Origin of the sequence: Streptomyces sp. HmicA12, from assembly GCF_000373565.1 — a bacterium.
GTDB lineage: Bacteria > Actinomycetota > Actinomycetes > Streptomycetales > Streptomycetaceae > Streptomyces.
The window spans coordinates 55,435-113,105 of sequence record NZ_KB891803.1; the positions used below are offsets into that span (position 1 = coordinate 55,435).

A 57,671-nucleotide genomic window follows, 5' to 3' on the forward strand; every position below is an offset into this window, starting at 1 on the left:
AGGTGCGCCGCCGGCTCGAACCCGCCCTCGCGGTACGGGACGAGGCGGCCGTCGTGTTCTACCCCGACGAGGCCTGGGTGCACGGACGGCATCTCGTCGGCCGCCTCGTCGAGGAGGCCGACGCGTGCGGCGCCGAGTTGCGCTCCGGCACCGCGGTCCGTGACATCGGCACTGGTTCCGACGGGGGCGTTGGCAGCGTCGGCCTGGCGGACGGCACCCGTATCGACGTGGATGTCGTCGTCAACGCGGCAGGTCCCGGCGCCCACGCCGTCGCCGCACTCGTCGGACGTGAGCTGCCGATGCGGCGCGAACCCGGCGTCGTCACCAGGCTCGGCTGCGCGCGGGTCCCGGTCCACCGGGCCATGCACGCGCCACACGTCGAGATCCGCCCCGACGGCGACGGTTCGGTGGTGCTGCACAGCCGCGAGGTCGACGCGCTCATCGACACGGAGCAGGGTCCGGCGGACCTGGCCCGGCTGCTCCACGCAGAGGCCCGGCACGTCGTGCCCGAGCTCGGCGACTCCCGGATCTCACGGACACGGGTGGTCGAGCGGCCCATCCCCGCCGACGGGTTCCCCTCCGTGGGCGCGGTGCCGTCCGTGCCGGGCTACTACGAAGCCGTCACCCACAGCGGAATCACCCTCGGGCCGGTACTCGGCCGGCTGCTCGCGTCCGAGATCCTGACCGGGAAGAGCGACGACCTGCTGACCGGCTTCCACCCGGAGCGCTTCTCCGGGTGACCCCCACCCCCTGGCTGACCCGCACACCCCCGTGTTACCAAGACCCATGCCCGTACCGACTTCCGCCCGCGCCGACGTGGTCATCGTCGGCGGCGGCCACAACGCCCTGGTCGCCGCCGCCTACCTGGCCCGAGCAGGCCGCACCGTCACCGTCCTCGAACGCCTCGCCACCACCGGCGGCGCGGCCGTCTCCACCCGCCCCTTCGCCGGCGTGGACGCCCGCCTCTCCCGCTACTCCTACCTGGTCAGCCTGCTGCCCAGGAAGATCGTGCACGACCTGGACCTCGACTTCGCCGTCCGCCCCCGCACCGTCTCCTCGTACACCCCCACCGTGCGCGAAGGCCGCGCCACGGGCCTCCTGGTCGGCGGCGGAGACGACCGGACCCGCGCCTCCTTCGCCCGGCTCACCGGCGGCGACCGCGAGTACGAGGCATGGACCCGCTTCTACGAGACGACCCGCCGCGCGGCCGAACGGATCTTCCCCACTCTCACCGAGCCCCTTCCCACCCGGGCGGAACTGCGCACCCGCCTCGACGACGAAGCGGCCTGGCGGCTGCTGTTCGAGGAGCCCATCGGCGTCGGCATCGAGGAACACTTCGACGACGACCTGGTGCGCGGCGTCGTCCTGACCGACGCGCTCATCGGCACGTTCGCCGACGCCCACGATCCGGAACTCGCCCAGAACCGCTGCTTCCTCTACCACGTCATCGGCGGTGGCACGGGCGACTGGGACGTGCCCGTCGGCGGCATGGGCGCCCTCACGGACGCGCTCGCCGCCGCGGCCCGCGCGGCCGGAGCCGACCTGCGCACCGGCCACGACGTCACCGGGATCGAGACCGACGGGCGGACCGCCGAGGTCACCTACCGGACCGGCGACACCGAAGGCACGATCGCCGCCCGCCACGTCCTCGTGAACGCCTCACCCGAGCACCTGGCCCGCCTCCTCGGCGACACCCCGCCCGCCCCGGCGGAGGGCGCCCAGCTCAAGGTCAACATGCTGCTGAAGCGGCTGCCGCGCCTGAAGGACACCTCCGTCGACCCGCGCGAGGCGTTCGCCGGGACGTTCCATGTCGCCGAGGGATACGGTCAGTTGGCGGCCGTCCACGCCGAGGCCGCCGGCGGCGCGCTGCCCGAGGCCCCGCCCTGCGAGATCTACTGCCACTCGCTCACCGACCCGAGCATCCTCGCCCCCGACCTCGTCGAGCGCGGCTACCAGACCCTCACCCTGTTCGGCCTGCACACCCCGGCCCGGCTGTTCACCGCCGACAACGACGCGGCCCGCGCCGCCCTCCTCAAGGCCACCCTCGCCCAGCTCGACGCCCACCTCGCCGAACCCCTGGCGGACTGCCTCGCCGAGGACGCCGACGGCCGCCCCTGCATCGAGGCGAAGACCCCCCTCGACCTGGAACAGGACCTGCGGCTGCCCGGCGGCAACATCTTCCACCGCGCGCTCTCCTTCCCGTACACGCAAGAAGGCACGGGACCGTGGGGCGTCGAGACGGCGCACGCCAACGTCCTGCTGTGCGGCGCGGGCGCCGTCCGCGGCGGCGGGGTCAGCGGCATCCCCGGGCACAACGCCGCCATGGCGGTGCTGCGCCACTGAGAGCCACCGGCCCCGCTGCCTCCGCCCCGGCTCAGGCCGCGAACACACCCCGCAGCGCGGCGATCTTGCGCGGCAGGTCGTACTCGGCGCCTCCCTCGTGCCCGTTGTACGGGAACACCTCGATGGAGGCGGGACCGGCATAGCGGTGATAGGCGGCGAAGACCGTGGACGAAGGACACACCTTGTCCATCAGGCCGACCGAGAACCATGCCGGGCTCGTCGCCCGCGCCGCGAAGTTGACCCCGTCGAAGTACGACAGCGTCTCCATCGCCGCCTCGATCCCGAACCGGTGCCCCGAAAGGAACCGGGCGATCTCCGCGTACGGCCCGGCGTCGGTGATCTGCGAGGCGCGCCGGAAGTGACACAGGAAGGGGACGTCCGCCACGGTCGCCGCCACGTCGTCACGCAGCCCGGAGACGGCGAGCGCCAGGCCGCCGCCCTGGCTGCCGCCGAGCACCGCGACCCTCGACGCGTCGACGGCCTCGTGCTCCCTGACGGCGTCGACGGCTCGCACCGCGTCGGTGATCAGCCGCCGGTAGTAGTGCCGGTGCGGGTCCTCGATGCCGCGGGTCAGGAAGCCGGGCGACGACGAGCCATGTCCCTCCGGCGCGATGTCCGGGGTGTCGGCGACGTTCTTGCCGCCGCCGCCCTGGCCCCGGTTGTCCACCACCAGGTGCGCGTGGCCGAGCGCGCTCCACGTCAGCCACGCGTACGGGATGCCGCGGCCGCCGTTGTAGCCGATGTACTGGACGACGGCGGGCAGCGGACCCGTGCGGGCGCGCGGCAGCAGCAGCCACGCCTTCACCGGCTGCCCGCCCCAGCCGTTGAACGTCACGTCGTACACGTCCACCGTCGCGAGGCCCGTCTCGTACGGCACGAAGCGGGTTTCCAGCGGATGCCGGGCGGCGTCGTCGAGCGTCTTGCGCCAGAACGCGTCGAAGTCGGCGGGCTCCTCCGGCTCGGGGCGGTACTCCCGCAGCCGGTCGAGCGGCATGTCGAACAGCAAGGTCAGCTCCTCGAAGGGGGACGGGAAAGAGTCAGGGTCACGGTGGCGCCGTTCCGGCCGGCCGTGTCGACGGTGATCCGGGTCCCGGCGGCGGCGCGCGCGACGGTGACGCCCGGGTCGGCCCGGTGCACGTCGAACCCCCGCAGATCGAGATCGAGCACGATCCGCTCGCGCAGCTGCGTCGGGTCGCTCACCGCGACGTCGACGCGGCCGTCGCGCGGACGGACCAGAACCGATGCGGGGCCGTCCGCGGCGAGTTCACCGGCGCGCCCCGCCGCCCAGAAGTTCGCCGCGAGCAGCCCGTCCGCGGCCCGCCGCACGGCGTGCACCGTCTCCGACTCGGCGACGGCACGCACGGGCGGGGCGAGCGCGCAGCGCCGGGTCCGCTCGGCGGAGGCGCCGGGCAGCTGCAGCCAGCAGTAACCGGCCCCGGACGGAGCCGCGCCGTGGTCCTGCCACAGCGTCAGGTACGGGCGGGTGACCGGGGTGTCCGTGCCGTACTTGGTGTTGATCTCGCGCCAGGTGGCGGTGCGCTGCTCGCGCAGGGCGCGGACGGCGGTGGGGCGCGCGAAGACATAGCCGCCGGTGCCCGCCAGATGCACGCTGCGCACCCCGGTGAGGTCGCCGCCGGGCGAGGCCACCCCGTCGACGGTCAACTCGGCGTCCGCATCGCGGAGTTTGCGGTTCTCGACGACGGTCTCCACGACACCCGCGTTCGCCGTGATGCCCGAGCCGACGTGCACGATCACGTCGTCCAGGCAGAACCAGCTCTTGAGGGCCCGCAGCGAACTCCCGTAGGCCCGCAGGTCCATGCCGTACGCGCCGAGCGTCGTCCCGGGCAGCGCGGCGCCGCCCGCCCAGTCGGCGGCGCTCGTGGTGCGCTGGCCCGCCGCGTCCGCGGGGCGGGCGGCGACGACGGTGGTGCCGGGCAGCCGCAGCGGATCGACGGTCGGCCAGTAGTCCTCGCTGTAGTGGCCGAGGTCGTCGTCGTACAGCAGGACCATGCCGTCCGAGAGGTGCCAGCCGTGCAGGTTCTCGTTCTGGATGGACTCGTAGTTGTAGATCCGGCTCGAGTAGGCCGAGATGCCGAGCGTGAAGGCGGGCCGATGATGCATCGCCTTGTCCATGCGCGGAAATTGACGATGCGTCACCAAAGTGCCGCGCGGTGCGGTGTCGGAGGCGAGCAGGCGCTGCGCCGCCGCGAGCGAGGCCAGATCCGTCACGTCGAGGAAGTCGCGGTAGGTGTCCTCGGTGATCCACTGCTTGACCAGTGCGGTGAACCGGTCGGTGTCCGCCGCCGGGAGGCCGGGCAGCAGCCGCAGCACCGCCTCGATCACCGTCTGCGCCGCCACGTGCCCCTGTTTGCTGGCGCGGGCGACCTCCCGGCCGCACACCCCCGCCTGGACGTCGCCCCGGACGATCAGCGGGTCGAAGCCGTCGGTCACCCAGTGCCGCACGTTGGCCACGTCGGCGTCGGTGACCTGCCAGTCGGTGGCGTCCAGGAGATGCAGCAGCCGGGAAAGGCTGCCCAACAGCTCCTTTCCGTAGCCGCCGTTGTAGGGGTGCTTGTAGTGCTGGAGGAACGAGCCGTCCGAGTAGAAGCCCTCACCGGTGCCTTCTCCGGTGCCCGAGCCGGCGTCCTGGAAGGCGAGCACACTGTTCGCGCCGCCGCCCGAGACGTCCGACAGCGCGTCGCGCACCCGCACGAGGTCGGCGCCGTCGCCGCGCAGCACCGCGCCGACGGCGACGACCGTGCAGATCCACACACGGTTGGCGCCCGTCGCGATCTGCCGGTCGGCGCGCCACAGGTTCGGATCGGGCGTGTAGTGGCGCACGGCGTCCGTGATCCGCGTCAGACGGTCCGTGCCGAGGGCCTCGTACAGCAGCACGGCCGTGTCGTTGAGAGCCTGGGCGCAGCCGATCTCCCAGTCCCAGTCGTTGTCGAACCGCTCGTGACCGGGCCCGTAGCGGTGCTCCAGCATCCAGTCGATGCCCCGATCGAGCAGGTCGGCCAGGGTCGCGTCACCGTACTGGCTCGTGCCGGGCACGGCCCACGCGGTGGCGAGGGTGGCGAGCCGTTTGAACGAGGTGGTGACGTGGTTCGACACGCTCGTGCTGGTCAGGTCGGGCCACAGGCCGTCGGTGCGGGACGGGTCGAGGCCCTTCGCCGCGCTCACCGCCGCCCGGTCGACGCGCGAGATCGCCGCGGCGATCCGTGGTTCGGTGGTGTCGAGTCCGGTTCCGCCGGTCAGCAGGGTGTGCCAACGGGCGCGCAGGAGCGCCGTGCCGTCGTCGGCGCGGGCCGTGCCGAGGAGTGGCGTCGGCAGCGCGAGGGCGGCGAGGGCCGCGCCGGTGCCGGCGAGGACGGTGCGGCGGGTGGCGGTCACGAGGCGGCCCCGGCCGAGCACAGGGCCGTCGGGTCGTGGTCGGCGCCGTACGTGCCGACCGAGTCCCCACCCGTGTTGCCGCTCATCGTGTTGCTGCACACCGGGCCCTGGGGGGTGCGCATGACCTTGACGCCGCCGCCCGCGTTGCCGGTGATCGTGTTGCCGTAGACCTGCGTGTCCGTGCCGTCGGTGGCCGTGTCGCCGCCGAGCCTGACGCCCGCGCCGGTGTTGTCGTGGATCGTGTTGTACCGGAAGATGTTGCCGCTCCCGCGGGCGTCGAGCCCGGCCGAGCTGGGGTCGCGCTGCTGCGAACAGTCGTTGTACTCCACGTAGTTGTTGGTGGAGTTCTCCTTCACGTCGACGCATTCGTTGCCGCGTGTGGTGATCGCGTTGTGGTGGATCCGGTTGTTGCGGCTGACGTCCGGAGCCGCGTCGGGCGCCCCGTTCGCGCCCTGCTGCTCGGGCGCCGTGCCGAGGTAGATGCCCTCGCCGTTCTTGCCGCCCCCGCCGAACCGGAAGTCGGCCACCCCGCAGTCGCTGATGGTGTTGTCCGAGATGTCGGCGCCGGTCACGAGGTAGCGCAGGCGCAGGCACTCGTCGGCCGCGTTCTTGAGGGTCATGTGCGTGACGCGCAGTCCGTTCACGCCGTTGCCGGGCGTGGTGCTCATGACGTAGACGAGCTTGAGCCGGTACCCGGACACGTCGTCCGACGCCCCGTGCAGTCCGTCGACGGTGAACCCGTCGAGCACGGTCCCGTCGTGCTGCACCTGGACGATCCGGGCGTCGCCCGCCCCCTTGACGACGGCGGTCGAGGGACCGGTCAGCGTGACGTTCTCGCGGCGCGTCACGACGTCCTGCCGGTACGTGCCCGAGGCCAGGTGCACGACGGAGCCGGCCGGGGCCAGGTCGAGGGCGCGCTGGATCGTGGCGAGCGGCGCGCCCGACGACGTACCGGAGTTGGTGTCGCTGCCGGTCGGTGCGACGTAGTACGCGGATGCCGCCACGGCCGACGGGGTGGGCAGGGCGAGCACGGCCGGGACGGCGAGCGCGGCCACCAGGGCGGTGCGCACGGCGGTGGAGCGGGTGCGTCTCACGAGGAGGTCCCTTCTGGTTGCGGTGCGGCGAAGTGCAGGGCGAGCAGGACGGGCACGCTCGGCCCGAACAGCAGCGGGCCGAGCGGCACGGGCAGGGTGAGCACGACGGCGGACACGGCCGCGCCGAGCAGCGCCGTGCCACGGGCCGGTGACGCGAAGGCGAGCGCCAGAGCCCGGCGGTGCCAGGTGCTCACGTCGTCGTCGGGGGCGAGGGCGGCGTGGGCCGCCAGTGCGGTGCAGTGGACGAACAGACACGCGCCGAGCCCGGCCTGCGCGGCCAGCAGCACGAACGCGTAAGGGCTCGAACGGCCGCTGAGGAACGCGCAGTTGGCCACCAGGATCAGCGTCGCCGCGGCGGTCGGCGCGCTGTGCCGCCACAGGGCCCGCCAGTAGCGCGGGAAGGCCGCGAACGTCCCGGTGAACGACCGGGTGTCGCCGTCGGACCGCCACGCGCGCAGCGCGAACGCGAGGGCGGCCAGCGCCGGCAGCCACGTGACCACACCGAGCGCGAGCAGTGTGAACGCGGCGCCCGCGGCGGCCGGTTGGGCCACGTACTCCAGCATTCCGAGGAGCCGGCCGCGCCGGGCCGACGGCAGAGTGACCGGCACCGTCACGGCGTCATCACCGCCTCGAGCGGTCCCGTGAGCGGCTGGTCCGACCGTCGGACAGGCTGCCCGCCGAGCTCCACCCGGCGGGCCCCGACGACGTACGGCGCACGCCCCGGAGCCAGGAGAACGGCCACGGCGTCGGCCACGACCTCGGGCGTCTCGATGCGTCCGTCCGGGGACAGCAGCACCGTCTCGGTCCCCTCGGGGGTGTCGAAGGCGACGCCACCCGGCACCGCCCGCGCCGTCGGTGCCGCACCGCCCGGCTCGATCGTGGTGAGGAACCGGGCCCGCCGCCGTGCGGGCGTCGTCACCCGCAGGGTGTGCAGGGTTCGGGTGATGCTCAACTCCGGTGTGCTGGACGTGGGGTTGGCGGCGATCGGGGTGGGCTCCGACGTCACGTGCGCGTCGTCGGGGGTGAGGCGGCGCAGCCAGGCCCGCGCGGATCCGGCACGGATCAGCCGGTCCCGTGCGTCGCCGGACGCGGTGGTCGGGCCGTCCGTCTGGAGCAGGAACGTCCACTCCCGCGGGGCGTCGGCCTCCGCCTCGTCGAGCAGCACGAGCCGGCCCGAGGGGGTGCACACCAGCGTCCGGTCCAGGCGGCACACGCCCAGCTCCGGCGGATACATGGCGCCGATCTCGGCGGTGCCGTGCGCCCAGCCGCCGTCGGCCAGTACGTCACGCATGCGCGCCCGGTGCTCCTGGGGCAGGTCCTCGTACACGTGGTAGCGGTCCTCGCCCGCGAAACCGTGCCCGTCGACCAGCAGCAGGCTGTGGTGAGCCGCCCGCTTGCGGTTGCTGTAGCCCTCGTCGACCGCCAGGAACGCGCCCTGCGACACGAGCACGAACGAGCCCGCGTCCGGATGGTGGTGCCCGGCGCTGAGCGTCTCCCAGCCCCGCTCGGCGCGGTGCCCGGCCGAGGCCTCCCACGCCTTGTGCCCGCCGCCCGGCGCGGCCTTGAAGGACACGAACGTCGCCGCCGCGTCCCATCCGGTGCGGGCCGTCAGCAGCCCGAGATCGGGGAAGTACGCGTGCGTGCGCTCCGGCGGCTCGGGCCGCACCGACGGGTCGTACCACAGGTGATCGAGGTACGCCTCGGCCCGGATCCCGGGCCGCACGCCGCTCAACTCGGCCTCACCGGTGAAGAGTTCGCGCTCCACCAGGTCGGCGAGCCACTGGGCCTCGCCGATGCCGAACCGGGACGCCAGCCGCCGGTACAGCGCCGTGCTGTGGCCGCTGCGCCGGTCGTGGCAGTCGCCGTGCCCGGTCTGCTCGGCGAAACCGGGCGCCGACTGATGCAGCCGGAAGTCGAAGGTGTGCGCCATGAACCCGCCCCGGTCCCACCAGTCCAGGCCCTCGCACTCCTCCAGCAGGTCGAGGTGGATCGCCAGCCACGGCACCCCGTACCGCCAGTACACGACCCCTTCGGCGTGCGAGCCGTCCGCCGGCAGCAGGTCGAGGACCCGGCCCAGGTTGTCCTTGGCGCGCGCGGTCCACTCCTCGCGGCCCAGGACGTAACCGGCCGTGGCCAGGCCCGCGTAACAGATCCAGTTGTGGTTCTGCCAGTACGACGACGACCACCAGCGGCCCTCCGTCGCGACCGCGAACTCGTACAACCGCCGCCCCTGGACGAGGAGTTTGTAGCGCAGCAGGTCCGCGAGGTCGGGGGAGAGGTCGTCGCCCAGCCAGCGCAGGGCGAGGGGCAGGCCGTGCAGCAGCCAGCCCGCGTCCAGGTCGTGGTCGGGCATGTGGGCGCGGCCCCAGTGCGGCAGGCGCACCGCCGCCGCGATCCAGCGCTCGGCCTCCGCCAGATGCGTCCGGTCGCCGGTCACCCGGTAGGCGAGCGCAGGGTTGGCGGCGGCCGGGCCCAGCCAGGTGATGCTGGCCAGAGGATGCCGGGTGGGCGGGACCAGGGCGCGGTGGCGCCCGGCCTCGTCGAGCAGTCGGCGCTCCTGATGCGGGCGCGGTCCCGCGGGGGGTGTCGCGGACAGCAGCATCTCAGGCCCCCGTCCCGTGCACGGCCGACGAACCGTCGGCGAAGCGCACCTCGACGCCGTCCGTGGTGAGCCGGACACCCGTCACGGCCGGACCCCGCGATGCCGCCTGGTACACCGAGGCGAGGACGAGACGCGTGCCGTGTGCCGTGAAGTCCACCCAGGCACGTGCCAGTTGAGGGTCGTCGGCCGGTCCGGGGCCCGGCCGCGTCACCGGGCGCAGTGGCACCGACGCCGTGTGCCAGCCGTGCAGCACCTCGTCGTCGCCGTACCAGGTGGTGCGCACCGGACCGGCCGGCTGCACCTCCACGTCGAGGCCGACGCCGGGCCGCAACTGCGCGGTCAGCGCGCGCTCCCCGCTGCCCTCGCCGTCCTCCACGCTCACCGTCAGAACGTCGACGAGGTGGCAGGCGCCCGCCCCGACCCGGCGCACCGCACGCACACCGTCGTACGCAGCCGTCACCTCGGCCGTGACCGACGTCGCGTCCCGTGCGATGAGCCGGCCCGCGCACTCGGCCTGCTCGGCGCCGTCCACCCGGAAAGCGGGGTGCGCGGCGCTGCCCGCGTAGTGGTCGCGGAACTCGGCGTGAGCATAAGGAACTTGGCCGGGATCCGGCTGCCAGCAGGCGTTGCGGCCGTACAGCGACAGAGCGAGCTTGTCCCGGTGGCCGTGCGAACCGCCGTGCGGCCCGAAGGCCAGGGTGGCGTGCACACCGGCCGCTCGCAGGATCGCGTATCCGGCGTCCTCGAAGACCGTGAGGGAGTCCGCCGCCCCGCTGCCCGTCCGCAGGGGCGGGCCCGTGAACCAGCCGCCCGCCGTGGCGTCGAGGCCGTCGTCCGCGTCACCCGCCTCGGCGCGGGCCCGCGCGGTGATCGCCGCCAGCCGGGCCGTCGGCGCGAACTGCTCCGCCAGCGCGCACAGTTCGAGCCACTCCAGCGCCAGCGGGACGCGCCGGTACGGGCCGTCGTTCAGCGCGGGCAGCACCCCGCCGTCCGTGGCAAGGGCTGCGAGCACGTCGACCATCCCGACGAGACGCGCGGCGACGTCCGCCGGGAGCGCCGCCGGATCCGTGCCGCGCAGGGCGAGCAGCGCCGCCCGCAGCACGAAGCCGTGGTAGTACGTGCTGCCCTCCCACTGCCAGCCGTCGTCGCCGACGCACGCCCGCAGATGCGCGTACAGGCCGTGCGGGCCGTCGAGCCACTGCTTCGCGCCGTCCCAGGGCGTCCCGCGCACCGCCGCCGCGGCCCGGCCGGCCGCGACTCCCGCCGCCGTCAGCCACGTCGTGTAGTTGGAGGCGAGGTCGCCGCGGTCGATCAGGACGTGCCGGGCGTCGAGCGCGGCCCGCTCCAGCTCGTCGAGCAGCGGCAACAGGGCCTCGGTGCCGGACGCGCCGCGGTCCGCGAGGGTCCACACCGCATGGGCGACGTTCACCGCCCAGATCGCGTCGGTCAGCGCCTGGTGGAACAGCCGCCCGCGCAGCATCCACGGCTGCGCCCCGTCGTGCCCCTCGGCCGCCAACTCCCGGTAGAGGTCGGCGTATTCGGTCAGCAACCGCACCGCCTCGGCGTCGTCGCCACGCTCGGCCAGGACCCGGATGCGGCGCGCCCACGCCTGGTGCGCGAGGACCGTCCACGCGCCGCGCACCGCCGGGGAGTCGACCCGGCAGCCGCGGGCACAAAGCGCGCCGGCCTCCGGGAAACGGCCCGAGAGCGGGTCGCCGTGGTCGAGCTCCAGGCCGTGCGCCGGGCAGACGTGGGCGTGCCACCAGCCGCCGCGCTCGCGCGGGATCCGCCTCACCGGGGCCATACGCCACCGTCGATGTCCAGCGTCGTACCGGTGAGGAACCCGGCGGCCGGAGAGGCGAGGTGGACGACCGACGCCGCCACGTCCTCGGGCGTGCCCGGGCGGCCTACCGGAATGCCCGCCGCCATGGCCTCCTGCGCCTGCGGCGCCGTGAACGTGTCGTGGAACGCCGTGCCCTTGATGAAGCCCGGCGCGACCGCGTTCACCGTGACACCCGAGGCCGCGACCTCCTTGGCCAGGGCCTTCGTGAAGCCGCGGATACCGGCCTTCGCGGCGGCGTACGCCACCGAGCCCGGGCCGCCGCCGTTGTGCGCGGCGAGAGAGGACATGGTGACGATGCGCCCGGCGGACGACTCGGCGAGATGCGGCAGGGCCGCGCGGCACGTACGGAACGTGGACGTCAGATTCGCGTCGATCACCCGGTCGAAGTGCTCGTCGCTCATCTCGGCGACCGTGGCCCGGCCGATCAGATGGCCCGCGTTGCACACGAGGACGTCGAGTCCGCCGAGGAACCCGGTCGCCTCCGCCACCAGCCGGTCGACCTCGGCGGTCACCGTGACATCGGCGTGGAAGGCCTTGGCACGGCGGCCGAGCGCCTCGATCTCGGCGACGGTCTTCCCCGCCTCCTCGGCCGAGCTGCGGTAGTGGACGGCGACGTCGCAGCCCGCCTCGGCGAGCGCGACGGCGATGGCCCGGCCGATGCCGTGGCCCGCGCCGGTCACGAGCGCACGGGAACCCTGAAGAACACTGGACATGCGGAACCTTTCACAGAACCTATGAAGCGGAGAGGGGGATCACTTGAGGCCGGTGTGCGCGAACCCCTGGACGAAATAGCGCTGGCCGACGAGGAACAGCAGCACCATCGGGAGCGTGGCGAGCGTCGTACCGGCCATCAGGAAGTGCCACTGCGTGCCGTTCTCCGTCTTGAAGACGGACAGGCCGACCTGGATGACCCGCAGACTGTCGGTGCGCGTCACGAGCAGGGGCCACAGGAAGTTGTTCCACGACGACTCGAAGGTCAGCAGGGCGACCGTGGTCAGGGCCGGCTTGACCTGCGGCGTCATGATCCGGGCGTAGATGCGGAACTCGCCGAGCCCGTCGAGCCGCGCCGCCTCCTCCAGTTCCACCGGCAGATCCAGATAGAACTGGCGGAACAGGAACACCGCGAACGGGGTGACTGCCCCCGGCACGATCAGCGCCCACCACGTGTCGAGCCAGCCGCTGCCGCCCTGCCCGAACAGGTCGTTGCCGCCCGCCAGCGGCATGAACCGCACGATCAGGAACTCCGGCAGGACCTTCGTGTAGGTCGGGATCATCAGCGCCGCGACGAAGCAGTAGAAGAGGAACTCCGAGCCGCGGAACCGGATGCGGGCCAGCGCGTACCCGGCCATCGACGCGAACACCACGTTGAGCACGGTGTGGCTCAGCGCGATGACGAAACTGTTGCGGGCGTACGTGGCGAACGGCGCGGCCTCGAAGGCGTCCACGTAGTTCCCGAAGTCCCAGTGCGCGGGCAGCAGGCCGGTGTGCGCGGACGCGATCTCCTGCGGTGTCTTGAGCGAGGTGACGACCATCCACAGGAACGGCACCACCATCAGCAGCGACACCACGGCGAGCGTCACGTACAGGGCGACCCGGCCCGGCGTCGGAGGGCGGCGGATGTCAGTCGTGGCCACGGGTGCCTCCCATGATGCGCCGGTTGACCAGGGTGAACCCCATGAGGAGCACGAACAGCACCAGCGACTGGGCGCAGGCGTAGCCCACGCGGAACTCGCGGAACGCCGACTTGTAGATCTCGTACGTCATCATCGTCGTGGAGCCCGCCGGGCCGCCGTCGGTGAGGATGTAGATCTGGTCGAAGGACTGGAACGCGCCGATCAGCGAGGTGATCAGGACGAAGAAGGTGGCGGGCTTGAGCAGCGGCAGCGTGATCGAGAAGAACTGCCGCACGCGCGACGCCCCGTCGACCGAGGCCGCCTCGTACAGGTCCTTCGGAAGGTTCTGCAGCGCGGCCAGGTAGATCAGCATCTTCATGCCGATGCCCTGCCAGATCCCGACGAGGATCACCGACGGCATGGCCCAGGACGTGGAGGCCAGCCAGGCGGGCCCCTCGATGCCGACGAGGCCGAGGAGCGTGTTGAACAGGCCGTTGCGCGGGTTGTAGATCCACAGCCACACCAGGGCGATCGCCACCGTCGCGGTCACCTGGGGGAGGAAGATCGCGGTGCGGAAGACGCCCCGCGCCCGCAGCCCGGTGTGCAGCGCGAGTGCGAGCAGCAGCCCCAGCGCCATGCCGAACGGGACCGTGAAGAACGTATAGATGACGGTGTTGACGATCGACTTGCGGAACACGTCGTCGCTCAGCATGTCCCGGAAGTTGTCCAGGCCCACGAACCGGGGCGCGGACAGCACGTCGTACGAGGTGAACGCCAGATACACGGCGGCGACGACCGGCAGCCCGATCCACAGCGTCGCGTGCAGCAGCGCCGGTGCCACCATCAGCAGTCCGGCCCTGCGGCGCCGGGCGCCGGGACCCTTGCGGTGCGCGGGCGGTGGAGGCGGCGGTGGATCGACGGTCGCGGCCGGCGGCCGCGTCTTGAGGACGGAGACGGCTCCCATGGCGGCGGCCCCTCAGATCCGGGAGATGGCCGACTCGGCCAGCTCACCGAGCTCGGCGATGGCGGACGCCGCGGACTTGCCGCCCACGATCGCGGGTTCGAGGGTCGGCTTGATCTTCTCGCGGATCTCCATCCAGGCGGGCGTCCCGCCCTCGGCGCAGGCCTTGTCCAGATTGCGCACGGAGAAGTCGACCAGTTCGTTGCCCTTCACGTACGACGACGAGCGCAGCTTCGTGATGCCGGGCACCGTCGCCCGCTGCTTCGCGGCGGCCAGGACGTTGTCCGGGGCGGCGAGGTGGGCGACCAACGCCTGTGCGGCCGAAGCGTGTTGACTACGGGCCGACCGGCACACCAGGGTGCCGCCGGTCAGCATCGCGGGCTTGCGGCCGCGCAGCACGAACGCGCCGATCAGGTCCTTCTCGATGAGTTCGGGGCTCTGCTCCTGGAGCTGCTTCCACAGGCCGCTGCCGGTCATCATCATCGACGCCTTGCCGAGCTGGAGGTTCGTCGCGGCGCCCGCGTCGGCCTCGGTCTTCTTCGTGTAGTCCGCCGAGCCGTCCTTCTGCAGATCCTTGAAGAACTGGAGCGCCTCCACGCCACGGGCACCCGTGAACGCGGGCTTCTTCCCGTCGGCGCTGAACAGGGTGGCGCCGTTGGCGTACAGGAACGTCTCCCAGCACTGCCGCAGATCGATGGAGAACGGGTCCATGCCCATGCGGTCGCCCTTGGTCAACTCCTTCGCCATGGCGCGCAGTTCGGCGAGGTTCGCCGGGGGCTTCTTGATACCGGCGGCCGCGAAGTGGTCCTTGCGGTAGGCGACCAGGCGGGTCGCCATCACCGTCGGCAGGGCGTACAGCTTGCCTTCGTAACGGGAGGGTTCGAGGACCCGGTCCTCGTAGTCGTACTTGGCCGCGAGGGACTCGGGCAGCTCGGCCAGCACCTTCTTCGCCGCGAACGGCGGGATCCAGCCCACGCCCATCATCAGCACGTCCGGCAGCAGTCCACCGGCCAGCGCGGTCGTGATCTTCTCGTTGAGCTGCGTGTACGTCGTGTAGTCGACCCTGACGGTCACGTCCGGGTACTGCTTGCGGAAGTCCTTGAGGATCTTCCCCTCCAGGAGCTGCTTGCCGTCCGCCCCCTCGTAGATGGGGGTGAGCAGCGATATCTCCCCCTTGGCCGGACCGTCGGCCGAGCCGCCCGCGTCGGATCCTGCGGCGCAGCCGGTGAGCGCCGCCGCCGTGCCGGCGCCGAGCGCGGCCAGCAGCGATCGTCTCGTGAGTTCCATGGGACACCCCTTAAGAGGCGAGGAAGCAAGATGGTCGAGAGGTGCACCGATGCAGTGAACGGTGCGACGGCCTGCGATGGAGTTGAGCTGATCGAAGGCGAGTTGAGGGGCCCGGTGTGGGGCGAGGCCTTTGGTAAATCGATGCAGTGACTGTAGGAACGGCTTTCGCGAGGCGTCAACCGCCCGTGCACAAGAATCTTTCCGAGCTTTTACGGCCCAATGCCGCCGGAGGGAAGTTCACTTGGGGTCGCCGAAGTGATGTTGCTCATCCAGTAAATCGGTACACTGCTGCGTACAGTGACGTGACGAGCCGGAGGTGGCACGGCGTTGACCGGGATAACGATCCATCAAGTCGCCCAGGCGGCAGGGGTGTCGGCGAGCACGGTGTCGAACGTCCTCAACGGACGCACGGACCGCATGCAGCCCGCGACCCTCGCCCGCGTGGAGCAGGTCATCGAGACGCTCGGCTACCGGCCCAACCGGGCCGCCCGCATGCTGCGCACCGGCCGCATCCGCGTCATCGGCCTGATCGTCCCGTCCGTCGCGAACCCCTTCTGGGGTTCACTGGCGCGGGAGTTGGAGGCGATCGCGCTCGCCGAGGGCTACCACGTGCTGCTCTGCAACAGCGAGCGCGATCCGGCGCGGGAGCTCAAGTACGGCGAGGAACTCCTCGCGGACGGGGTCAGCGGCGTCGTCCTGTGCTCCTCGCTGCCCACGCTCGACCATGTGGCGCCGCTGCTCAAGCGCGGTCTGAAGATGGTCGCGTTCGACCGCGCGGCCCAGTCGGGCGACCCGGCGTCGCTGTCCAGCATCAGCGTCGACAACGCGATGGGCGCCGAGCTCGCCACCCGCCATCTGCTCGAACTCGGGCACCGAAGACTGGCGTTCGTCTCCGGCTCGGTCAGCAGTGTCAACCGGCGCGAGAGACTGCGGGGTTTCCGCGCCGCGCTGGAGGAGGCGGGGGTCGACCCGGCCTCCGCGGTGGTCTGGCCGGGCGCCGCCACCAGCGAGTTCGGCGACAAGGAGTCCGCGGAACTCGGCCGGTCGGCGGCCCGGGAGCTGCTCGCCGCGCCCGAGCCGCCCACCGGCTTCGTCGCCATCAACGACATGTGCGCGATCGGGATCTGCCGGGGCGCCCGGGACGCCGGCGTCAGCGCGGGCCACGAGGTCTCCGTGGTCGGCTTCGACGACATCCTGCTCGCCGAGCTCTTCGAGCCGCCCCTGACCACGGTCCGCCAGCCGCTCCCGGAGATGGCCGCCGAGACCTTCCAGCAGCTGCGCTCCCGCATCGAGACGTCGTCGGGCGCGGGCCGCTCGCTGCTCATCAGGCCCCGCCTGGTCGTGCGCGAGTCGACCGCGCCCGCGCCGACCGGGCGGCCGTGACGAGGTTCAGTCCTCGGACGCCGCCCAGCCCACCGCCTCGATCCGGGACGAGTCGGCCGGACGGGCCTCGTCGAAGACGACCCCGTGACCGTCGGTGACCCGCACTCCGTCCACGTAGACCCCGCGCCCCACGTACAGCTGGTCCGTCGTGTACCGCCACCGCACGCGCGTGGACGCCGCCTCGAAACCGCCGAGGTCCGCGTCGAGGCGGTGCCAGGTGCGGCCCGCGTAGCCGTCCGCGGTACCCGCCGGGTGCTCGTCGTCCCGGTCCGTGGTGAAGGGGAGCGGCTTCCAGGTCGAGCCGCCGTCCGTCGACGCCTCCAGGGAGAGGAAGTCGGAGTGCGGTTCGGTGTCCCACCACAGCGCGCAGGTCAGCCGGGCGTCCGCCGAGGTCAGACGCAGGTCCGGCAGGGTCAGCGTCGCCGTGGTGGCATTCGCCGTGCCGGAGAACCAGGCCGTACGCCCGTGCGCGGGACGCACCGCGACGGCGCGCGCCATGTTGGTGCCCGCGGCGACCCGGGGAGCGGAGCCGGATCGCCAATTGCGTACCGGGTGCACGGAGTTGCCGAGCACGATGAGGAAGGAGTCGGTCGTCGGGTCGAGCACGATCGAGGTGCCGGTGAAGCCGGTGTGCCCCGCGGTGCGCGGGGTCGCCATCGCGCCCATGTACCAGTGCTGGTAGAGCTCGAAGCCGAGGCCGTGCTCGTCGCCGGGGAACGCCTGGTTGAAGTCGGTGAACATCAGGTCGACCGACTTCTGGGACAGGATGCGGGCCTTGCCGTACACGCCGCCGTTGAGCAGGGTGCGGCCGAGGACCGCCAGGTCCCAGGCGGTGGAGAAGACCCCCGCGTGGCCCGCGACGCCGCCGAGTCCGTACGCGTTCTCGTCGTGCACCTCGCCCCACACCAGCCCGCGGTCCAGGCCCGACCACGGCGCGCGGGCGTCCTCGGTCGCGGCGACCTTCGGCTTCCAGGAGGCGGGCGGGTTGTAGCGGGTGCGGGTCATGCCCAGCGGGCCGGTGATCCGCTCCCGCAGCAGCACGTCGAGGGTCTTGCCGGTGAGCTTCTCCAGGACGAGCTGGAGGGAGATCAGGTTGAGGTCCGAGTAGAGGTACGTCGTGCCCGGCGGGTTGAGCAGCGCCTCGTTCCAGATGAGCCGGATCTGGCCCTCGCGCGTCGACTCCTTGTACAGCGGGATCCAGGAGCGGAAACCCGAGGTGTGCGTCAACAGTTGACGGATGGTCACGTCCTGCTTGCCCGCGCCCGCGAAGTCCGGAAGGTACGAGGCGACCTTCGCCTCGAGCTCCAGCGCGCCGTGCTCGATCTCCTGCACGGCGAGGATCGACGTGAACAGCTTGGAGACCGATGCCAGGTCGAAGACCGTGTCATCGGCCATGTCGATCTGCTGGTCCGCCGGGAACTCGATCCCCGTGTCCGTCGTGTCGTCGTAGCGCGCGTAGCGCACCGCCTTGCCGATCGGCTGATGCAGCGCCACCGTGCCGCCCCGCCCCGCGAGCAGCACCGCCCCGGCGTACCACGGGTGCTTGGGGCCTCCGGGAGAGGTGACGAGGAACTTCTCGGCGTCCGCGACCAGCTGGCGCAGATGGCCCGCGAGCAGGCCCGCGCGCTCGGGGGAGCCGTGGCGCAAGGTGGGGCGGGCCGAACGCTGCCCGGCGGCTGCGGGGCCCGCGGGGAACGTGGCGAGGGCGAGCGCGCCGCCCAGCGCGAAGGTGGCTGCGCCCAACTGACGCCGGGTGAGGCCGGTGCGGTCCCGGCCCGATCTGTCCGCTGCTCCGCCTGTACCGGTCATCAACGGGGCCCTCCTGAAAGTATCTTTCGGGATCTATAGCGACGGGTGAAAGATTCATGTCAAGACTGCCCCGTGTCAACCACCCGGACCCGGTGCCCACCTCGTGAAGAATCTGACGCTGCATCAGAAAACCCCTTCCGTCGGCCGGTTGGCTGCGGCATCCTGCGCCCATGCAGACGGAGCTGAGCAAGAAACTGGGGATCGAGCACGCCGTCTTCGGCTTCACGCCGTTCCCTGCGGTGGCCGCGGCCATCAGCAGGGCAGGAGGCTTCGGCGTGCTCGGCGCGGTCCGCTACACGGCACCCGACGAACTCAAACGCGACCTGGACTGGCTGCACGCGCACGCCGACGGGAAGCCGTACGGGCTCGACGTCGTCATGCCCGCCAAGAAGGTCGAGGGCGTCACCGAGGCCGACGTCGAGGCGATGATCCCGGAGAGCCACCGGCAGTTCGTGACGGAGACCCTCGCCAAGCACGCCGTGCCCGAGCTGTCGGAGGGGGAGGCCTCCGGCTGGCGCATCACCGGCTGGATGGAACAGGTCGCCCGCAACCAGCTGGACGTCGCCTTCGACTACCCGATCAAACTCCTCGCCAACGCGCTCGGCTCACCCCCGGCCGACGTCATCGCCCGCGCCCACCGGCACGACGTCCTCGTCGCGGCGCTCGCGGGCAGCGCCCGGCACGCCCGCAAGCACGCCGACGCCGGCATCGACATCGTCGTCGCCCAGGGGTACGAGGCCGGCGGCCACACCGGCGAGATCGCCTCCATGGTGCTCACGCCCGAAGCCGTCGAGGCCGTCGACCCAATCCCGGTCCTCGCCGCGGGCGGCATCGGCAGCGGACAGCAGGTCGCCGCCGCGTTCGCGCTCGGCGCGCAGGGGGTGTGGCTCGGCTCGGTGTGGCTGACGACCACCGAGGCGGACATGCACTCACCGGCGCTCACCCGCAAGCTCCTCGCCGCGGGCTCCGGCGACACGGTGCGCTCGCGCGCGCTGACCGGGAAACCCGCGCGTCAGCTGCGCACGCAGTGGACCGACGCCTGGGACGACCCCGCCGGGCCCGGCACCCTGCCGATGCCGCTGCAGGGACTGCTCGTCGCCGAGGCGGTGTCCCGCATCCAGAAGTACGAGGTGGAGCCCCTGCTCGGCACTCCCGTGGGGCAGATCGTGGGCCGCATGAACGAGGAGCGCAGCGTACAGGCCGTCTTCGACGACCTGACCCGCGGCTTCGAGAAGGCCATCGACAGGATCAACCGGATCGCGGGTCGCTGACGCCCGCTCGTCCGCCGGGTGCGGTGGTCGAGCGGCCGCGGGCCGGTGGGGCTTCTCGCGCAGTTCCCCGCGCCCCTGACAGCGAGCTCCGCTCGCATCAGGGGCGCGGGGAACTGCGCGAGAAGCCACGACGACACCCGCACACGCCGACGGGACAGCCCCCGGCAGACGCGACAGCGAACCGCTCGCAGAAGGGAACGCACGCATGCCCGACCAGACCCCCCCGAACGGCTTCTGGGCCCAAGCCGCGGCGGAGCCGAACCGCACCGTACTGATCGCCCCCGACGGCGAGGAATGGACCGCGGGCCGCCTCCACGCCGCCGCGAACCAGATGGTGCACGGCCTGCGCGCGGCCGGGCTGCGGCGCGGAGACGCGTTCGCCGTCGTCCTCCCCAACGGCGTCGAGTTCTTCACCGCCTACCTCGCCGCCTCCCAGGCCGGCTTCTACCTCGTCCCGGTCAACCACCACCTCGTGGGCCCGGAGATCGCGTGGATCGTCTCCGACTCCGGCGCGAAGGTGCTGATCGCCCACGAGCGCTTCGCGGAACAGGCGCGCGCCGCCGCCGACGAGGCGAAGCTCCCGGACACCCACCGCTACGCCGTGGGCGCGGTGGACACGTTCCGCCCGTACGTCGAACTCCTCGATGGACAGGACGAGTCGGCCCCCGCCGAGCGGACCCTCGGCTGGGTCATGAACTACACGTCCGGCACGACGGGCCGCCCGCGCGGCATCCGCCGCCCGCTGCAGAACAAGCTCCCCGAGGAGGCGTACCTCGGCGGATTCCTCGGCATCTTCGGCGTCAAGCCGTTCGACGACAACGTGCACCTCGTCTGCTCGCCGCTGTACCACACGGCCGTGCTCCAGTTCGCGGGCGCCGCACTGAACATCGGGCACCCGGTGATCCTCATGGACAAGTGGACACCCGAGGAGATGCTCCGCCTCATCGACACGTACAAGTGCACCCACACACACATGGTGCCGACCCAGTTCCACCGTCTGCTCGCGCTGCCGCAGGAGGTCAAGGACCGCTACGACGTGACATCGATGCGGCACGCGATCCACGGCGCCGCGCCCTGCCCGGACCACGTCAAACGGGCCATGATCGACTGGTGGGGCACCTGCGTCGAGGAGTACTACGCGGCGAGCGAGGGCGGCGGCTCGTTCGCCACCGCCGAGGACTGGCTGAAGAAGCCGGGTACGGTCGGAAAGGCCTGGCCCATCAGCGAGTTGGCCGTCTTCGACGACGACGGGAACCGGCTGCCCGCCGGTGAACTCGGCACCGTCTACATGCAGATGAAGACCGGTGGATTCTCGTACCACAAGGACGAGAACAAGACGAAGAAGAACCGCATCGGCGACTTCTTCACCGTCGGCGACCTCGGGGTCCTCGACGAGGACGGGTACCTCTTCCTGCGTGACCGCAAGATCGACATGATCATCTCGGGCGGCGTCAACATCTACCCCGCCGAGATCGAGTCCGCGCTCCTGACCCACCCCGCCGTCGCCGACGCGGCCGCCTTCGGCATCCCGCACGACGACTGGGGCGAGGAGGTCAAGGCGGTCGTCGAGGTCGCCGAGGGACGCGTCGGTGACGCGGCGCTCGCCGCCGAGATCCTCGCCCACTGCGAAAGCCAACTCGCGGGCTACAAAAGGCCCAGGAGCGTCGACTTCATCGAGACGATGCCCCGCGACCCCAACGGCAAGCTGTACAAGCGGCGACTGCGCGACCCGTACTGGGAGGGGCGCACCCGGGCGGTGTGACACCACCCGGACACGCCCCTCCACACCGGGGTCAGCCCCGCACCCGCACCACCTTCAGCGCAGGTGACTTGAGGATGTCCTTCTCGCAGAAGCGCTCCGAGACCCACTTCTTCCGGGAGAAGAGGTGGGTCTGGTCGCTGTAGTGCGCCGAGTTCGGGTTCGACGACTGGGAGTACGTGAGCATCGTGCGGGCCACCGGGCAGCTTCCGCCGTCCCAGCCGACCGCCTGGATGTAGCTGGAGCCGTGCACGACCTCGGTGTAACCGCCGCCCTGCGCGTCCCAGTTGGGCTCGACCTTGTTCCAGACACCGAGCGACTCCGTGCCGCCGTGCACCGGGATGCGCTCGCCGCCACGCGTCACGGTCTGGTGGTCGCCGAGCTTCGCGTCCAACGCGATCCCGGCGCCGCGGAGTTCGGCCACGGTGTCGGCGAGCGCGGTCGCGAATCCGGGTGCCTTCGTGTTGAGCGTGTTCGGCGTGCGCACCGGGTCGGCGGCCGAGAACGGCACCTTCCACAGCTGCGCCGCCGGGACCGCCGCCGACAGCTTGCGCCAGAACCGGTCGAAGAGCAGCGCACCCCGGCTGCCGGTGCTCATGGTGCGGTCCCAGTCCTTCAGGACGCCGCACGCGGCCGAGACGTCAACAGCCTTGCCGTCACTGCCTGTTGCCGTACCGCCCGGCAGGGCCGCACACGCCTTCGCCGTGTCCGCCGCCGTGAGATCCCCGGCCGGAACCCGGTCCGCGAACTGCTGCCGCTGCAGATCCGCCACCGTCAGGCGGCCCTTGTCCGCCATCGCCGCGACGTCCTCGACCGCGCCGCGCGTCCGCATCGAACGCTGCGTGCCGACGGTCCCGAAGACCCGCTCGTACCCGGTGAGCGGCTGGTCCACGTTGGCCAGCCAGGCGCTGTCGTTGGAGTTCTCCGCGTACGGGGCGTCCTTGAGCACCGGCATCTTCGACGGGCCGAAGATGCCCGGCTGCACGGCGTCCTTGTCGCTGCCGAGCGCGCAGTCGCCGCGTGATCCGTCCAGGACCGCGACACCCGACGACGGATACGTCACCTTGCCGAGCGCCGTCGAGCAGCGCGCCGCCAGATCGTCCGTGATGCGGGGCAGGACCTGCGACTGGGTGAAGAGCGAGTGGCCCGAGGAGTCCGCGGCGATCGTGTTCACCCACGGAATGCCCTGCGTGCGGCGCAGCGCCTTCAGTACGTCGTCCGTCGAACGCGCCTTGCTGAAGCCGAGCGCCGTGTCCGAGGCCCGCATGTTCACCGCGTTCGGGTCGTTCAGCGCGTACGCCGTCGTCGCCGTCCACGGCAGCGGCAGCTGTGCGCCGAGCGAGGTCACGACGGGCCCGTACCGCGTCCACCACTGCGTCCGTGTCACGTCCGCGCCGCCCTTCACGGCGACGGTCACCGTCCGCTTCGTCATCTGCTCCCGCTTGCCGTCCACCACGTACGCCGTCGGGTCGGACGGGTCGAGCGTGAGCTGGTGCAGGTTCAGCGTGACACCGGTCGCGACCGTGTGGCTCCACGCCACGTGCGCGTTGTGCCCGATGGAGATGCCCGTGGTGCCGAGCAACGAGCCGCCCATGACGTTCAGTTCACCGGGGATCGTCTGCTGCGACTGCCAGAAACGGCGGCCGCCCTGCCACGGGTAGTGTGGATTGCCGAGCAGCAGTCCACGCCCGTTCGCCGTGGTCGCGCCGCTGAAGGCGACCGCGTTCGAGCCCATGTCGGAGTCGTCCTGGCTGAACAACTCGCGTGCGGCGGAGGCGATGTCCTTCTTGTCGGCTGCGGCAGGTGCGGGAGTTCCGCTCGTCGTCGGTGGCTGCGCGGCCGTGATCCCGTCGATGCCGCGGCCCTGTCCGCCGAGCACCGAGATCGCGAACCCGCGCGCGGCGACGTCGAGTTCGGTCACCGGCTTCACCCAGTCCGCGCCCTTGCATGCCGGGTCGGTGATCCGGTTCTGCTTCAGCCACGCGTTGTACCCGGCGGCCCAGCCGCGCATCGAGTCCTTCACGTCCTTGCTCGCACCGGCCGGAGCGGGCATGGCGAGCAGCTTCTCCACGGTCCGCGACTCCCGTACGCCACGGAAGTACAGGTCGCTGGAGAGGTTCTTGGTGGCCGAGGAGAGCGAACCGTCCGGCGCCGCGTCCGCGCCGAAGTACCGCGAGCGGTCACCGCGTACGGTGAGAAACCCGTCGGCCAGCGTGCACACCTGGTCGGCGGCCTGTGCCCAGCCGGTACCGAAGCCGAGGTCCGCGTAGTCCTCGGCCACGATGTGCGGAATGCCGTACTCGGTGTACCGGATGGTGGCGGACAGGCCGCCGCCGTGGTGGCGCTCGGAGCGGTCGGCCGCGGCCGACGGCAGCGAGGCCGTGGCCGTGAGGGCGGTCAACAGGGCCGTGCCGACTACCGCGAGGCGCCGTTGTCTCGGGCGGGTACGCATCGTGCTCCCAACTGTCGTGAGGGCGAAGGCGGTTGAGCGTACCAATCGGTATGTCGACTGCCGAGGGGTCGGTGGCAGGTGTCTTGACCTGGCGTCGGCCACCCCACAGGATCACGCCATGACGACGTCACAGGCAGCAGGATCAGGGGCGGGCGCGGCGGCGGGCAGCACCGTCGACGGAGTGCTGCGGCGCAGCGCGCGCCGCACCCCGGCGCGCGTCGCCGTCCGCTACGGACCGCGCTCGTGGACGTACGAGGAACTCGACGACGCCGTCTCCCGCGCGGCCGGCGCCCTGCGCGCCCTCGGCCTCGCGCCCGGAGACCGCGTCGGAGCCTACGGGCACAACTCCGACGCCTATCTCATCGGCTTCCTCGGCTGCGCGCGGGCCGGTCTCGTGCACGTCCCCGTCAACCAGAACCTCACCGGCGACGACCTGGCCTACATCGTGCGCCAGTCGGGCAGCGGGGTCGTGCTCACCGACCCGGACCTCGCCGGGCGCCTCCCGGACGACGTCCGTACGGTGGCGCTGCGCGACGCGGACGACTCGCTGCTCGCCCGGCTGCCGGCCACCGCGCCGTACGACGGCGCCCAGCCGGACGCAGCCGACCTCGTCCAGCTGCTCTACACGTCCGGGACGACCGCCCTGCCGAAGGGCGCCATGATGTCCCACCGTGCCCTCGTCCACGAGTACGTCAGCGCGATCCACGCCCTGGACCTGAAGGAGACGGACCGCCCGGTCCACTCGCTGCCGCTCTATCACTCGGCGCAGATGCACGTCTTCCTGCTGCCGTACCTCGCGGTCGGCGCGACCAGCACCATCCTCGACGCGCCCGCCGCGGACCGGATCTTCGACCTCGTGGAGGCGGGGGAGGCGGACAGTCTCTTCGCGCCGCCGACGGTGTGGATCGGCCTGTCGCAGCACCCCGACTTCGCCGCCCGCGACCTGAGCGGTTTGCGCAAGGCCTACTACGGCGCCTCCATCATGCCGGTGCCGGTCCTGGAGCGGCTGCGCGCCCGGCTGCCCGGACTGGCCTTCTACAACTGCTTCGGACAGAGCGAGATCGGCCCGCTCGCCACCGTCCTCGGCCCCGACGAGCACGAGGGGCGCATGGACGCGTGCGGGCGGCCCGTCCTGTTCGTCGAGGCGAAGGTCGTCGACGAGGACGGCAAGGACGTACCGGACGGGACGCCCGGGGAGGTCGTCTACCGCTCGCCTCAGTTGTGCGACGGATACTGGGACAAGCCACAGGAGAGCGAACAGGCCTTCCGGGACGGCTGGTTCAGGTCCGGCGACCTCGCCGTGCGCGACACCGAGGGCTACTTCACCGTCGTCGACCGCGTGAAGGACGTCATCAACTCCGGTGGCGTGCTGGTCGCTTCACGGCAGGTCGAGGACGCCCTGTACACCCATCCCGCGGTCGCGGAGACCGCCGTCATCGGTCTGCCCGACGAGCGCTGGATCGAGGCGGTCACGGCCGTCGTGGTCCGCTCGGCGGAGGTGACGGAAGCCGAACTCCTCGACCACGCACGGGAGAAGCTCGCTCACTTCAAGGCACCCAAGCGGATCGTCTTCGTGGACGAACTGCCGCGCAACGCCAGCGGGAAGATCCTCAAGCGTGAGCTGCGGGACCGCTTCACCGAGTGAGGGGGACCCCGCGGCGCTTTTACGTTCATTGAGTTCCCCGACCTGGACGTATTGCCGGGCCGTGCGCGGGCGTTAGTGTCCCCGCCGTCGGGCCGGCCGCGGACGGCGCACAGCCGCCGCGGGGCCCTTCCATGCCCAGCCACGTGAACCGGCCCGGCGCGCCCGAGCGCCGCGCGCCCGGGCCGATGCACGCCGTCCGAAGGGGAACTCATGAGCCCGTCGCAGCACGCACGTACCGCCGCCACCGTGGGTGTTCTGCTCGCCGCCGCCCTGTCCGCGACTCCGGCTGACGCCCAGGACCACACCTCCCGCGGGTCTTCCGCGTCCGTCGGATCCGGCGGGTGCGGCACGCCCACCGACCTCACCCCGGGCGCGTCCACCCCGCGGACCCTCACCGTCGACGGCGCGGACCGCGCCTACCTGGTGCATCTGCCGGCCTCCTACGACCCCGACCGGCCGCTCCCGCTCGTGCTCTCCTTCCACGGCCACGGCCGCACCTCCGACTACCAGGAACGTCTCACCGGCATGAACGCGCTCGACGCCATCGTGGTCTACCCGCAGGGCGTCACCGGCACCGACGGCAAGAGCGCGTGGGAGGGGGCGCCGTACTCGGCGGAGGGCGTCGACGACATCGCGTTCACCAAGGCGCTGATCGACGACGCCGAGCGGCAGCTGTGCGTGAACACACGCCGTGTCTTCGCCTCCGGCAAGTCCAACGGCGGCGGCTTCGCGGCCGTTGTCGCCTGCCGCCTCGCCGACCGGGTCGCCGCGACCGCGATCGTCTCCGGCGCCTTCTACCCGCAGAGCGGCGTGTGCGACCCCGAGCGGCCCGTCCCCGTCCTGGACTTCCACGGGCAGGCCGACACCACCATTCCCTACGACGGAAACCCGGAGAAGGGCTTGCCCGCCCTGCCCGACTGGCTGGCGGGCTGGGCCGAACGCGACGGCTGCGCCGTGCGGCCGCGCGAGTCCCAGGTCGAGGACAACGTCGTACGGCAACGCTGGACGTCCTGCGACGACGGCTCCGACGTCGAGCACTACCGGATCACGGACGGCGGCCACTTCTGGCCCTCGACCCAGCCGAACGAGGACTCGGTGACCCCGACGACGATCGACGCGACCCCGCTGATCCGGAAGTTCTTCACGAAGCACCCGCTGCCGGTGAAGTGACGTCCCCCGACGGACCGCCGCCTCGGCCGCGGGCGGCCGCCCGGCCCGCCGACTACGACTACGGCGCGGCGCACGCCTACGAACTCCCGTACCTCTTCCCCCGCCTGACCGACGCCGACGGCATCCCGTACGCACGACAAATGACGTCGGCGCAGCGGAAGTCGGCGCACACGATACGTGCCGCGTGGGGCGACTTCCTGCCCGCCCGGACCGGCAGGACGTCGTGGCGTCCCCTGAACAACTCCGACAGCTGTCTCGCCCTGCGCCCGGGCGCGTCGCGCGCCGAACCCGTCAGCACCTACCACCGTGCCCACCACTGCGACCTGTGGGACAGGCTGTGGGACAGGATCCTGCCCTGACAGGGGCGTGGCCCGGCTCAACCGCCGGGCCGCAGGTCCTCGATCCGCTTGATCTTTCCCACCGACCGCTTCAGGGACTCGGGGTCGACGATCTCGACCCCCACCGTCACGCCGACCCCGTCCTTCATCGCCGCCGTGATGGAGCGGGCCGCATCGGCCCGCTCCTGCGGCGTCGCGTCCGGCCGGGCCTCCGCGCGCACCGTCAGCGCGTCCATCCGGCCCTCGCGCGTCAGCCGCAGCTGGAAGTGCGGGGCCACGCCGGGCGTGCGCAGCACGATCTCCTCGACCTGGGTGGGGAAGAGGTTCACCCCGCGCAGGATCACCATGTCGTCGCTGCGCCCGGTGATCTTCTCCATCCGGCGGAACCCCGGCCGCGCCGTCCCCGGCAGCAGCCGCGTCAAGTCCCGTGTCCGGTAACGGATCACGGGCATCGCCTGCTTGGTGAGCGAGGTGAACACCAGCTCCCCGGGCTCCCCGTCCGGCAGCACCTCACCGGTCACCGGATCGACGACCTCGGGGAGGAAGTGGTCCTCCCAGATGTGCAGCCCGTCCTTCGTCTCGACGCACTCCTGGGCCACGCCGGGGCCCATGACCTCCGACAGGCCGTAGATGTCGACCGCGTCGATCGCGCACCGCTCCTCGATCTCCCGCCGCATCTCCTCCGTCCACGGCTCGGCACCGAAGACGCCCACCTTCAGCGATGTCGTACGAGGATCCACGCCCTGTCGCTCGAACTCGTCGAGCAGCGTCAGCATGTACGACGGCGTCACCATGATGATCTCGGGCCCGAGGTCCTGGATCAGCCGCACCTGGCGCGCGGTCATGCCGCCGGACGCCGGGATGACGGTGCAGCCCAGCCGCTCCGCGCCGTAGTGCGCGCCGAGCCCGCCCGTGAACAGGCCGTACCCGTACGCCACATGGACCTTGTGCCCGGGCCGCGCCCCCGCCGCGCGGAGCGCCCGCGCCACCAGATCCGCCCACGTCGACACGTCGTCCTCGGTGTACCCGACGACGGTGGGCGTCCCCGTCGTACCGCTCGACGCGTGCAGCCGCCGTACGTCCGCCTGGTCCACGGCGAACATCCCGAAGGGGTAGTTGTCCCGCAGGTCGGCCTTGGTCGTGAACGGGAACCGGGCCAGATCGGCGAGCTCCTTGCAGTCCTCGGGCCGCACCCCCGCCTTGTCGAACGCGTCCCGGTAGAACGGCACCCGCTCGTACACCCGGCCCAGCGTCGCGCGCAGCCTCTCCAGCTGCAGCGCCCGCACCTCCGCCACGCCGAGCCGCTCGCCCGCGTCCCACCCGTCGTCCGCCGTGGACGTCCCTGTCGTCATCGACCGCACTCCCGAAGTCCCGACCGATCATTCGGTTGACCTGCTGGTCGTCAGTAATTCAAGCGCGGGGCGCCGCCGTCAAGACGTGCGACGCCACGAGGATCGGTTGCCCCGCCGATGTGTACCGGCCGGATCCCGGGGCACTCGCTCCACAGAGCCCCGCCGTGCATCCCCCGTCGCGGCGGGGCTCTCAGCGCCGTGACGCGTGCCAGGGTGTGCGGGAATGCCGATCACGGCCCGAGGGCCTGCCCTTGTGTGCGGGAGCGTCGTCGAGTGTGAGTTTGGGGGTAGTCGGGCGGTATGAGATGCGTGGAGACGACTGGGGTCTGGCTCGTCGTGGGCCTCTTCTGGGGCCTGCTGGTGTGGGCGGTGACCGACTTGTCGTGGCCGGTGACGTTGGGCTCGGGCGGGGCGTGGGGCATGGTGTCGGGGCTGCTCTTCTGCGCGTGGCTGAGGCCCCGGATCCGAGCCGAACGTCGGTGAAGGGCGCGCTGCCCGGCCGGGGCCGCGTAGCGGCACGGACAGGCACGGACAGGCACGGACAGGCACGGACAGGCACGGAGCGCGGCGTCGGTGACTCGGCCGTACGAGTGACTGCCGCGGGCGTGGCGGCGCGCCGACTCCGGCTCGTCGGTGCGCTGCCCGTCACCCGCGGACGGGTCGTTCAGCTACGGGAGTCCGCACCGGCCGCCGGCAGTACGTACGGGGTGGTCGTCCCCAGCGCCTCGAACCCGAGCCGCTGCAGGATGGGCCGGCTGTACTCGGTCGCGTCGACCTGGACGTACGAGAATCCCCGCTCGGCCGCGATCCGCGCCCGGAACGCCACGAGCGCCCGGTAGATCCCGCGGCCACGCCACTCGGGCACGGTGCCGCCGCCCCACAGGCTCGCGAAGTCCGTCCCCGGGTTCAGTTCGAGACGGGCGGCGCTGACCGGCTCGTCCCCGTGCAGGGCGATCACGGCGGGCACGGTGCCGGGGTCATGGGCGAGTTGCTGGCGCACCTGATGACCGATGACCGTGCGGTCGTTGTCGAAGGCCCGCTCGTGCACGTCCTCCATCAGCGCGATGTGCGCCTCCTCGGTGACGGGCAGCAGCCGGATGCCCACCGGCGGCGCGCTGTCCAGGGGCAGCCGGGCCGTCTCGGCCACGAGCAGCGTCTCCGGATCCTCGGCGACGAACCCGGCGGCGACGAGTCGTGCGGGCAGGTCGGCCGGAAGGTCGTGGGAGTACGTCTTCCACTCGGCCTCGACGCCCAACTCCCGGAAGAGCCGCACCTGTTCGGCGATGGCCGCGTCCGCGGTGTGCTCGTCGAGGCCCGACCACAGGACGGCGTTCCAGCCGCCCGGGGGTCCGACGTGCCGCACCACACCGCCGACCCGCTCGACCCGGGCCCCCGGTTCCTCGGGCCCCGCCTCCAGCCGCATCTGCCGGTCGAACAGGGCCAGTACCTTCTCGTGATCCATGCGGTCACTTCAGCAGCGGCCCCCGGCCTCGGCAACCGAATTAGGGTGTGGGCATGTCCTCGTCCTCCGTGCGCCGCTTCTACGACGAGCTCACCGCCGACTATCACCGCATCTTCCCGGACTGGGACGTGAGCATCGCCCGCCAGGCCACCACGTTCGACACCCTGCTCGGCGCACATCTCGGCCCCGGCCCGCATCGCGTCCTCGACTGCGCCTGCGGTATCGGCACCCAGGCGATCGGCCTGGCGCTGCGCGGTCACGACGTCACCGGCACGGACCTGAGCCCGCGCGCCGTGGCCCGCGCGCAGACGGAGGCGGCGACACGCGGCGCACGGATCACCGCGGCGGTCGCCGACATGCGCCGACTGCCCCTGCGTCCCGGCGCCTTCGACGCGGTGCTCTGCGCCGACAACGCCCTCCCGCACCTGCTGACCGGTGACGACGTCGCCGCTGCCCTCGCCGCCGTGCACCGCGTCCTGTGCGACGACGGCCTGCTGGTCCTCACGGTGCGGGACTACGCCGACATCCGCCGCACCCGCCCCACCTCGACGTCGCCCCAGCTGTCGACCACCGCCGACGGCGGCACGACGATCACCTTCCAGCTCTGGCGCTGGCACGACGACGGCGAACGCTACGACCTGCGCCACTTCCAGCTGATCCCCGACGGGCACGACGGACGCGATGGCAGTGACGGAACCGGCTGGCGCGTCCACGAGCGCGTCACCACCTGCTGGGCCCTGACCACGGCGCAGCTGACCGACTTCGCGACGGCCGCCGGGTTCACCGACGTCACCTGGCACACACCGCAGGAGACCGGCTTCTACCAGCCGGTCCTCACGGCCCGCCGCTGACGAGCCGGCCGGGCCCCCACCTCCGCCGCCCCCGTCCGCGCCGAACTCCCCGCGGTGGCGGCCGGGGCGGGCAGGATGCGTGGATGAACGCCGACACCGCGTACCACGGCAAGAAGGGCGAGCACTTCGCCGTCGCCTCCGCCGATCACGTGTACAACGCCCACACCGACCGCCCCGCCATGCTGCGGCTGGCCGGTGACGTGACCGGCCTGAGCGTCCTGGATCTGGGCTGCGGGGCAGGGCACTACGCCGTCGAACTCGCGGAGCGCGGCGCCGGCCGCATCGTCGGTGTCGACGGCAGCGAGAGCATGCTGGGCATCGCGCGGGAACGGCTCGGCGACCGGGCCGAACTGCACCTGCACGACTTGGAGGAGCCCCTGGACTTCCTGCCGGACGCGTCGTTCGACCTGGCGTTGATGGCACTCGTCTACCACCACGTCGACGCGCGCGAGCAGTTGCTCGCCGGGATCCGCAGGGCGCTGCGTCCGGGCGGCGCCCTGCTCGTCTCCACCACTCATCCGACCGCCGACTGGCAGTACTTCGAAGGCTCGTACCACGCGCACGACCGGGTGGAGTTCCCCATCGGTGACGGCCACACCATCACCTACTGGCGGATGTCGCTGGAGCAGTTCATCGGCGAACTCCTGGGTGCCGGATTCGTCCTGGAGGAGCTGGCCGAACCCCGCTCCACGGAGGCGGGGCGGCAGGTCGACGCGCGCCGGTACGAGAAGACCCACAACCGCCCGACGTTCCTGGCGGTCAGGCTGCGGCGGCCCTGAGGCGAGCCGACGGAGGGGGCCGTCGGCCCGCCGGGCCGTCCTCCGTCACGCGGTCGCGGAGTCCGCCGCCACCGAGCGCGCCCAGCGATAGTCCGCCTTGCCGCTCGGCGAGCGCTGGATGTGGTCCGTCACGACCAGCTGGCGCGGGATCTTGTACCCGGCGAGGTGCGTGCGGCAATGGGTCTGGATAGCGTCCAGGTCCAGCGAGGAGGCACCGGAACGGAGTTGGACGACCGCCGCCACATGGTTGCCCCACTTGGGGTCGGGGACCCCCGCGACCAGCGCGTCGTAGATGTCGGGGTGCGACTTGAGGGCCTGCTCGACCTCCTCCGGGTAGACCTTCTCGCCGCCCGTGTTGATGCACTGCGAGCCGCGGCCCAACACCGTGACGATGCCCTCGTCGTCGACCGTCGCCATGTCGCCGAGCAGCACCCAGCGCTCGTCGCCCCTCCGGAAGAACGTCTCGGCCGTCTTCTCGGGGTCGTTGTAGTAGCCGAGCGGGACATGGCCGCGCTGAGCGAGCCGCCCGATCTCTCCGACGGCCACCGGTTCGTACGTCGCCGGATCCACCACCTGCGTACGGGCGTTGACCCGCAGCCGGAACCCCTGGCCGGCGCCGGAGCCGTCGGTCGCGGTGCCGTTGAAGCCGGACTCGGACGAGCCGAAGTTGTTGAGCAGCATCGCGTTCGGCACCAGCGCCTGGAACTGGGCACGCACCGTGTCCGACATGATCGCCCCGGACGACGAGACGCTGAACAGCGCCGAGCAGTCGGTGCCCTTCAGCGGACCGTTCAGCGCGTCGATGAGCGGACGCAGCATCGCGTCGCCCACCAGGGACACGCTCGTCACCTTCTCCTTCTCGATGGTGCGCAGCACCTCCTCCGGGACGAACTTGCGGTGCACGACGATGCGTTGACCGAAGTTGAAGCCGATGAAGGCCGTGAGCGTGGACGTGCCGTGCATCAGCGGGGGAGTGGGGAAGAACGTGATGCCGTCCCCGCCCGCCGCCACCCGCTCGGCCAGCTCCTCGGGCCGCGACACCGGCTCACCGGTCGGCGCTCCGCCGCCGAGTCCCGCGAAGAACAGGTCCTCCTGGCGCCACATCACACCCTTCGGCATGCCCGTCGTGCCACCGGTGTAGATGATGAACTGGTCGTCCGCCGAGCGCGCCGCGAACCCGCGTTCCGGCGACCCCTTCGCCTCCGCCTCCGCGAAGTCGACCGCCTTGAGCGGCGGCGCCTCGGGGTCCGGAGTGCCCACCCGCACCAGATGCCGCAGCTTCTCCGTCCGCGGCTGCGCCGCCGCCACCCGCTCGGTGAACTCGGCGTCGAAGACCAGGGCGGCCAGGTCCGCGTCCCGGTAGAGGTAGATCAACTCCTCTTCCACGTAACGGTAGTTGACGTTGACCGGCACGACCCGTGCCTTGAGGCAGCCGAGCACGGTCTGCAGGTACTCGATGCCGTTGTAGAGGTGCAGCCCCAGGTGTTCGCCGGGCCGCAGCCCGCTGTCGATCAGATGGTGTGCGATGCGGTTGGCTGCCGCGTCCAGCTGCGCGTACGTCAGCCTGCGTTCCGCACCCGTGCCCGGGTGGTCGACATGGACGAGCGCCTCGCGGTCCGGGACCACGTCGACGACCGACTCGAACAGGTCGGCAAGGTTGTACTCCACCGCTCCTCCTGACCCTGGCCGCATCTCGTGTGGCCGTCATCAGAGCAGAACGGACAACAAGGCGGAAGGGGCCCCGCACAAGAAATCTGACTGACTGTCAGAAAACTCTTGAACTGGCAGGTCCCCTCCTGCAACCTGTTCCAGGTCCGAGCTCCGGCCGACTGGAGGACACCCATGGGTGGGACCGAACATCTCGACGTGCGACGCGAAGGCGCGACGCTCGTCCTCACGCTCAACCGGCCCGAGGCGAAGAACGCGCTCTCGCTGCCGATGCTGGTGGGCCTGTACGACGGCTGGATCGAGGCCGACGCCGACGACACGGTCCGCTCGATCGTGCTCACCGGCGCGGGAGGCTCCTTCTGCGCCGGCATGGACCTCAAGGCCCTCGCCGGCAAGGGCATGGAGGGCGAGCAGTACCGCGACCGCCTCAAGGCAGACCCCGATCTGCACTGGAAGGCGATGCTGCGCCACCACCGGCCGCGCAAACCGGTGATCGCCGCCGTCGAGGGCTACTGCGTGGCCGGCGGCACCGAGATCCTCCAGGGCACGGACATCCGGGTGGCGGGGGAGTCGGCCACGTTCGGCCTCTTCGAGGTCAAGCGCGGCCTGTTCCCCATCGGCGGCTCGACGGTCCGCCTGCCGCGCCAGGTGCCCCGCACCCACGCCCTGGAGATGCTGCTCACCGGGCGCCCGTACCCCGCGCCCGAGGCGGCCGCGATCGGTCTCGTCGGACGCGTCGTGCCGGACGGCACCGCGCTCGACGCGGCCCTGGAGATCGCCGAACAGATCAACGCGTGCGGGCCATTGGCCGTGGAGGCTGTCAAGGCGTCGGTCTACGAGACCGCCGAGATGGCCGAATCGGACGGTCTCGCCGCTGAGTTGAAGCGCGGCTGGCCGATCTTCGACACCGCCGACGCGAAGGAGGGGGCCCGAGCCTTCGCCGAGAAGCGTCCGGCACGGTTCCGCCGAGAGTGACGCCGCTCGCGTCTGCCGGGTGCGCTTGATTCGCGGCTGCGGGCCGGTGGGGCGACCAGCAACCCACACACCGCACCCGGCAGACGCACCCCGAAGAAGACCCCACCCGTACGTCACAGGAGGCCAGATGACAACCGCGTCCCAACCGGAGGTACTCCGCGCACCGTTGGTCGTGGAGTTCCCCTTCACCCGCTCCCTCGGCCCCGTCCAGTCCGCGTTCCTGACCGGCCTGCGCCACCGCACCGTCCTAGGCGTGAGGACCACCGACGGCAGGACCCTGGTCCCGCCCGTCGAGTACGACCCGGTCACCGCCGACGAGATCCGCGACCTGGTCGAGGTCGCCCCCACCGGAACCGTCACCACCTGGGCCTGGAACCCCGAGGCACGCCGCGGTCAGCCCCTCGACACCCCGTTCGCCTGGGTCCTGGTGCAACTCGACGGCGCCGACACCGCGCTTCTCCACGCCCTCGACGTCCCCGGCCCGGACGCCGTGCACAGCGGTATGCGTGTCCGCGTCCGCTGGGCCGCGGAACGCGAGGGCGCCATCACGGACATCGCCTGCTTCGAGCCGTACGACAGCGAGCCGGACGAGGCTCAACCGGCCCCGCACGACGGTCGGTTCGACGAGGAGGCGGTCACCGGAATCGTCGCCCACGCCCGCCTCGACTACACCTACAGTCCGGGCGGCGCCCAGAGCCGGTACATCAACGCCCTCGCCGACAACCGCACCGTCGGCGAACGCTGCCCCTCCTGTCACAAGGTCTATGTGCCGCCCCGCGGCGCCTGCCCCACCTGCGGCGTCGCCACCACCGACCAGGTCGAGGTCGGCCCGGCCGGCACCGTCACCACGTACTGCATCGTCAACGTCAAGGCCAAGAACCTCGACATCGAACTGCCCTACGTCTACGCCCACATCGCGCTCGACGGCGCCGACCTCGCCCTGCACGGACGCATCGCGGGCATCCCCTACGACCAGGTCCGCATGGGCCTGCGCGTCGAACCCGTGTGGACCGAGGGCGGGCGCTACCCGGACCACTACCGGCCGACCGGCGAACCCGACGCCGACTACGACACGTACAAGGAGCTGATCTAGATGCGGCCGCCGATCCGGGACATCGCCGTCGTCGCCTTCGGGCAGAGCGACCATCTGCGGACCACCGACGAGATGTCGGAGGTGGAGATGCTCATGCCCGTGCTGCACGAGGTGCTCGCCTCCACCGGCCTGAAGACCGCCGACATCGGCTTCACCTGCTCCGGCTCCTCCGACTACCTCGCCGGCCGCGCCTTCTCCTTCACGATGGCGCTCGACGGAGTGGGCGCCTGGCCGCCGATCTCCGAGTCGCACGTCGAGATGGACGGCGCGTGGGCCCTGTACGAGGCGTGGACCAAGCTGCTGACCGGCGAGGCCGACACCGCGCTCGTCTACTCGTACGGGAAGTCGTCGCCCGGCAGCGTCCGTGACGTGCTGACCCGCCAGCTCGACCCCTACTACGTGGCGCCGCTCTGGCCCGACTCCGTGGCCCTCGCCGCCCTGCAGGCGCAGGCCCTCATCGACGCGGGCGAGACCGACGAGCCCGCGCTCGCCGGGGTCGCCGCCCGCAGCCGCGGAGCCGCCGCGGGCAATCCGCACGCGCAGCTGCGCGGCGCCGATGTGCCGCACGGCGATTACGTCGTAAATCCGCTGCGCACCGGCGACTGCCCGCCCATCGGCGACGGCGCCGCCGCCGTGATCCTCGCCGCCGGGGACCGGGCCCGCGAACTGTGCGAGCGGCCCGCCTGGATCCGCGGCATCGACCACCGCATCGAGGCGCACAGCCTCGGCGTGCGCGACCTCACCGACTCGCCCTCGACGCGGCTCGCCGCCGAGAACGCCGGAGCCTTCGAACAGCTGGTGGACACCGCCGAGTTGCACGCCCCGTTCACCTCGCAGGAGGTCGTGCTGCGCAAGGCGCTGCGGCTCGGCGACGACGTGAGCGTCAACCCGTCCGGCGGCGCCCTCGCCGCCAACCCGGTCATGGCCGCCGGCCTCATCCGCATCGGCGAGGCCGCCGCCCGCATCCACCGCGGCGAGTCCCGCCGCGCGCTGGGCCACGCCACCTCGGGGCCCTGCCTCCAGCAGAACCTGGTCGCCGTACTCGAAGGGGAGGACCAGCGATGAGCACCACGTCCAAGGAGCCCGTGGCCGTCGTCGGCATCGGCCAGACCAAACACGTCGCCGCCCGCCGGGACGTCTCGATCGCCGGTCTCGTCCGGGAGGCCGCCCAACGCGCCCTCGCCGACGCCGAGTTGACGTGGGCCGACATCGACGCCGTGGTCATCGGCAAGGCGCCCGACTTCTTCGAGGGCGTCATGATGCCGGAGCTGTACCTCGCCGACGCCCTCGGCGCCGTCGGCAAGCCGATGCTGCGCGTACACACCGCGGGCTCCGTCGGCGGCTCCACCGCGCTGGTCGCCTCGAACCTGATCGCCGGCCGCGTCCACGGCACGGTCCTCACCCTCGCCTTCGAAAAACAGTCGGAATCCAACGCGATGTGGGGGCTCTCGCTGCCCGTCCCGTTCCAGCAGCCCCTGCTCGCCGGGGCCGGTGGGTTCTTCGCCCCGCACGTGCGCGCGTACATGCGACGCACCGGCGCGCCCGACGGCGTCGGCTCCCTCGTCGCGTACAAGGACCGCCGCAACGCGCTCAAGAACCCGTACGCCCATCTCCACGAGCACGACATCACCCTGGAGAAGGTCCAGGCCTCGCCCATGCTCTGGGACCCGATCCGCTACTCCGAGACCTGCCCGTCCTCCGACGGCGCCTGCGCCATGATCCTCACGGACCGGGCGGGCGCGGCCCGTTCGCCGAAGCCGCCCGCCTGGATGCTCGGCGGCGCCATGCGCAGCGAGCCGACGCTCTTCGCGGGCAAGGACTTCGTGTCGCCGCAGGCCGGCAAGGACTGCGCCGCCGACGTGTACCGGCAGGCCGGGATCGCCGACCCGCGCCGGGAGATCGACGCCGTCGAGATGTACGTGCCCTTCTCCTGGTACGAGCCCATGTGGCTGGAGAACCTGGGGTTCGCCGACGAGGGCGAGGGGTGGAAGCTCACCGAATCAGGCGTCACGGAACTCGACGGGGACCTCCCCGTCAACATGTCGGGCGGTGTCCTGTCCACCAATCCGATCGGCGCCTCGGGCATGATCCGCTTCGCCGAAGCCGCCCTCCAGGTACGGGGCCAGGCCGGAGAACACCAGGTGGACGGCGCGCGGAAGGTGCTCGGGCACGCCTACGGCGGCGGCTCGCAGTTCTTCTCGATGTGGCTCGTCGGCTCCGAGCCTCCGACAGGATGACCTTCGGTGGCCGTCGCGGCCTGTGCTCGGCACCGGCCGATCGCTAGGCTGACGCACGGACGACGAACCGGGAGGAGCACGGACGTGGCCGAGAGCACCATCGACCAGCACCCGCTCGCGGGATGGGACAAGCCGGACCTGGATCTGAGCAGCGCGGACTGGCGCTCCAGCAGTAGGGGCCTCGGCGATGTCCAGATCGCCTTCGTCGAGGGCTTCATCGCGATGCGCAACAGCGGCAGTCCGCAGAGTCCGTCGCTGATCTTCACTCCGGCCGAGTGGGGAGCGTTCGTGCTCGGGGCCCGTGAGGGCGAGTTCGATCTGACCTAGCCGTACGGGCGGCCGCACCGGCGGGGAGGCCCGGGGAGCCGTGGCCGAACACGGCGAATTTCCCGCCCCGTTTCCGACACGTGACCTTCGGCCCTGTCCTGTGGCTCTTGTGTGCGCGAGCCTGGCCACGAGAACACAGGAACAGCCGGTCAACGAGGGCACGGCCAGCGTGCCCGGTGTCGGAGGCGATCAGCCATGAGTACGCGCGAGCCGCAGAACCTTCCCGTCGTCGTCGCGGTCGACGGATCCGACGACAGCCGACGGGCCCTGGACTGGGCCCTCGCGGAAGCCGTCCGGCGCGGCGCCGGCCTGCGCGTCGTGCATGTACGGCAGTACGCCCCCTTCCTCCAGCCCACGGTCCTCGTGGCCGGGCCGGAGGACTCCGCGGCCGACCCCGTCATCGAGGAGGTCCGCAAGGAGCTCGAAGGGCGCGACGATCTGCCGCCCCTCGAGTTCATCAGCCACGAGGGCGTGCCCGCCGCGGTGCTGCCCGAACGGGGTGACGAGGCCCAGCTCCTCGTCCTCGGCTCGCGCGGCCGCGGCGGCTTCACCAGCCTGCTCCTCGGCTCGAACGGGGTGGCGGTCGCACGCGACGCCGGCTGCCCGGTGGTCGTCGTACGGGGCCAGGAGGCCGCACCGGACCGTGTCGTGGTCGGGCTGCGGGTGGACGACCCCGACGAGGCGACGCTCGACTTCGCGTTCGCCCACGCGGCACGGGCGGGAGCGCCGCTGCGCGTCGTCGCCGCGTACCCCTGGCCGGTGCTCGCCTGGTCCGCGTACGGCGACTTCACACCGGCCGTCCAGGACCAGGAGGCCGTGGAGCGCGAGACCCTGGATCTGGCCCGGCGGACCATCGCGTCGCTGCTCGACTCTCACCCTGAAGTCGAGGTCGAGGTTCTCGCGGCGCCGGGCGACGCGGCCGGCCTGCTCGTCGAGAACTCCCAGGACGCCGCCCTGGTCGTCGTCGGCCGTCACCGCCGCCGCCTCACCCGCCCCGCGCCGATGCTCGGCTCGGTGACCCATGCCGTGCTGCTGCACGCGCAGAGCCCGGTCGCCGTGGTGCCGCCCGCCCCGGCGGAGTAGACACCTAGAGCAGGACCACGCACCCCCGCCCGGTCAGCTCGGCCAGCAGGCCGGGCGCCGGGCGTACGTCGTTCCAGCGCAGGTCGAGCTTCTCCAGATCCGGCAACTCGGCCACCCACCACGGCACTTCGGTGAGGCGATTGCCGCGCAGGTCGAGACGGCGCAGCCGGGGCAGACCGCGCAGCGCCCCGGGGACGACCGTCAGCGCGTTCTCGCGCAGTTCCACTTCGCGCAGCTCGCGCAGGCCCCGTACGGAATCGGGGAGCCCGGTGAGGCGATTGCCGCGCAGCCACAGCTCACGCAGCTCGGTGAGGCGGCCGACGGAGTCGGGCAGCTCGGTGAGCCGGTTGTGCTGAGCTCGCAGCTCCACAAGGCCGGTCATCGCGCCGAGCGCCGCGGGCAGCGCGGTCAGGCGGTTCTCGCCGACGTTCAGATACCCGAGCCGGGTCAGCGCGCCGAGGGTGTCGGGCAGTTCGGTCAGCCGGTTGTCGTGCAGATACAGGTACCGGGTCAGCCCCGTGAGCGCGCCGATCTCCGGCGGCACCTCGGTGAACCGGTTGTGGCCGAGGTCGAGGGTGTGCAGGGCGGTGAGCGTGCCGATGCGGGCGGGCAGCCGCGTGAGACGGTTGTCGCACAGGAGCAGCACCTCCACGGCGGGGTGCCGCCACACCTCGTCCGGTACGTCGTCCAGGCCCGCCCGCCAGTAGTTGAGGGTGCTGGTCACGGCCGCCTCCGCCTCTGATCCCACCGTCCGCGCCGTCGGTTCATCGTGAACCTATCGGCAGGTGCCGGGTGGCACGAAAAGACCTGCTCGAACATGCGCTCCAACTCTCGTCAGAACGACTCCACTTGAAGCCCGACGGCGTACGCTGAGGCCCCTGGAACCCGTGGCGTGTACCGGCTCCCCGCGCTGGTCACACCCGCCGTGGGAGGGGGTGCGTCATGACGCTGCGCGGAGGCCGGAGCCATCGGGGACGAGGGACGCTGTTCGAGCGCGAGAGTGAACTGGCGGCCGTGGACGAGGCGCTCGGCGAGCTCGCCGGGATGCGCCACCTCGGCGCCGAGCCGCCCGAGCGACCGCACGGCGCGCTGCTCACCGTCGCCGCGCCCGCCGGACTCGGCAAGACGACCCTGCTCGCCGAGGTCCGCAGGCGCGCCGCGGCCAAGGGCTGCACCGTCCTGTACGCCCGCGGCGGCGACCAGGAACAGGGCGTCGCCTTCCACGTCGCCCGCCAGCTGGTCCAACCGCAGCTCGCGGCCATGCCCGAACCCGAACTCCGCTCCAGGCTGGGCAGCTGGTACGCGATCGTCGGCCCCGCACTCGGGCTGTGCGCGCCCTCGGACGGCGCGCCGCCCGACCCGCAGGGCCTGCGCGACGGCCTCGACTGGGTCCTCACCCACCTCGCCGTGCGGCGCGCCCCCGTGGTCCTGGTCCTCGACGACGCGCACTGGGCCGACCCCGAGTCGCTCAGCTGGCTCGCCGCCTTCGCGCCGCGCGCCGAGGAGCTGCCGCTGCTGCTCGTCGTCGCCTACCGGCCCGAGGAACTCCCGGAGTACGGCGAAGCGCTGCGGGGCCTGCCCGGACGGTCCGGGCAGCGCCCGCTCGGCCTCGAACCGCTCAGCGCACCGGCGATCGCCGGCCTCGTCCGCGAATCCCTCGGCTCGCACGCCGACGACGCGTTCTGCCGCGAGTGCTGGGCCGTCACCGCGGGCAACCCCTTCGAGGCCGTCGAGCTGACCGCCAAGGTCCACGACCGCGGGCTCGCCCCCACCGAGAACGGCGCCCACCTGCTGCGCGACCTCGCCGCAGCCGTCAAGGGCAGCGGCCTCATCGCCCGCCTCGAACGCCTCGGCGCCTCCACCGTCCGCTTCGCCTGGGCCTGCGCCGTCCTCGGTACGGAGATCTCCCCCGAGCTCGCCGCGGGCGTGGCCGGCCTCGGCGCCGAGGAGGCCACCGACGCGGCCGACCGACTGCGCACCGCGCGGATCCTCACCGGTGTGGAGACCCTCGAATTCGTCCACCCGCTGATCGCCACCGCCGTGTACCGGGCCATCCCCGGCGGCGTCCGCGTCGCCCTGCACGGCCAGGCCGCCTGGACGGTCACCAACGCCGGGCTCGGCCCTTCCGCCGCCGCCCGCCACCTCCTGGAGACCCACCCCGACGGCGACGGCTGGGTCGTGCAGCAGCTGCGCGCCGCCGCCCGCGAGACCATCCGGGCCGGGGCCCCGGACGCGGCCCGCCGCTACCTCGCCCGCGCCCTGCGCGAACCCCCGCCCTTCGACGACCGCGCCGCCGTCCTCTACGAACTCGGCAGCGCCTCCCTGCTCACCGAACCCGCCACCACCGTCAACCACCTGCGCGCCGCCCTCGAAGAACCCATCACCGACCCGGCGCTCCGCCACGGCATCGTCTACCGCCTCTCCCAGGTCCTCGCCCACAGCGACCGCCTCGTCGAGGCATCCGAGACGCTCGCCCGCGAGATGCGCATCACCACGGACCCCCGCGTCCGCCTGCGCCTGCAGGCCGAGCAGTTCATGTGGGACGCCTTCCGCGCCGACGAACCCGACTCCCCGGCCCGCTCCCGGCGGCTGGCCAAACTCGCCGACCGGCTCACCGGACGCGATCTCACCGAGCGCTACATCATCGGCCTGCGCACCTGGGACGCCACCCTGCGCGGCGAACCCACCGACGTCGTCCTGCGGCACGCCGAGCGGGCCCTGGCCGGCGGGCTGTGCTGGGCCCCCGACGAGGACCGCGGCTTCGAGGTGCCCGTCCTGGTCGCCATGGCGTTCATGTACGCCGACCGCCCGGGCCGCACCGAGGAACTCTTCGTCGAGGGCATCGCCGATTTCGAGCACGCCGGCTGGCGCGGAGGCCACCTCTCCTTCGCGTACACGCTGCTCGGCCACGTCCGCTACCGGCGCGGCCGGCTCGCCGAGGCCGAGGACTTCGTCCGCGCGGGCCTGCGCCTGGCCGAACGCGTCGGACCCGGCACCCCCGCCCACTGGTACGCCGTCGGCAGCCTCGTCCAGGTGCTGCTCGCGCGCGGCCGCGTCACCGAGGCGAAGGAGGCGGCCGAGGCGTACGACTTCGGGCCGCCGTTCCCCGCCGCCGTCGTCTTCCCCGACTCGCAGACCGTCTACGGCGAACTGCTGCTCGCCCTCGGCCGCACCAAGGAAGCCGCAGCCGAACTCGGCTCCGCGGGGCGCCGCCTCGACCCGCGCGGCATGCGCAATCCCGCCTGGTGCCCCTGGCAGCTCCACCTCGCCCGCGCCGAGGCGGCCGAGGCCCCCGACCGGGCCCTCGCCCTCGCCCACGACGCCGTCGAACGGGCCCGGCAGTTCGGCGCCCCGTCCGCGATCGGCCAGGCTCTGCGCGCCGCCGCCGAGATCTCCTCCGGCGCCGCCCGCGGCAAGCTCCTGGAGGAATCCGTCGCCCACCTGGAACGCTCGCCCGCCGGATACGAACTGGCCTGCTCACTCGTCGCCCTCGGCACGGAACTGCGCCGCACCGGCCACGCCGGGGAAGCCGCCGAGCAGCTGTACCGGGGCCTGGACGCCGCGGTCGCCTGCGGCGCGGACGGCCTGGTGGACCGGGCCCGCGACGAGCTCGCCGCCGCCGGCCTGCGCCCGAGGCCCCTGCACGGGGCGGCCACCGACGCGCTGACCGCACGCGAGCGGTCCGCCGCGGCCTGCGCGGCACGCGGCCTGTGCCCGGCCGAGATCGCCGCCGAGCTGGGTCTGGAGGAAGCGGTCGTCGTCCGGCTGCTGTCCGCCGTGTACCGGAAGGTCGGCACCGACCAGACCGGTCTGGCCGCCGCGCTCGGGGAGCAGGACCCTGGCGAACCCCGGGGCCGGTGAACGCCTCACAGCGACGTACCATTGGCCGCATGTCCTTCCTCCGCCGCCGCGCAGCGACCCCCGCGGGCCCCGACTTCGATGTCCTGGCCATGGACCCGGGCGACTGGCCGGGCAACCTCGGTGCGGGCCTGCTGCCCGCCCCCGACGGCACCTGCCAGGGCGTGTTCCTGCGCTACGACCTGTTCGGCGGCCGCGGCCCCGCGATGGTGATCGGCAACCTGCCCGAGGGCTCCCCGGCCCGCGAGGTCGCCGAGGGCGAGATCCCCTTCGAGGTCGCCCAGCTCCTCATCGCGCTGGAGAACGACGAAGAGGTCACCGTCACCGGGGTCGAGGACGTCCCGGTGATGCAGGGGGACAACCTCCTCATCGTGCGCCGCCTGAAGCTGTCGGAGACGCGCGTCTCCTGCGTCCAGTTCGACCGCAGCGACAACGTGCTCGTGACGATCGCCTCCTGGGACCGTCCGATCACCGACGACCTGTACGCACTGCTCAAGCCGCTGCCCGCGGAGCTCTTCCAGCAGGGCTGAGCCACCACCCCTTGCAGCACCCTTGTCGCGGAGTCATCCGACCTCTAGCGTGATGAGGCATGCCTTCTGGGAACCCTGAGCACTCCGCGGTCAACGGAATCACGCGAAGATCCACCATGAAGGGCGCGGCTGCGGGTGCAGCCGCTCTCGCCACAGGCCTCGGCCCGCTCGCTACCGGTGACGCGCAGGCGGCCGAGCCCTCCGATGAATTACTGCTCTGGTACAAGGCGCCCGCTGCCGACTGGGAACGCGAGGCCCTGCCCATCGGCAGCGGCGCGCTCGCCGCGACCGTCTTCGGCACCCTTGCCTCCGAGCGCCTCCAGTTCAACGAGAAGACCCTGTGGACCGGCGGCCCCGGCGCCCAGGGCGGCTACGACTTCGGCAACTGGCGCAGCCCGCGCCCCGGCGCCCTCGCCGACGTGCGGAGCAGGCTCGACGAGGAGACGAAACTCGACCCCGACACCGTCGCCGCCGCACTCGGCCAGGCCCGCGTCGGCTACGGCGCCCACCAGACCTTCGGCGACCTCCACCTCGACATCCCCGGCGCGCCCGCCACTCCGCCCGCCGACTACCGCCGCGCCCTCCACCTGCGCACCGCCCTCGCCACGGTCACGTACACCCACGAAGACGTCACCCACCACCGCGAGTACCTCGCCTCGCACCCGGACGGCGTGCTCGCTGGCCGACTCTCGGCCGACCGCCCCGGCAGCGTCACGTTCACCCTCCGGTACACCTCGCCCCGCACCGACCACACGACCAAGTCGAGCGGCGACCGGATCACCGTTCGCGGCGAACTCGCCGACAACGGGCTGACGTTCGAAGCCCAGGTCCGGCTGCGTCACGACGGCGGTACCCTCACCGCGAACGCCGACGGCAGCCTCACCGTGACCGGCGCCGACAGCGCCTCGTTCGTGCTCGCCGCCGGCACGGACTACGCGGACACCTACCCGGACTACCGCGGCACCGACCCGCACGCCACGGTCACCGCCACCGTCGACAGGGCCGCGGCCCGCGGACACGGCGCGCTGCGCTCCCGCCACCTCCGCGACCACCGCATCCTCTTCGACCGGGTCGCCCTCGACATCCGGCAGGCCGTGCCCGCGGACGTCCCCACCGACCAGCTGCTCACGCGGTACACGGGCGGAACCACGGCCGCCGACCGCGCGCTCGAAGCGCTCTTCTTCCAGTACGGCCGCTACCTGCTGATCGCCTCCTCGCGGCCGGGCTCGCTCCCCGCCCACCTTCAGGGCGGGTGGAACCAGTCGACGAGCCCGCCCTGGTCCGCCGACTACCACGTCAACATCAACCTCCAGATGAACTACTGGCTCGCCGAAGCCGCCAATCTTCCCGAGACCACGGCCCCCTACGACCGCTTCGTCGCCGCGCTGCGCGCCCCCGGGGAACGTACGGCCAAGGAGATGTTCGGCAGCCGCGGCTGGGTCGTCCACAACGAGACCAACCCCTACGGGTTCACGGGCGTGCACGACTGGTCGACCGCCTTCTGGTTCCCGGAGGCCGCCGCCTGGCTCACCGCCCAGCTCTACGAGCACTACCGCTTCGGCGGCTCCACCGACTACCTGCGCACCACCGCGTACCCGCTGATGAAGTCCGCCGCCGAGTTCTGGCTCGACAACCTGCGCACCGACCCCCGCGACAACACCCTGGTCGCGACGCCCAGTTACTCGCCCGAGCACGGCGACTTCACCGCCGGCGCCGCCATGTCGCAGCAGATCGTGCACGACCTGCTCACCAACACCCTCGAAGCGGCGAGAACCTTGGGCGACGCACCGGCCTTCCGGGACCAACTCGCCGACACGCTGCGCCGGTTGGACCCCGGCCTGCGCCGCGGCTCCTGGGGACAGCTTCAGGAATGGAAGACCGACCTCGACAGCCCCACCGACGACCACCGGCACGTCTCCCACCTCTACGCCCTGCACCCCGGACGACAGATCGAACCCGGCAGCGAGTGGGCCGACGCCGCCAAGGTCTCGCTCACCGCACGCGGCGACGGCGGCACCGGCTGGTCCAAGGCGTGGAAGATCAACTTCTGGGCGCGTCTGCGCGACGGCGACCACGCGCACAAGATGCTCGCCGAACAGCTGAAGGGGTCCACGCTGCCCAACCTGTGGGACACCCACCCGCCGTTCCAGATCGACGGCAACTTCGGCGCCACGTCGGGAATCGTCGAGATGCTCCTGCAGAGCCAGTTCGACGTGATCGAGATCCTGCCCGCACTCCCGGCGAGCTGGCCCGACGGATCCGTACGCGGACTGCGGGCGCGCGGCGGCGCGACCGTCGACATCGACTGGGCGGAGGGACGCGCCACCCGGATCGCCCTCACCGCCACCCGCACCCGCGAACTCGCGCTGCGCAGCACCCTGTTCGGAGACAGGACGCTCAAGGCCGTGGCCGGGCGACGCTACGTCTTCGACTGAGGACAAGGGAAGGGCCCGGGTTCGCCTGCGCGAACCCGGGCCCCACCACTCACACCACCACAGCCGCTACTTCACCGTGGACGGCACCACCTGCACGTCCGCCGCCCGCACATACTCGATGCGGTGCGCGAACTGGATCTCGTAGTACACGTCCTTGCCCTTGACGACCCTGTGCGACGTCGTGTCGAAGGTGGGGGAGTAGAAGTACTCGCCCGTGGTCCTCCCGCCGATCACATAGCGCTGGCCCGCGAGCAGCTTGTACGGCAGCGGCGAGATCGCCTGCGGCGTCATGCCGGCCGGGTAGGCGGAGGCCTCCGGGTAGGCACGCCCGTACACCGGGACGGACTCGGCGCCCGCCTTCGGCGTCACCACAAGTCCCTTGGCGGACACGGCCGTCGGCTGCTTCTTCGGGTTCTTGAACCAGGCCTTCTGGCCCAGGTACCAGATCGCCGTCCAGTCGCCCTTGCGCTCCGCGACCGCGTACTGCTGGCCCGTCGAGACCCGCGACGCCATGTCGTTCACGTCGATCGTGGAGTCCTGACCGCCGGGACGCAGACCGATGTCCTTGATCAGCGGTGCGTCCTCGCTCGGCTCCGTGTACACCCGCACCGCGCTCGACCCGTGCGGCGCGCACGCCACGCCCGCCTTCTCGCAGCCCGTGAACTCCGGCTGGTTCTCGGCGAACCGGGGAGCGATGGTGACCACGCCGCCGCCCTGTCCCGCCGTGGGGTGGAACGGCTTGCCCATCAGCGCGAAGTAGTGCGCCCAGTCCCAGAACGGACCCGGGTCCGTGTGCATCGACGGGATGGTGGACGCCGTCGGACCCGGCACCGTGTCATGGCCGAGGATGTGCTGCCGGTCCAGCGGGATGTCGTACTTCTTCGCCAGATACGACACCAGGCGCGCCGACGAGCGGTACATCTCCTCCGTGTACCAGGAGTCCGGCTGCGCGAGGAAGCCCTCGTGCTCCAGGCCGATCGACTTCGCGTTCACGTACCAGTTGCCCGCGTGCCAGCCGACGTCCTTGGCCTTGATGGACTGCACGATGTGCCCGTCCGTCGAGCGCAGCGAGTAGTGCCAGGCCAGATACGTCTTGTCCTGCACCAGCTTCAGCGTCTGCTCCCACGTCGCCTCCGTGTCGTGGATGACGATGTAGTCGATGCTCTGGTCCTTGGGGCGGTCCGCCAGGTCGTGGTTGCCGTAGTCGCCGTCGCCGAACTCCTCGTACGGCGCCGGGATCCACTCGCAGGACACCGTCTTCGGGCACTCGGTGTCGGAGGTGTCCGTCTTGCGCAGCCCCATCGTCTCGAGCTGCGCCGCCTTCGGCTGCGCGGCGCGGTCGGCCGCCAGCGTCACGTTCTGGCCGGCGTCCGTGGTGCGGCGCTCGCCGTCGCGGATCACCGCGAAGACGTCGTTCGCGTACGTCGCCGCGGTCGCCGCGTCGTCCGCGCCGGAGAACTTGGCGATCGCGCCGTACCAGTCCGCCGGGTCACCGCCGAGCGGCTTGCCGAGCTGCTTCTGGGCGGCGGCGAGCAGGGCCGCGCCACCGCGCACGTTCGCCGCCGCGTCGCTGCGCAGCTCCTCCCGCGGGATGCCGGTGAGCTCGGCCGCCCTCACCAACGTCCTCAGGCGGGCCGGGAGTTGGGCCTGCGTCGGCACCGACTGCGACGCCTCCGTGGCCTTCAGCGGAGCGCGCGAGTCGTCCCCGCGCGCGTCACCCTGCGCGTGGTCGTGCGCCACGGTGTCCGCGACGGCGGTGCGCGCGTCGGTCAGGTGCATCGGGCCGTAGCCACCGGTGACGCTCGGCGCGCCGCCGTGCGCGTCCCACCGGGACTGCAGATACGACACACCGAGCAGCACGCTCTGCGGCACCTGGTACTCGGCCGCCGCCGACGCGAAAGCGCCTTGCAGCTGGGCCGACGGTACCGCCGCTTCCTGGGGAGGGGCCGCGCCGAGCAACGGCAGCAGCAGTGCTCCCGTCGCCAGTGTGCCCACCGCACGTGCGCGCGTGCTCCTGCCGGTACGTCTGCCGGTGGCAGTACGCGGGGTTCGATGCAACGGTGCCTCCAGGGACCAACGAATCTCGGGATCGTGCGCGGTGCGTGCGGGGCCGATCGTGGTCAGTGGTATCGGCTCACCGACGATCCGTCAATGATCCGACGGGCAACGGAGATTCGCGGGATTTCCCATGTCAGCAGGCGTGTGCGGGGGTTTCCGGCGTGATGGTGCGACCGCCTGCGGCGCGTCAGTGGTGTGGACCAATGAGCGTACGAGGTCAGCGGGTTGGGTCCGGCGCGTGGCTGCCCGCGGTACACGGACAGCGAGAAGGTCCGCGGTACGCCATCCTCCACCCCGGCGTACCACGGACCTTCGTCCCCGTCAGCGAGTCCCGACTGCCGCGCGCACCGCCTTGCGGGCCATGTTGCAGTCGTCGTGCAGGCGGCGCAGCAACAGCCGCTGCTCCTCGCCGGTCGGCACAGCACCGGGGTGGGCCGTCGCGCCCGGTGCCGCCGGGGCCTGGTCGTGCATCGAGCGCTGCACGGCCGTCTCGTAGGTACGGATCTCCCGCGTCAGTACGAGCATCAGGTTCACCAGGAACGCGTCGCGGGAGGCCGGGCCGCCGGACTGCGCGAGCTGACTGATCTGACGGCGCGCCACCGGGGCGTCACCGAGCACGGTCCACAGGGTCGCCAGGTCGTAGCCCGGCAGGTACCAGCCCGCGTGCTCCCAGTCCACGAGCACCGGGCCCGCGGGGGAGAGCAGGATGTTCGACAACAGGGCGTCACCGTGGCAGAACTGGCCCATCGAGCCGCGGCCCGACGCGTGGGCGATGCCGTGCAGCAGCTTCTGCAGATCACCCATGTCGCGGTCGGTCAGCAGGCCCAGGTCGTGGAACCGGTTGATCCGCTGGGCGTAGTCCAGTGGTGCGTCGAAGGTGCCCGCCGGCGGCCGCCACTGGTTGAGCCGGCAGACGGCGCCGAGCGCCGCCCTGATGTCCGCCCGAGGCGGAGCCTCGACCGGGTGGCGCTGCAGGGCCGCCACCCGGCCGGGCATCCGCTCGATCACCAGCGTGCCGTTGTCCGGGTCTGCCGCGATCAGACGCGGTACCCGCACCGGCGGCCGGTGTCGGACGAACGAACGGTATGCGGCTATCTCGTGCCGGACCCGCTCGTCCCACACGGGAGAGTGGTCCAGTAAACACTTCGCGACGGCGGTGCTGCGCCCTGTCGTACCGACGAGGAGCACGGACCGCGGGCTGCGGCGCAGCACCTGGACCGGATGGAACTCCGGGCAGATCCGGTGCACCGAGGCGATCGCCGTGCGCAGCTGGGCGCCCTGAGGGCCGGACAAGTCGAGTCTCCCGCTGAGCGGTTGCGTTCCGAGCCCCGGAACGCGCCGGGTCCTGCCGACGCCACCGAGCGCCGTGGGCCCCGTCCGCGCGGGGTCGAGGTACGGGCCGCCTCCGACCACCGGACGGGCGGGACGCAGCGGCCGGGGCGGGGCGGACACGGAGGACGATGCTGTGTACATGGGAGATACAGATCCCTTCGTGTGCCGACGAGTTGCTGCGCCGCCCGGCCCGGCCGAGTTCGGTAACACCCTGGGGAATGCCCTGCGGCGACCGGGTCGGGGTGGCGCATTCCTACCTGACACCCGTGGGACAGGAGCACAACAGCTGGCGCACCCTGGCGAACCCTGGCGAATAGTCGCTCAGCAACTGACAGAGGGCTACTGTCAACTTCAGCCGAGAACCTGGGGGCTTGAAGTGAGCGGACAACCCAACACCCGCCTGAACGACCTGTTCGGCCTGGCCGGCTGGTCCAAGGGCGAACTCGCGAGGCTCGTCAACCGGCAGGCGGCGGCCATGGGCCACCCCCAGCTGGCGACGGACACCTCACGGGTGAGGCGTTGGATCGACATGGGAGAGATCCCGCGCGATCCGGTGCCCAGGGTGCTGGCGGCGCTGTTCACCGAGCGACTCGGCCGTGTCGTGACCATCGAGGATCTCGGTCTCGTCCGACACGGGCGCACGGGGAAACGGCAGGGCGGCGGGGTTCTGGAGCACCAGGGACCCGACGGTGTGCCGTGGGCGCCCGAGCGGACAGCTGCGGTCCTCACCGAATTCACGGGAATGGACCTCATGCTCAACCGACGCGGCTTGGTGGGCGCGGGTGCCGCGCTCGCCGCAGGTTCCGCACTCAGCAATGCCATGCACGACTGGCTGCACACCGACCCGGCCCTCGCGGCCGACGCTCCTCGGTTCACCGACCCCCTGCACGCCGACCCCGCTGGGTTCGACCGCTACGAGGCCGCCCCCATCGGGTCCCAGGAGATCGAGGAACTGGAACGCTCGGTGGAGGTGTTCCGTGCCTGGGACGCCTCCCGCGGCGGCGGGTTGCAGCGCAAGGCAGTCGTCGGCCAACTGAACGAAGTCGGCGGAATGCTGGCCTACCGCCACCCCGACCATCTCCAGCGCCGCCTGTGGGGCGTCGCTGCCAACCTGGCCGTGCTCGCGGGCTGGATGTCGCACGACGTCGGCCTGGAGCCCACGGCCCAGAAGTACTTCGTCATCGCCGCGCACGCCGCGCGCGAGGGCGGCGACCGGCCACGCGCCGGCGAGGCCCTCTCCCGGGCCGCCCGCCAGAAGATCCACCTGGGCGCGGCCGACGAGGCGCTCGACCTGATGAAGCTCGCCAAGTCCGGCTCGGGCGAGGAGGTACTGCCTCGCACGAAGGCCATGCTCTACACCATCGAGGCGTGGGCACAGGCGTCGCTGGGCAAGGGCCAGGCGATGCGCCGGACCCTCGGCGAGGCGGAGGACCTCTTCGTCTCCGACAAGGGGGACGTGCCACCGCCGAGCTGGATGCAGATGTTCGACGAGGCGGACCTGCACGGTATGCAGGCCCTCGCCTACCGCACCCTCGCCGAGCACGAGCCGGGCGCCGCCGTCATCGCCCAGCGTCACGCCAAGGAGGCGCTGGAACTGCGGGCGGGCGGCCGGGACCGGTCGAAGATCTTCGACAACCTCTCGATGGCGTCGGCCTGCTTCATCGCCGACGACCCCGAGCAGGCGGACCGGTACGCACGACTCGCCCTGTCCTCGATGGGTGCGAACTCCTCGCACCGCACCTGGGACCGGCTGCGCGAGATGTACCGACTCACCGGCCAGTACGCGGGCTACCCGAAGATCGAGGACCTGCGGCAGGAGATCAAGCTGGCGCTGCCAAGGGTCGGCGGGAAGAAGATGAAGGCCTGACAAGGCTCAAAAACATCGCCCGTACCGGACATCTCGTACCGCACGTCCGTGTTCGAACCGCATCTCGTACCGGAAGGTGAACCAGTACGCCGTCAGGAGCCGATCCTGACGACGAGCACACAGGCGTCGTCGTCGCGCTCGCCCGAGCCGAACTCGTCGGTCACCACGCGCACGCAGTCCTGCGCGTCATGAGCCTCGGCCAGGCGCGGCGCCAGAGCGAGCAGCCTGCCCGCGGCGGCCTTCTCGCCGCGCCGTGGGACGAGTCCGTCGGTGTGCAGCACCAGCACGTCGCCGCCCCGCAGCTGTTCCTCGGCCTGCCCGTACACGGCACCGGAGGTCGCACCGAGCAGCACGCCCTCGGGAGGCGTGAGCGCACGCCCCGTCCCGTCGCGGAACAGCAGCGGGGCGGGGTGTCCCGCCTGCGCCCACGCCAGCGTGCGGGCCACCGGGTCGTACCGACAGCACAGGGCGCTACCGAGGGAGGGTTGTACGGCGTTGTCCAGCAGTTCGCCGAGACGGCCGAGGAGCTCGGCCGGCGGGGTGCCGCACACGGCCATGCCGCGGACGGCGCCGAGCAGCATCGCCATGCCGGAGGCGACGGCGACGCCGTGTCCGGTGAGGTCGCCGACGGTCAAGAGGGTCTTGCCGTCGGGGAGTTCGAGCGCGTCGTACCAGTCGCCGCCGATCAGGTCGCCGGCCGAGGAGGGGAGGTACTGGGCCGCCACGTCGAGGCCCTGGGGGCCGCCGTGCCGGAGCCGCAGGGAGCCGCGCCGCGGCGGCAGCACGGCTTCCTGCAGCTCGACCGCGAGCCGGTGCTCGGTCTGTGCGATGTGCCGCTGGCGCTGGAGCGAGTCACGGGTCTCACTCACCGCGCGCTGGCTGCGCCGCAGTTCGCTGACGTCGCGTACGACCGCCCACATGGAGGCGGTCGAACCGTCCGCGTCGAGCACGGGCTCGCCCATCATGTGCACCGTGCGGACGGTGTCGTCCTGGCGCACGATGCGGAACTCGCCGTCGATCGGCTTGCCGTCGATCAGGCAGTCCGTGACCATCGCGGTCAGCTTCGGCTGGTCGTCACGGTGGACGACGGCCGGCAGCTCGTCGAGGGTCAGCGCGGGGGAGCCGGGGTCCCGGCCGAGGATCTCGTACAGCTCCTCGGTCCAGATGGCCTCGTCGGTCAGCAGGTTCCAGTCGGCGCTGCCGACCCGGCTGAGCAGCGAGTCCGGCTGCGGATCGGCGGCGGGGCGCTGGGCGGGAAAGGCCTCGCGAACCGTCGGTCCCTCCCGCAGCTGGGCCAAGTGGCGGTCCAGGTCGCTGAGTTGATGCACCGCCAGTTCGTACAGCGCGCGCTGCCAGCGGGCCTCGGCGTCGGGCGCCTCGCCCACCGAGTCCACGGATTCGCGGCGCACGGCGTCGACGTCACCGAGCAGCCGGCGGGTCTGGTCGATCAGGGCGTCGACCGTGCCACGCTCCGGCGGCTGGCCGGCGGGGCGGTCCGCGAAGACATGGGACGGCATGAAGAACTCCGATGCAGGCGCGGGTACGGCCGAGGCGGACGGAAGGACCGTTAAAGACTCTGGCACAGGCCGCCTGGCCTCGTAAGGGATTTGGCCATACACGATGCGGTGGTGCTTCTGGCATATGCCCTTGTCCTCCGGAATGATACTTACGAGTGTCACGGTCGAACGAATGCCCGGTTCTGACGTAGCCCGGACTCGTCCGTTCCGCGCGACGGAGAAAGCGCAAACGCGTAGCCGCCCTACGTCGCACGGCATGCCGTGCGACGTAGGGCGGCGGTCCGTTACTGCCCTTGCCGGGTGCCCGGCACCGACGAGGAGGCGCGCGCCGCCCCCGTGTCGATGACGAACTGGGAGCCCGGCTCGACGAAGACGTTCCCGTCGCGCGAGTCCGTGATCGTCACGTTCGAGAGCGTGGCACTGCCGCGCGCTCCGCCCATGGCGAGGATGCCGGAGCCGTTGTTGGACTTGGAGATCGTCACGTCGCTGATCTTCACGCCCGGCATGGCGCCGCCTCCTGTCTTGAACTGGATGCCGTCGTACGTCGAGTCCTGGATGTCGGTGTCACGGATCGTGACGCCCGGGATGTCCTGACCCTGCGCGAACAGCGTGATGGCGCCGAACTCCTGGTCCTCGTTCCAGAACGCCCCGCCCGTGCGGTACAGGCCGTTGTTCGCGATCAGCGTCTGCCCGGAGAAGGGCAGCGGGTCGTGGTCGGTCGCGAGCATGATGCCGGGGTAGTTCGCGGTGTCGTACACCAGGTTGTTCTCGATCTTGTTGCCGTAACCGCCGTACACGGCGATGCCGTTGGCCCGCCACGGAAGCTGGACCGTGTTGTTGCGGAAGACGTTGTCGTGCCCGACGTCCACCGAGGTGTCCTTCACGTACTTGTTGGCCCACACGGCGAGCGCGTCGTCGCCCGTGGTGCGGAACGAGGAGTTGTAGACGCTCGAATTGCGCGTGCCGTTGGAGAAGTTGATGCCGTCGGCGTACGTGTCCCGGATCCGCATGCCGCTGAACTCGAGCCCGTCGGCAGGCCCCCACAGCTCCGGGATGTCGCTGTAGTCGCGGCCGACCCAGACGCCGACGTTGGCGTGCTCGATCCACACGTTGCTGATCTTGGTGTTCTTGCCGAAGCGGCCGTTGAGGCCGACGCCGCCCTCCGCGTTGCCGTCACCGCCGCGGATGGTGCCCGAGCCGAAGATGGCGACGTCGGAGATCTTGGTGTTGTCGTCGATGTCGAAGCCGAAGTTGCCCTCGTGCGGGTGGTTGATGCCGCCCGCGTTCTGCGGCGCGGTCAGCGTGTACAGCTGCGAGTGCCACATGCCGGCGCCCTTGATGGTGACGTCGCGGATGCCGACCTGGTTGTACTGCCCGCGGTTCAGCGGGTCGTCGGTGAGGATCTTCTGCTCCTGGCGCCACTGCCCGGCCGGGATCCACACGCAGTCGATGTCCCCGTTCTGGTCGGCGGTCACCGCCTTCTGGATCGCCGCGGTGTCGTCGTTCCCGTCGTCGGGGACCGCGCCGTACGCGGTGATGGAGGTGCACTCGGCCGGCTTGCTCGTCGGCGGAGCCACCTGCTCCAGGTCGATCAGATCGACGACGTAGTACGCGGCGTCGTCCCCGGCGTCGCGCTGCAGCCGGAACTTCGTGCCCCGCGGATAGGTCTGCGCCAGCAGGGCGTGCGTCTCGTCGAAGAGGCGTCGCGCGTCGCCGCCGGGGGTGTTGGTGAGGCCCTCGGGCTGGTCCGTGTTCCCGTACAGCCAGCTGTGCTTGGACGACAGGTTCAGCTTCTGCACGAACTTCCCGTCGGCGTACAGGCTGAGCGTCTTCTCCTGGCCCCCGCCGCCCGGCGCGTCCGGGATGGAGTTCCGCACGACGATCGAGTTCGTCGCGCTCTTGGCGGTGAACTCCACGTACTGGCCGGTCGAGCCCAGGCGCACCGACGTGCGGCCAGACGACTCGGACGCGTAGTTCGTGTGGCCGAAGGTGCGGACGGCGTCCGCCTCCAGGAGCGTGCCGGTGTACGTGCCGTCCTCCGCCTCGTACTCGACGTACGGCACGGCCGCGCCCCGGCCCACCACGATGGAGCGCGCGAAGACGTTGTTGTTCTCGTTCGTCTCGGCGATCGTGCCGGTGGCGTCCGCGGTCGCGGTCAGCGTGGCGCCACCGCTCGCCGCGGTCCAGCCGCCGGAGACGTCGACGTCGGCGCTCGCGCCCGCGGCGATGGCGGGTGTCGTGCCGTTCAGTGTGGTGCCGGCCATCGTCAGCCGGGTCACGGAGCCCGCGGCGACCGCGCTGGTGCCGCGGTTGTGCACCTTCACCGAGAACGTGACGTTCGAGCCGACCGCGGGGTTCGCCGGGTTGGACGTGATGCCGGTGACCTCCAGGTCAGGCCCCGGGCTCTGGCCGACCGTCAGTTTGGTGTCCGCGGTGCGGCTGTTGTTGGTCTCGTCCTGCTCGCCGATCGCGTCGCTCGGGTCGACGAGCGCCGACACGGTGTAGCTGCCCTGGGCGCGCTTGCCGATGGTGACCGGCACCGTGGCCGAAGCGCCGGCGGCGAGCGCGGGAACCGCCGCGGTGCCCGCGACCGTTCCGCCGACGCTCACGTTCACGGTCGTCGCGGGGGCGGCCGCCGAACCGGCGTTGCGCACCGTGGCGTTCACCTTGACGGTGTCGGCCTCACTGGGTTGCGCGGGGTCCCACGAGAGGGCGGAGACCGTCAGGTCGGGGTTCGGTGCCGGGGTGCCGTGGACCTCCAGCTCCGCTACCTGACCACCGTAGCCCGCGCTGTTGGACGAGAACTTCAGCTGGACGTCGGCGTAGCGCCCGGACACCGGGATCGTCACGGCGTTCTGATTGGTGGAGGGGTTGAACGTGTAGTCGGCCCGTGCCTTGACCGAGCTGAAGGAGGTCGCCGACTTCGCCCGCCCGAGCACCTCGATGTTCTGCGTGCGAGTGGCCCAGGCGGCGTCCGGGTTGAGCTTGAGGACGACCGAGTCGAGGTCGGCGTCGGCCCCGAGCTGCACCGTGAGCGTGGACGGGCTGGCGCTCGCCTCCCAGTAGGTGCTCGTGTTCCCGTCGTCGGCGTTCTTCGCGACGTAGTTCTGGATGGTCGACGACGCCTCGATCGGCTTGTTCAGCGCCAGGTTCGCACCGGCCGCGGCCGATGCCGCCTGGGCGGTGACGGGCAGCAGCCCGAGCGTGGTCAGTGCGGCACCGAGCCAGACGGCGGTCAGCCGCCGGCTCCTCTGTCTCCGTCTCACGACATGGTCCTCTCGAAGTGCGGGATGCGGGGGCGGTTCACTTCAGGTACGGCTGGAGCGCTTCAGGTGGGGCCCGGTCACTTCAGGTACGCCTCGACCTCGCTGAGCTGCCCGGCGGGCCAGCCCGTGTTGGCGGTCACCTGCACCCGCAGGTAGCGGGTGGCGGGGGCCGAGTCGGGCAGCGTGACGGTCACCGTGTTGCCGGTCGCCGGGTCGAAGCGGTAGCCCTTCGAGGCGGCGAGGGTGCTGAACGACGAACCGTCCGTGCCGCCCTGGACGGAGAGGGTCTGGGTCCTGGCCGCCCACGCGGTGGCCGGCGGCAGCTTCAGGACGACCCGCCGCACGGCCTGGGCCGAGCCGAGGTCTACGGTGAGCGCCTGCGGGAAGGCGTTGTTGGCCGATTCCCAGTACGTGTTCGCGTCGCCGTCGACGGCCTTGCCGGGCGTGTACACGTCGACGGAGCCGGTCGCGGTCGCGGGGCGCCCCTTGGCGAGGTTGCGGTCGGGGTCGGGGTCGGTGGCGCCGCCGCCCGGCTGCGGCCACGCCGAGCAGTCGGACCAGGTGCTGTTCCAGCCGGAGTTGCCGCCGCCGTCGGTGACGGTGAAGGTGCCCGAGCCGGACGGGTACGGGCAGTTGTAGACCCCGGCCGCGCCGACGCCGGCGGCCTGCACGTTGCTGAACTTCACCGCGCCGGGCGTCTCCGCCTGCACGACGACCGTGCCGACCTTGTCCACGGTCGACCCGTCGACGGTCACGTTCCTGACGGCCTTGCCGGTGCCGCTGCCCGAGACGAACTCGTAGGCGCTGTAAGGACTGTCCTTGATCGTGGTGTTGGTGATGTTCACCGTCGCCTCGATGGCGCTGTCGTACGCGTCGACGCGCAGCGCGCCCATCGGGTGCCCCCAGTTGGGGTTGATGGCACCGGTGCGCACGAGTGTGTTCCCGGAGACCGTGATGGTGCCCGCGAGCGGGGAGAACGGGTCGAGGAACTTCTGGTTGGAGATCGCGATGCCGCTGCCGAGTGCGTTGGTGTCCTGGACCAGGTTGTCCTTGACGGTGATGTCGGTGCCGCCGTAGATCGCGATGCCGTTGGCGAGGTTGGGCTGCGAGATGGTGTTGCCGGAGAACGTGGAGCCGGTGTCGGCGCCGTTCAGCGACCACATGGCGAGCGAGTCGTCGCCCTGGTTGCGCAGGAAGTTGTTGCGGACCTGGACGCCGTGTGCGTTGCCGTTGAGGTTGAGGCCGTCGGCCGTGGTGTCGAGGATGCGGCTGTTCTCGACGATCAGGTTGTCGTTGTTACCGGTCAGCCAGAAGCCGCACTTCAGGTGCTGGATCCACATGCCGGAGACGGACGAGTCCGGGCCGAGGGAGCCGTTGACGAAGTTGTCCGGGTTGTTGTCGACGCGCTCGGTGACCTCGCCGATGACCGCGAAGTCCTTGAGGTGGACCTTGCCCGCGGAGCTCGTCTGGTTGATGAAGCGCGAGGAGTGCACCACCGAGTACCAGTGACCCGCGCCCTGGACCGTCACGTTCTCGACGCCGCTCAGCTCGGAGCCGACCTTGAAGTCGCCCGGCGGGATCCAGACCGTGCCGCCGCCGGCCTTGGCCGTGTTGATCGCGTCGCGGAAGGCCTGCGTGGAGTCCTGCTGACCGGTCGGGTCGGCGCCCTTGTCGACGACGGAGACCGCCCCGGACGGCTTGGCCGCGGCGGCGGCGACCTGCTCGAAGTCGGCGACGTCCACGGTGACCTGGGTGGAGGCGGCCTCCAGCTTCACCTTGTCGCCGGCCTTGAGGTCCCGGCCGAGCAGGAGACGCGCGTTGTCGAAGAAGTGGTGGGTCTTGGCTCCCGCGATCCAGGAGGTGTCGACGTAGCTGTACTTGGAGGTGACGGCCAGGGACGTGGGCAGCTTGGTGCCGTTCACGTAGACGGCGAGGGCACCGGACTGCCCGTCGGGCACGTTGTAGGCGACGTTCACGGCGTTGGCCGCGCCGGTGAGGGTGAACTCGACGCTCTGGCC

The 57,671-nt window shown here is 71.6% G+C and carries 42 protein-coding genes (2 of these 42 only partly in view); 21 read left to right on the top strand and 21 right to left on the bottom strand.

Going from position 1 to position 57,671, the window contains the following annotated elements; genetic code table 11:
* Together B072_RS0112355 and B072_RS0112360 are read left to right on the top strand one after the other, a co-directional pair.
* Positions 1-740, top strand: partial view of an NAD(P)/FAD-dependent oxidoreductase gene (locus tag B072_RS0112355; protein WP_018530259.1) — the 3' portion only. 382 nt of this gene lie to the left of the window's left edge; only the last 740 of its 1,122 coding nucleotides appear in the window; the start codon falls outside the window, past its left edge; it ends in the stop codon at positions 738-740.
* Between the two features lie 46 nt (positions 741-786).
* Positions 787-2,343 (top strand): phytoene desaturase family protein, encoded by a 1,557-nt coding sequence (locus B072_RS0112360; protein ID WP_018530260.1) that lies wholly within the window; start codon positions 787-789, stop codon positions 2,341-2,343.
* A 31-nt stretch (positions 2,344-2,374) separates the two neighbouring features.
* Here the strand turns inward: B072_RS0112360 and B072_RS0112365 are convergent, their stop codons facing one another.
* Genes B072_RS0112365 through B072_RS0112410 form a run of 10 tightly spaced genes read right to left on the bottom strand, consistent with a single transcriptional unit; the run spans position 2,375 to position 15,136 of the window.
* On the bottom strand, positions 2,375-3,349 hold the full coding sequence (locus B072_RS0112365; RefSeq protein ID WP_018530261.1) for an acetylxylan esterase: 975 nt from the start codon (positions 3,347-3,349) through the stop codon (positions 2,375-2,377).
* A 2-nt stretch (positions 3,350-3,351) separates the two neighbouring features.
* Entirely contained in the window at positions 3,352-5,736 is a 2,385-nt protein-coding gene (locus tag B072_RS0112370; RefSeq protein WP_234018843.1) for a polysaccharide lyase 8 family protein, read from the bottom strand.
* The gene (locus tag B072_RS0112375; RefSeq protein ID WP_018530263.1) at positions 5,733-6,830 is read right to left on the bottom strand and encodes a DUF1565 domain-containing protein; all 1,098 of its coding nucleotides are present in this window, start codon (positions 6,828-6,830) and stop codon (positions 5,733-5,735) included. The genes B072_RS0112370 and B072_RS0112375 overlap by 4 nt, the downstream gene beginning before the upstream one ends.
* Entirely contained in the window at positions 6,827-7,444 is a 618-nt protein-coding gene (locus B072_RS0112380) for a hypothetical protein (protein ID WP_018530264.1), read from the bottom strand. The genes B072_RS0112375 and B072_RS0112380 overlap by 4 nt, the downstream gene beginning before the upstream one ends.
* Positions 7,441-9,432, bottom strand: coding sequence for a hypothetical protein (locus B072_RS0112385; RefSeq protein ID WP_018530265.1), 1,992 nt, complete (start codon positions 9,430-9,432; stop codon positions 7,441-7,443). Before B072_RS0112385 ends, B072_RS0112380 begins: the two co-directional genes overlap by 4 nt.
* 1 nt (position 9,433) lies before the next feature.
* Positions 9,434-11,236: a heparinase II/III domain-containing protein gene (locus tag B072_RS0112390; protein ID WP_018530266.1), complete on the bottom strand. Its 1,803-nt coding sequence runs from the start codon at positions 11,234-11,236 to the stop codon at positions 9,434-9,436.
* A complete protein-coding gene (locus B072_RS0112395) occupies positions 11,224-11,988 on the bottom strand; it encodes an SDR family NAD(P)-dependent oxidoreductase (RefSeq protein ID WP_018530267.1) in 765 nt (254 codons plus the stop codon). Before B072_RS0112395 ends, B072_RS0112390 begins: the two co-directional genes overlap by 13 nt.
* A 39-nt stretch (positions 11,989-12,027) precedes the next feature.
* Positions 12,028-12,909, bottom strand: a complete 882-nt coding sequence (locus tag B072_RS0112400; RefSeq protein WP_018530268.1) for a carbohydrate ABC transporter permease — start codon at positions 12,907-12,909, stop codon at positions 12,028-12,030.
* Positions 12,896-13,852, bottom strand: a complete 957-nt coding sequence (locus B072_RS0112405; RefSeq protein ID WP_018530269.1) for a carbohydrate ABC transporter permease — start codon at positions 13,850-13,852, stop codon at positions 12,896-12,898. The genes B072_RS0112400 and B072_RS0112405 overlap by 14 nt, the downstream gene beginning before the upstream one ends.
* A 12-nt stretch (positions 13,853-13,864) precedes the next feature.
* Positions 13,865-15,136 (bottom strand): extracellular solute-binding protein, encoded by a 1,272-nt coding sequence (locus B072_RS0112410; RefSeq protein ID WP_018530270.1) that lies wholly within the window; start codon positions 15,134-15,136, stop codon positions 13,865-13,867.
* 327 nt (positions 15,137-15,463) lie between these two features.
* Between B072_RS0112410 and B072_RS0112420 the strand changes: the two genes are divergently transcribed.
* Complete coding sequence (locus tag B072_RS0112420; protein ID WP_026245748.1) at positions 15,464-16,519, top strand: LacI family DNA-binding transcriptional regulator; 1,056 nt, start codon at positions 15,464-15,466, stop codon at positions 16,517-16,519.
* A 6-nt stretch (positions 16,520-16,525) separates the two neighbouring features.
* On the opposite strand, the gene B072_RS0112425 is transcribed toward B072_RS0112420, so the two are convergent.
* Positions 16,526-18,328 carry a serine hydrolase gene (locus B072_RS0112425; protein WP_018530272.1) on the bottom strand — a complete coding sequence of 601 codons (1,803 nt, stop codon included), beginning with the start codon at positions 18,326-18,328 and terminating at the stop codon, positions 16,526-16,528.
* A 170-nt stretch (positions 18,329-18,498) separates the two neighbouring features.
* Here B072_RS0112425 and B072_RS0112430 point away from each other — a divergent pair, with 170 nt between their 5' ends.
* Positions 18,499-19,599: an NAD(P)H-dependent flavin oxidoreductase gene (locus B072_RS0112430; RefSeq protein ID WP_018530273.1), complete on the top strand. Its 1,101-nt coding sequence runs from the start codon at positions 18,499-18,501 to the stop codon at positions 19,597-19,599.
* Positions 19,600-19,804: 205 nt separating this feature from the next.
* Entirely contained in the window at positions 19,805-21,361 is a 1,557-nt protein-coding gene (locus tag B072_RS0112435; RefSeq protein WP_018530274.1) for an acyl-CoA synthetase, read from the top strand.
* Positions 21,362-21,392: 31 nt separating this feature from the next.
* On the opposite strand, the gene B072_RS0112440 is transcribed toward B072_RS0112435, so the two are convergent.
* Complete coding sequence (locus tag B072_RS0112440) at positions 21,393-23,810, bottom strand: penicillin acylase family protein (RefSeq protein ID WP_018530275.1); 2,418 nt, start codon at positions 23,808-23,810, stop codon at positions 21,393-21,395.
* A gap of 118 nt (positions 23,811-23,928) precedes the next feature.
* Between B072_RS0112440 and B072_RS0112445 the strand changes: the two genes are divergently transcribed.
* The 3 genes from B072_RS0112445 (at position 23,929) to B072_RS0112455 (ending at position 26,984) form a co-directional block, all read left to right on the top strand.
* The gene (locus tag B072_RS0112445) at positions 23,929-25,455 is read left to right on the top strand and encodes an acyl-CoA synthetase (RefSeq protein ID WP_018530276.1); all 1,527 of its coding nucleotides are present in this window, start codon (positions 23,929-23,931) and stop codon (positions 25,453-25,455) included.
* 210 nt (positions 25,456-25,665) lie between these two features.
* Positions 25,666-26,625 (top strand): alpha/beta hydrolase family esterase, encoded by a 960-nt coding sequence (locus B072_RS0112450; RefSeq protein WP_018530277.1) that lies wholly within the window; start codon positions 25,666-25,668, stop codon positions 26,623-26,625.
* Positions 26,622-26,984 (top strand): hypothetical protein, encoded by a 363-nt coding sequence (locus B072_RS0112455; protein ID WP_018530278.1) that lies wholly within the window; start codon positions 26,622-26,624, stop codon positions 26,982-26,984. The genes B072_RS0112450 and B072_RS0112455 overlap by 4 nt, the downstream gene beginning before the upstream one ends.
* Before the next feature lie 17 nt (positions 26,985-27,001).
* Here B072_RS0112455 and paaK read toward each other — a convergent pair whose 3' ends face one another.
* A complete protein-coding gene (gene paaK / locus B072_RS0112460; RefSeq protein ID WP_018530279.1) occupies positions 27,002-28,315 on the bottom strand; it encodes a phenylacetate--CoA ligase PaaK in 1,314 nt (437 codons plus the stop codon).
* A 309-nt stretch (positions 28,316-28,624) separates the two neighbouring features.
* On the opposite strand from paaK, the gene B072_RS48115 reads away from it, so the two are divergent.
* On the top strand, positions 28,625-28,798 hold the full coding sequence (locus B072_RS48115) for a hypothetical protein (protein WP_018530280.1): 174 nt from the start codon (positions 28,625-28,627) through the stop codon (positions 28,796-28,798).
* Between the two features lie 181 nt (positions 28,799-28,979).
* Here B072_RS48115 and B072_RS0112470 read toward each other — a convergent pair whose 3' ends face one another.
* Positions 28,980-29,777 carry a GNAT family N-acetyltransferase gene (locus tag B072_RS0112470; RefSeq protein WP_018530281.1) on the bottom strand — a complete coding sequence of 266 codons (798 nt, stop codon included), beginning with the start codon at positions 29,775-29,777 and terminating at the stop codon, positions 28,980-28,982.
* A gap of 53 nt (positions 29,778-29,830) precedes the next feature.
* Here B072_RS0112470 and B072_RS0112475 point away from each other — a divergent pair, with 53 nt between their 5' ends.
* Positions 29,831-30,628 (top strand): class I SAM-dependent methyltransferase, encoded by a 798-nt coding sequence (locus B072_RS0112475; protein ID WP_018530282.1) that lies wholly within the window; start codon positions 29,831-29,833, stop codon positions 30,626-30,628.
* Between the two features lie 83 nt (positions 30,629-30,711).
* Positions 30,712-31,407, top strand: coding sequence for a class I SAM-dependent methyltransferase (locus B072_RS0112480; protein WP_018530283.1), 696 nt, complete (start codon positions 30,712-30,714; stop codon positions 31,405-31,407).
* Between the two features lie 45 nt (positions 31,408-31,452).
* On the opposite strand, the gene B072_RS0112485 is transcribed toward B072_RS0112480, so the two are convergent.
* Positions 31,453-33,075, bottom strand: coding sequence for an acyl-CoA synthetase (locus tag B072_RS0112485; RefSeq protein ID WP_018530284.1), 1,623 nt, complete (start codon positions 33,073-33,075; stop codon positions 31,453-31,455).
* Positions 33,076-33,249: 174 nt separating this feature from the next.
* On the opposite strand from B072_RS0112485, the gene B072_RS0112490 reads away from it, so the two are divergent.
* The 6 genes from B072_RS0112490 (at position 33,250) to B072_RS0112515 (ending at position 38,790) form a co-directional block, all read left to right on the top strand.
* Positions 33,250-34,050, top strand: a complete 801-nt coding sequence (locus B072_RS0112490) for a crotonase/enoyl-CoA hydratase family protein (RefSeq protein ID WP_018530285.1) — start codon at positions 33,250-33,252, stop codon at positions 34,048-34,050.
* A 127-nt stretch (positions 34,051-34,177) separates the two neighbouring features.
* The gene (locus tag B072_RS0112495) at positions 34,178-35,143 is read left to right on the top strand and encodes a Zn-ribbon domain-containing OB-fold protein (protein WP_018530286.1); all 966 of its coding nucleotides are present in this window, start codon (positions 34,178-34,180) and stop codon (positions 35,141-35,143) included.
* Complete coding sequence (locus tag B072_RS0112500; RefSeq protein WP_018530287.1) at positions 35,144-36,208, top strand: thiolase domain-containing protein; 1,065 nt, start codon at positions 35,144-35,146, stop codon at positions 36,206-36,208.
* A complete protein-coding gene (locus B072_RS0112505) occupies positions 36,205-37,380 on the top strand; it encodes a thiolase domain-containing protein (protein ID WP_018530288.1) in 1,176 nt (391 codons plus the stop codon). Before B072_RS0112500 ends, B072_RS0112505 begins: the two co-directional genes overlap by 4 nt.
* A gap of 84 nt (positions 37,381-37,464) precedes the next feature.
* On the top strand, positions 37,465-37,707 hold the full coding sequence (locus B072_RS0112510; RefSeq protein WP_018530289.1) for a DUF397 domain-containing protein: 243 nt from the start codon (positions 37,465-37,467) through the stop codon (positions 37,705-37,707).
* A gap of 195 nt (positions 37,708-37,902) precedes the next feature.
* Complete coding sequence (locus B072_RS0112515) at positions 37,903-38,790, top strand: universal stress protein (protein WP_018530290.1); 888 nt, start codon at positions 37,903-37,905, stop codon at positions 38,788-38,790.
* 4 nt (positions 38,791-38,794) lie between these two features.
* Here the strand turns inward: B072_RS0112515 and B072_RS0112520 are convergent, their stop codons facing one another.
* A complete protein-coding gene (locus B072_RS0112520) occupies positions 38,795-39,514 on the bottom strand; it encodes a leucine-rich repeat domain-containing protein (protein WP_018530291.1) in 720 nt (239 codons plus the stop codon).
* 218 nt (positions 39,515-39,732) lie between these two features.
* Here B072_RS0112520 and B072_RS43065 point away from each other — a divergent pair, with 218 nt between their 5' ends.
* The 3 genes from B072_RS43065 to B072_RS0112535 all read left to right on the top strand — a co-directional run bounded on the left by B072_RS43065 (position 39,733) and on the right by B072_RS0112535 (position 45,613).
* The gene (locus B072_RS43065) at positions 39,733-42,651 is read left to right on the top strand and encodes a helix-turn-helix transcriptional regulator (protein WP_018530292.1); all 2,919 of its coding nucleotides are present in this window, start codon (positions 39,733-39,735) and stop codon (positions 42,649-42,651) included.
* A 29-nt stretch (positions 42,652-42,680) separates the two neighbouring features.
* Complete coding sequence (locus B072_RS0112530) at positions 42,681-43,178, top strand: hypothetical protein (RefSeq protein ID WP_018530293.1); 498 nt, start codon at positions 42,681-42,683, stop codon at positions 43,176-43,178.
* A 116-nt stretch (positions 43,179-43,294) separates the two neighbouring features.
* On the top strand, positions 43,295-45,613 hold the full coding sequence (locus B072_RS0112535; protein WP_018530294.1) for a glycosyl hydrolase family 95 catalytic domain-containing protein: 2,319 nt from the start codon (positions 43,295-43,297) through the stop codon (positions 45,611-45,613).
* Between the two features lie 66 nt (positions 45,614-45,679).
* Here B072_RS0112535 and B072_RS0112540 read toward each other — a convergent pair whose 3' ends face one another.
* Both B072_RS0112540 and B072_RS0112545 read right to left on the bottom strand, forming a co-directional pair.
* Positions 45,680-47,608 carry an N-acetylmuramoyl-L-alanine amidase gene (locus tag B072_RS0112540; RefSeq protein ID WP_018530295.1) on the bottom strand — a complete coding sequence of 643 codons (1,929 nt, stop codon included), beginning with the start codon at positions 47,606-47,608 and terminating at the stop codon, positions 45,680-45,682.
* A 384-nt stretch (positions 47,609-47,992) separates the two neighbouring features.
* On the bottom strand, positions 47,993-49,144 hold the full coding sequence (locus B072_RS0112545; RefSeq protein ID WP_026245750.1) for an aminoglycoside phosphotransferase family protein: 1,152 nt from the start codon (positions 49,142-49,144) through the stop codon (positions 47,993-47,995).
* A 235-nt stretch (positions 49,145-49,379) separates the two neighbouring features.
* On the opposite strand from B072_RS0112545, the gene B072_RS0112550 reads away from it, so the two are divergent.
* Complete coding sequence (locus B072_RS0112550) at positions 49,380-50,870, top strand: hypothetical protein (protein WP_018530297.1); 1,491 nt, start codon at positions 49,380-49,382, stop codon at positions 50,868-50,870.
* A 92-nt stretch (positions 50,871-50,962) separates the two neighbouring features.
* Here the strand turns inward: B072_RS0112550 and B072_RS0112555 are convergent, their stop codons facing one another.
* The 3 genes from B072_RS0112555 to B072_RS0112565 form a co-directional block, all read right to left on the bottom strand.
* Positions 50,963-52,387 carry a PP2C family protein-serine/threonine phosphatase gene (locus tag B072_RS0112555; RefSeq protein ID WP_018530298.1) on the bottom strand — a complete coding sequence of 475 codons (1,425 nt, stop codon included), beginning with the start codon at positions 52,385-52,387 and terminating at the stop codon, positions 50,963-50,965.
* Positions 52,388-52,671: 284 nt separating this feature from the next.
* Positions 52,672-55,653: a CARDB domain-containing protein gene (locus B072_RS0112560; protein ID WP_018530299.1), complete on the bottom strand. Its 2,982-nt coding sequence runs from the start codon at positions 55,651-55,653 to the stop codon at positions 52,672-52,674.
* A 77-nt stretch (positions 55,654-55,730) separates the two neighbouring features.
* Positions 55,731-57,671 carry the 3' portion of a discoidin domain-containing protein gene (locus tag B072_RS0112565; protein ID WP_018530300.1) on the bottom strand. 243 nt of this gene lie beyond the right edge of the window, so only the last 1,941 of its 2,184 coding nucleotides appear in the window; its start codon lies off the right edge, out of view; its stop codon occupies positions 55,731-55,733.

Coding starts and splice junctions, on each gene's coding strand:
- B072_RS0112545 (WP_026245750.1), bottom strand. CDS start 49,144: ATGTACACAGCATCGTCCTCCGTGTCCGCCCCGCCCCGGCCGCTGCGT.
- B072_RS0112480 (WP_018530283.1), top strand. CDS start 30,712: ATGAACGCCGACACCGCGTACCACGGCAAGAAGGGCGAGCACTTCGCC.
- B072_RS0112405 (WP_018530269.1), bottom strand. CDS start 13,852: ATGGGAGCCGTCTCCGTCCTCAAGACGCGGCCGCCGGCCGCGACCGTC.
- B072_RS43065 (WP_018530292.1), top strand. CDS start 39,733: ATGACGCTGCGCGGAGGCCGGAGCCATCGGGGACGAGGGACGCTGTTC.
- B072_RS0112435 (WP_018530274.1), top strand. CDS start 19,805: ATGCCCGACCAGACCCCCCCGAACGGCTTCTGGGCCCAAGCCGCGGCG.
- B072_RS0112505 (WP_018530288.1), top strand. CDS start 36,205: ATGAGCACCACGTCCAAGGAGCCCGTGGCCGTCGTCGGCATCGGCCAG.
- B072_RS0112475 (WP_018530282.1), top strand. CDS start 29,831: ATGTCCTCGTCCTCCGTGCGCCGCTTCTACGACGAGCTCACCGCCGAC.
- B072_RS0112395 (WP_018530267.1), bottom strand. CDS start 11,988: ATGTCCAGTGTTCTTCAGGGTTCCCGTGCGCTCGTGACCGGCGCGGGC.
- B072_RS0112495 (WP_018530286.1), top strand. CDS start 34,178: ATGACAACCGCGTCCCAACCGGAGGTACTCCGCGCACCGTTGGTCGTG.
- paaK (WP_018530279.1), bottom strand. CDS start 28,315: ATGACGACAGGGACGTCCACGGCGGACGACGGGTGGGACGCGGGCGAG.
- B072_RS0112500 (WP_018530287.1), top strand. CDS start 35,144: ATGCGGCCGCCGATCCGGGACATCGCCGTCGTCGCCTTCGGGCAGAGC.
- B072_RS0112430 (WP_018530273.1), top strand. CDS start 18,499: ATGCAGACGGAGCTGAGCAAGAAACTGGGGATCGAGCACGCCGTCTTC.
- B072_RS0112445 (WP_018530276.1), top strand. CDS start 23,929: ATGACGACGTCACAGGCAGCAGGATCAGGGGCGGGCGCGGCGGCGGGC.
- B072_RS0112390 (WP_018530266.1), bottom strand. CDS start 11,236: ATGGCCCCGGTGAGGCGGATCCCGCGCGAGCGCGGCGGCTGGTGGCAC.
- B072_RS0112440 (WP_018530275.1), bottom strand. CDS start 23,810: ATGCGTACCCGCCCGAGACAACGGCGCCTCGCGGTAGTCGGCACGGCC.
- B072_RS0112535 (WP_018530294.1), top strand. CDS start 43,295: ATGAAGGGCGCGGCTGCGGGTGCAGCCGCTCTCGCCACAGGCCTCGGC.
- B072_RS0112385 (WP_018530265.1), bottom strand. CDS start 9,432: ATGCTGCTGTCCGCGACACCCCCCGCGGGACCGCGCCCGCATCAGGAG.
- B072_RS0112490 (WP_018530285.1), top strand. CDS start 33,250: ATGGGTGGGACCGAACATCTCGACGTGCGACGCGAAGGCGCGACGCTC.
- B072_RS0112410 (WP_018530270.1), bottom strand. CDS start 15,136: ATGGAACTCACGAGACGATCGCTGCTGGCCGCGCTCGGCGCCGGCACG.
- B072_RS0112530 (WP_018530293.1), top strand. CDS start 42,681: ATGTCCTTCCTCCGCCGCCGCGCAGCGACCCCCGCGGGCCCCGACTTC.
- B072_RS0112450 (WP_018530277.1), top strand. CDS start 25,666: ATGAGCCCGTCGCAGCACGCACGTACCGCCGCCACCGTGGGTGTTCTG.
- B072_RS0112555 (WP_018530298.1), bottom strand. CDS start 52,387: ATGCCGTCCCATGTCTTCGCGGACCGCCCCGCCGGCCAGCCGCCGGAG.
- B072_RS0112360 (WP_018530260.1), top strand. CDS start 787: ATGCCCGTACCGACTTCCGCCCGCGCCGACGTGGTCATCGTCGGCGGC.
- B072_RS0112515 (WP_018530290.1), top strand. CDS start 37,903: ATGAGTACGCGCGAGCCGCAGAACCTTCCCGTCGTCGTCGCGGTCGAC.
- B072_RS0112425 (WP_018530272.1), bottom strand. CDS start 18,328: ATGACCGGTACAGGCGGAGCAGCGGACAGATCGGGCCGGGACCGCACC.
- B072_RS0112470 (WP_018530281.1), bottom strand. CDS start 29,777: ATGGATCACGAGAAGGTACTGGCCCTGTTCGACCGGCAGATGCGGCTG.